The organism is Streptomyces sp. NPDC057137 (assembly GCF_042670825.1).
Classification (GTDB): domain Bacteria; phylum Actinomycetota; class Actinomycetes; order Streptomycetales; family Streptomycetaceae; genus Streptomyces.
On record NZ_JBHUUW010000007.1, the window covers coordinates 56,669 to 112,930 of the forward strand.

Here is a 56,262-nt window from a genome sequence, read left to right on the forward strand (position 1 = left end):
CAGCGCGTGAGCACCAGATAGATCGCCATCAGGTGGATGACGTTGTCGCCGCCGTCGCCCATGAAGATGCTGCGGTTCTGGAGGGACAGCACGCCCACCATGAAGAGCACGGACATGGTGCGGGTGCGCCAGCCGATCATCAGCAGGGCGCTGGACAGTACGGCGACGGCGTACACGATCTCGAACCAGACGCCGCTGTCGGACCACATGAGCGTGGTGAACGCGCCGTTGCCCGCGATCAGCTGCTGGGCCATGTCCCAGCTCCACGGGCTGCCGGGCCCGTACAGCTCACGGCGGTTGGGCAGTTCACGCAGCAGGAACAGGAGCCAGGCGGCGGCGAAGCCGATGCGGACGACGGCGCTCTGGTACGGGCCGAGGGCCCGGGACGTGACGCGCCGGAGGGCGAGCGCGGCCTTGCGGTTGACGGACACCGCGGACATCGCAGGCGCCTCGGACGGGACGGGCGCCTCGTGCGCGGGGCGGCCGGGGCGGGCGGGGCGGCTCATCCGCGGGCCTCCGTACGGCCGTCGGCGGTCACGTCGCCGGTGCCCGCGCCTTCGTTCCGTACGCCTTCGGACAGGTCCTCGGGGGTCACGGTCCACCACGGGAAGACGCGGTAGCCGGGCTTCGTGTTGATCTTCTCGTCACTCCACGGGGGCGCCGCGACGGACCGGGTGGCGGACCTGAGCTGGAAACGCTCGACGGGCCCGCCGAAATCGTGCGACTCCAGGCGCAGCATCACTATCCGGCGTATGTAGCTCTCGGAGAGCTGTCCGCGCAGACCGTCGGGGCGGGCCTTGTCGTCGTGGGAGTTGACGAAGAAGTCCCAGCCCCGGCGCAGCTCGTTCTGGTCGACATGGCTGGGGAGGGGGTTGCCGCGGATCGCCGCGCCGTCCTCGGCGGACAGGTTGATCCAGCCGGTCGTGCCGCGCGAGCCGTCCGCCTTGTCCACCTCGGCGCGCACCTCGACGGCGATGTTCTGCTGGAGGGGGTTGGGCGCGAAGAGTTTCCAGTTCTGCTCGAACTCCGGAAAGACCCAGTCGCCGACCTGCTCGCCGTACTTCTTGGAGACCGTGTTGTCGGGCGCGACATGCAGGAACACCATGGCCACATGGCCCACGGCGACCAGTCCGACGACCGCGAGAGCGAGCGCGGCGACCACTTGGTACCGGAAGGAGAGCCCCGCTATCCCCTGCGACGGTCCCGGCGCCGGACCCGGTGGTGGCTCCGGTGGTGGCGCCGGATTCTCACCCTTGTCGTCGTACGAATCCATCCCGCCCCGATCCCCGTCTTTCCACAGTCGGTTATCCACAGGGTTGACACCCTACGGGCCGCCGACCGACCATTGAAGTCCATGAACCGAACGATCGGTCGGTAGGGGGCCCGGATGACGGCAGTGACCGAGGGGACGGCTGTGGAGGCGACGATGGAGATGACGGCAGAGGCACACGAGGCGGCGTTCGACACCGCCGTGGCCGCCGACGAGCGCATCGAGCCCCGCGACTGGATGCCGGAGGCCTACCGCGCATCGCTCGTCCGCCAGATGGCCCAGCACGCGCACTCGGAAATCATCGGCATGCAGCCGGAGGCCAACTGGATCACCCGCGCGCCCTCGCTGCGCCGCAAGGCGATCCTGATGGCCAAGGTGCAGGACGAGGCGGGGCACGGGCTGTATCTCTACAGCGCGGCGGAGACGCTGGGCACAAGCCGGGACGAGCTGCTCGACAAGCTCCACGCCGGCCGCCAGAGGTATTCGTCGATCTTCAACTATCCGACGCTGACCTGGGCGGACGTCGGCGCCGTCGGCTGGCTGGTGGACGGCGCCGCGATCACGAATCAGGTCCCGCTCTGCCGCTGCTCGTACGGCCCGTACGCCCGCGCGATGGTCCGTATCTGCAAGGAGGAGTCCTTCCACCAGCGCCAGGGGTACGAGTCGCTGCTCGCCCTCAGCCGTGGCACCCCCGCGCAGCACGAGATGGCGCAGGACGCGGTGAACCGCTGGTGGTGGCCCTCGCTGATGATGTTCGGCCCGCCGGACGACGAGTCGGCGCACTCCGAGCAGTCGATGATCTGGAAGATCAAGCGGCACTCGAACGACGAATTGCGGCAGCGCTTCGTGGACATCTGTGTCCCCCAGGCCGAGGCGCTCGGTCTCACGCTCCCGGACCCGGACCTGAAGTGGAACGAGGAGCGGGGACAGCACGACTTCGGGGCGATCGACTGGGACGAGTTCCGCGAGGTCCTGAAGGGCAACGGGCCCTGCAACGAGGAGCGGATCAGCCGGCGGCGCCGCGCGCACGAGGAAGGCGCCTGGGTACGCGAGGCGGCGACGGCGTACGCGGCGAAGCACAGCGGCAGAGCCAACGGCACCAACGCGGAGAATGAGGCGACGGCATGAGCGGTTCGACCCAGTGGCCTCTGTGGGAGGTGTTCGTGCGGTCCCGCCGTGGGCTCTCGCACACGCACGCGGGAAGCCTGCACGCCCCGGACGCGGAGATGGCCCTGCGCAACGCGCGCGATCTCTACACCCGGCGCAGCGAGGGCGTGTCGATCTGGGTGGTTCCCTCCGCCTCGATCACGGCGTCCTCGCCGGACGAGAAGGACTCGTTCTTCGAGCCGGCCGGCGACAAGCCGTACCGGCACCCGACGTTCTACGAGATCCCGGAGGGGGTGCGTCACCTGTGAGCGCCCCGACGGACACGGCCACCGGGGCAGCGGCCCTCGCCCTCGCCGACGACGCGCTGATCCTGTCGCACCGGCTGGGGGAGTGGGCGGGACACGCACCCGAGCTGGAAGAGGACGTGGCCCTCGCCAACATCGCGCTGGACCTGCTGGGCCAGGCCCGGATCCTGTACTCCCTGGTGGGGGACGAGGACGAGCTGGCCTATCTGCGCGAGGAGCGCGCCTTCCGCAATGTCCAGCTGGTCGAGCAGCCGAACGGCGACTTCGCGCACTCGATCGCCCGCCAGCTCTACTTCTCCACCTACCAGCGGCTGCTCTACGGCCAGTTGGCGACCGGGGACGGCCCCTTCGCCGGACTCGCCGCCAAGGCCGTGAAGGAAGTCGACTACCACCAGGACCACGCCGAGCAGTGGACCCTGCGGCTCGGTGACGGCACCGCCGAGAGCCATGAGCGGATGCAGCGGGCCTGTACGGCGCTGTGGCGGTTCACCGGCGAGATGTTCCAGCCCATCGGCGGCGGCGCCGGGCTGGACGGTGTCAACGGGCAGGAGCTGGAGGAGCGTTGGCTCTCCTCCGTCACCGGTGTGCTGGAGCGCGCGACACTGACGCTGCCCGACGGACCACGTGCCGGGGCATGGACGGCGGGCGCGGGCAGGCAGGGCCTGCACACCGAGTCGTTCGGCCGCATGCTCGCCGAGATGCAGCACCTGCACCGCAGCCACCCGGGGGCGTCATGGTGACCGGGACGAGCGAACCGACCGCGTTGGAGAGCGAACTGCGCGCGCTCGCCGGCTCCGTGCCCGACCCCGAGCTGCCGGTGGTGACGCTGGAGGAGCTGGGCGTGCTGCGCGCCGTCCATGTCTCGGGCCCCGGCCGGGTCGAGGTCGAACTGACCCCGACCTACACCGGCTGCCCGGCGATCGAGACGATGTCCTCGGACATCGAGCGCGTGCTGCACGAGAACGGGATGGTGGACGTCACCGTCGTCACGGTGCTCTCCCCCGCCTGGTCGACGGACGACATCAGCGCCGAAGGCCGCCGCAAACTCGCGGAGTTCGGCATCGCACCGCCGCGCCCGCACAGCACGGACGGACCGGTGCCGCTCACCCTCGCCATCCGCTGCCCGCACTGCGGCTCGACGGACACCGAGCTGCTGAGCCGGTTCTCCTCCACCGCGTGCAAGGCGCTGCGCCGCTGCTCGGCCTGTCGTGAACCGTTCGACCACTTCAAGGAGTTGTAGATGTTCCATCCGCTCCGCGTCAGCGAGGTCGAGCAGCTCACGGACGACTCGGTGACCGTCACCTTCGCCGTGCCGCCCGAGCTGGACGAGACGTTCCGGCACACACCGGGTCAGCACATCGCGCTGCGCCGCGTCGTGGACGGCGAGGAGATCCGTCGTACGTACTCGATCTGCGCGCCCGCCGGCGAGCGCCCCGTGCTGCGGGTCGGCATCCGGCTGGTCGAGGGCGGCGAGTTCTCGACGTACGCCCTGAAGGAACTCGCCGTGGGCGACACGGTCGAGGTCATGGAGCCGACCGGCCGCTTCGTGCTCGCGCCGCGCGCCGGGCACTTCGCCGCGATCGTCGGCGGCAGCGGCATCACCCCGGTGCTGTCGATCGCCTCGACGGTCCTGGCCCGGGAGCCGGACGCCCGGTTCTGTCTGATCCGCAGCGACCGCACGGTGGCTTCGACGATGTTCCTGGAGGAGGTCGCCGACCTCAAGGACCGCTATCCGGACCGCTTCCAGCTGGTCACGGTCGTGTCCAGGGAGGAGCAGCAGGCCGGGCTCCCCTCGGGCCGGCTGGACGAGGAGCGTCTGGCGGAGCTGCTGCCCGCGCTGCTCCCGGTGGCCAGTGTCGACGGCTGGTTCCTGTGCGGCCCGCTCGGTCTGGTCAAGGGGGCGGAGCGGGCGCTGCGCGACCTCGGCGTCCGGCGGACCGTGATCCACCAGGAGATCTTCCACGTGGACGACGGCGCGCTGGGCGCGGCCACGCCCGCCGCGTCGGTCACCCCCGCCGGGAGCACGCTCACGGCGACGCTCGACGGCCGTTCCGGCAGCTGGCCCGTCCACGACGGGGACTCCCTGCTGGAGACCGTGCTGCGCAGCCGGGCGGACGCTCCGTACGCGTGCAAGGGCGGCGTCTGCGGGACCTGCCGGGCCTTCCTCGTCTCGGGCGAGGTACGGATGGACCGTAACTTCGCCCTGGAGCCCGAGGAGACGGAAGCGGGTTACGTGTTGGCCTGCCAGTCCCATCCGGCGACCGCCGAGGTCGAGCTGGACTTCGACCGCTGACAACCGCTGACAGCCACTGACACCGGCCCACCGCGCCACCACGCCCGCTTCCCGCTTCCCGCCCTCCGTCAGCGGGCGGGGCCGTCGGCCGGTGGGCCGAGCACGGCCAGGTCGAGGCCGCGCAGGCGCTCGGGGTCGGCGAACACCTCGAACGCGGTGATCCTGTCGCCCTCGACCGTGCATGTGAGGGCGTAGAGGAGCCGGCCGTACGGCGCCACGACCACGCCGACCGCCCCGTTCACGAGCGCCGTCTCCGCGAACCGCGACCTGCGCCCGAAGTGCACCGTCTCCCGGGCCACCGCCCGTGCGCCGCGGACCTCGGTGGCCGCTCCCCCGGGCAGTGCCTGAGGGTCCGCCCGGCGTACGACATCGGGGGCCAGCACCGCGAGCAGCGCGTCGAGGTCGCCCCCGCGCGAGGCCGCGAGGAACGCGTCGACCACCACCCGGTGCCGGTCCAGCTCGGCGCCGGGGATCTCGGTGGTCCCCCGCACCCGCTGCCGGGCCCGGCTGGCGAGCTTCTTCGTGGTGACGGGTGACCGCCCCACCAGCGGCGCGATCCGGTCGAACGGCACCGCGAACATGTCGTGCAGGACGAAGGCGACGCGCTCGGCGGGGGCGAGGGTGTCCAGCACCACGAGCATCGCCCGGCCGACCGAGTCGACCAGCACCGCCTCGCCCTCGGGATCGCTCCCCGCCCGCTCGGCACCGGCGCCCCACGGCCGGTCCGGGACCCGCTGCCCCACCGGATCCTCCCGCCGCGACGTACGGGAACGCAGCATGTCGAGACAGACGCGGGAGACGACCGTCCGCAGCCAGGCGGCCAGATTCTCCACCTCCGCGCCGTCGGCCCGGCTGAGCCGCAACCAGGCCTCCTGTACGGCGTCGTCCGCCTCGGCGAGCGAGCCGAGCATCCGGTAGGCGACCGCCCGCAGCTGGGCGCGGTGCGCCTCGAACCGCTCCGCCAGCTCGTCCTGCCCCTGCCGCCGCTCTCGCTCTTCCATCGGTCAGGTCACCTTTCCTCGCCGCGGCCCGTCCATTGAATGACGTAACCGAACGAGCAGAAGTGACGGAGCCATCCCTATGACCACCGACACACCCCACGCGCCCGAGGGAATTCAGGCGATCCAGGCCGCCCGGTCCGGGACGCCCTGCCTGCTGCAGCTGGATTCCAGCGCCGACAACGCCGGGGAATCCGTCAGCAGGCAGCTGACCGCCCTGTTCGCGGACACCTGGCGCGCCCTGCACGGCCCGGCCGGCCACCGGTACCGCGACCTGGCCGCCGATCCCGTACCGCTGGTGTCGTCCGCCTACGCCTCCCTCGGCCGACGGGTGGAGCGACACGGCACCGTCCCGCCCTCCGCGGTGGCGGCGCTGGCCGACGGCGCGGCCGAGCGGCGGGAGTGGGCGCTGACCCTGCCGCTGATCACGGAACTGCTGGCCGCGGACACCGTGCTGATCGGCGTCCCGATGTACAACTTCTCGATACCGGCCTCGCTGAAGGCCTGGATCGACCGGCTGACCTTCCCCGGCGCGTACGTGGACCCGGACACCGGAAGGAGCCTGCTGCGCGATACGCGGGTGGTCGTCGTCACCGCGCGCGGCGGCGGATACGGCCCCGGCACCCCACGGGAGGCGTACGACTTCCAGACGCCCTATCTGCGTACGTATTTCGGCGCACTCGGAGTGGCCGACGAGAACCTGATTTTCACGCACGCCGAGATGACCCGCTCGGGCGACGTCCCGGAACTGGCCCGGTTCCAGGAGATGGCGGCGCACTCCCTCGCGGCGGCCCGGACCGCCATGACCACCGAGGCGGGCCGGGTCGACGGGAAGGCGGGGAACCGCCGGTGACGACTCGTCAGAGAACGAACGCCGGGCTGCCGTTGTCGGTGACCATCGGGCGGCCGGCACCGTCCCAGGCCTGCATCCCGCCCTCGATGTTCGCCGCGTCGATGCCCTGCTGCACCAGATACTGGGTGACCTGCGCGGACCGGCCACCGACCCGGCACATGACGAAGGCCTTGCGCCCGTCGGCCACCGCCTCGGTCACCTCGCCGAAGCGCGCCACGAAATCGCTCATCGGGATGTGCAGCGCGCCCTCGACGTGGCCCGCCGCCCATTCGTCGTCCTCACGGACGTCGAGCACCAGACCGTCGGACGGTACCGCCGCGACATCCACCGCGGGCAGCTGGGCGAAACTCATGTGATGTGCCTTCTCTCGTACGTGTGTGTCTGCCGGTGCGGCAGATACAGCGGGTGCGACAGGTACAGCCTCCCGTACGGGACGCGCTACTGCTGCACCAACCTGGCCAGTTCGGACTCGCGTCCCGAAACCTCGGCGAGCAGCTGCTCGGCGATCTCCTCCAGCAGCCGGTCGGGATCGTCGGGCGCCATCTGAAGCATCGCGCCGATCGCGCTCTGCTCCAGATCCTTCGCCACGAGCGTCAGCAGCTCCTTGCGCTGGGCCAGCCACTCCAGCCGGGCGTAGAGCTCCTCGCTCTCGCTCAGGCGCGGCTCCTTCGGCGCGGGCCCCGCCGCCCACTCCTCGGCGAGCTGCCTGAGCAGCGCCTCGTCCCCACGCCCGTAGGCCGCGTTCACACGAGCGATGAACTCGTCGCGCCTGGCCCGCTCGGTGTCGTCCTGCGCGAGATCCGGATGCGCCTTGCGGGCCAGGTCGCGGTAGAGCTTGCGCACCTCGTCGGTCGGCCGCACCCGCTTCGGCGGCTGCACGGGCTGGTCGGTCAGCATCGCCGCGGCCTCCGGCGACAGCCCGTCGGAGTCGAGCCAGTCGTGGAACAGCTCCTCGATCCCCGGCATCGGCTGCACCATCGCCCGTGCCTCACGCGCCTTGCGCAGATCCTCGGGGTCACCCGACCGGGACGCGCGGGCCTCGGCGATCATCGCGTCCAGCTCGTCCAGCCGCGCGTACATGGGGCCGAGCCGCTGGTGATGCAGCCGGGAGAAGTTCTCCACCTCGACCCGGAACGTCTCCAGCGCGATCTCGAACTCGATCAACGCCTGCTCGGCGGCCCGCACGGCCCGCTCCAGCCGCGCCTCCGGCCGCTCGGGCCCCGACGCCTCCCCGGCGCCCTCCGTGGCGTCCGCGTCCCCGGCAGCACCCGTCGTCGTATCCGTCGTCGCATCGGGCACGTCTGGCACGTCCTGCTCGTCGTCGTTACGGATCGTCGGCTCCCCGAAGGCGTCCTGCGTCACCCGTCCAGCCTACGGGCGAACGCACCCCACTCCTTCACATCCCGGGCCCCACGCCCCGCCACGCCGCACGGATCCCGGGCCCCGCCCCGGATCCCGCCGCCCTCAGACGCCCAGCTCGGCGGCTATCCGTCCGCTCCTGACGGCCGTCACCAGCTCCGCGTGATCCGCCTCGGTCCGGTCCGCGTACGCGACGGCGAAAGCCGCGACCGCCTCGTCCAGCTCCTCGTTCTTGCCGCAGTAGGCCGCGACGAGCCGCGGGTCCACGCTGTGCGCGTGCGCCCTGGCCAGCAGCGCGCCGGTCATCCGCGCGTAGTCGTCGACCTGGTCGGCCGGCAGCGCCGCCGGGTCCACACTGCCCTTGCGGTTCCTGAACTGCCGTACCTGATAAGGCCGGCCGGCCACCGTCGTCCAGCCCAGCAGGTTGTCGCTGACGACCTGCATCCGCTTCTGCCCGAGCACCACCCGGCGCCCCTCGTGCTCCACACCCGGCGTCTCGAACCCCGCCGCCTCCACGAACGGCAGCAGCGCCGACGCCCGCGCCTCCTTCACCTGAAGCACCAGCGGCTCGCCCCGGTGGTCCAGCAGCAGCACCACGTACGACCGCGTCCCGACACTGCCGGTGCCGACCACGCGGAACGCCACATCATGGATCGCGTACCGCGCGAGCAGCGGCAGCCGGTCCTCCGAGAGCGTTTCCACGTACTCGCCCAGCGCGGCCGCGACCGCCGCGGCCTCCTCGTCCGGCACCCGCCGCAGCACCGGCGGCGCGTCGACGAAGCGCCGCTGCGCCACCGCGTCCACGCCCCCGGCGCCGTTCACGACCTCGGTCGACTTGGCGGCGAACCGCGCGCTCGTGTTCTTGCGCGCCTTCTCCGACACCCGCTCCAGCGTCCCCACCAGGTCGCGCGCGTCCGTGTGGGAGACAAGCTCCTCGTCGGCGATCGCGTTCCACGCGTCCAGGGCCGACAGCTTCGACAGCAGCCGCATCGTGCGCCGATACGCGCCCACCGCGTCCTGAGCGCCGCGCCGGCACGTCTCCTCGTCGGCGCCGGCCTCCCGCCCGGCGAGCACCAGTGAGGTCGCGAGCCGTTTGACGTCCCACTCCCAGGGGCCGACCACCGTCTCGTCGAAGTCGTTCAGATCGATGACCAGGCGGCCTCGCGCGTCCCCGTACAACCCGAAGTTCGCCGCGTGCGCGTCACCGCAGATCTGCGCGCCCGCGCCCGTCACCGGCGTCCCCACCAGGTCGTACGCCATCAGTCCTGCCGCGCCCCGCAGAAACGCGAAGGGTGTCGCGGCCATCCGGCCCACCCGCAGCGGCGCCAGCTCGGGCACCCGGTCGCGGCTCGACTCCTCGACGGCCCGCACCGCGTCCGGCCGCGCGGCGGTGAGCACCAGCGAATCGTGCGAAGACCTCGGCACCCGCTCCCGCAGCGCCTTACCCGCGTCCTTCGGCGTGCTCCCCGCGCCGCCCGCCGTCACGCGCCGCGCGAAGCCCGGCACCACCGGAATGCGCTCGTCCGTCACCACCGAACCGACCTCGCTCATGGCGCGCCGCCTCCCCCGTACTCGACCAACATCAACTGCCCACGACGGTACAGCCGCCCCCCGACGACCGTCTCCCCCTGTGGATAACCCCTGATCCCGCTCCGGGCAACCGCTAGGTCCTGTCCGGCAGATCTTCGGGGGCCCGGGGCGCCTGGCACGGCACCTCGCCGCGTTGTCGGAGTCGTCCAAGTACGTCCAGTACGAGAACGATCCTCCGCCTTGCGATGCACCGCACCAGACGCCCCGGGCTGATCCCCGAAGATCCGCCGGACAGGACCTAGTCCCGCTTCGGGCAGCCGCTCTCGCCGGCCAGATGCTTCTCGGCCCACCGCCCCAGTTCCTGCAGTGCGGGCTTCATCGCCGCCCCCGCCTCCGTGAGCCGGTACGCGACCCGCAGCGGCGGCCCTTCCTCGACCTCGCGCACGAGCAGCCCGGCCGCCGCCAGCTCCGTCAGCCGGTCGGAGAGCATGCGTTCGCTGATGCCGGGGATCGCCCGCCGCAACTCCGCGAAATACACGGCGCGTTGCAGGAGAACAGACACGATCAGCCCGGTCCACCGCTTGCCGAACAGCTCGAAGACGCGGGTCATCCCCACGTCGGCCGGCTTGCACGGGTCCCCGCAGCTTCCCTCCATGCACCCAGCGTACTGCGAACCCATGAGGACCTAATAAAAAGTAAGCTACTGTGTTATTCATAGGTACGAACGAATCCGCTCACCCCACCCCTGGAGACCCTCATGGCCACACTGCTGCACCTCGACTCCGCCGTTTCCCCCCAGGGATCCGCGTCGCGTGACGTCACCGCCGCCTTCGTACAGGGCTGGAGCGAACAGCACCCGGAAGGCGAGGTCGTCTACCGCGATCTCGCCGCCGCCCCGCTGCCGCACCTGAACATCTCCGCGGTCGCCGCAGGCGCGGAGAACGCGCTGCGCGCGGAACTCGCCGCCGAACTGGCGGCCGCGGACGCGGTCCTCATCGGCGCCCCGATGTACAACTTCACGATCCCGTCCACCCTGAAGGCGTGGCTGGACCACGTGATCATCGTCGGCCACAACGCCGGCGAGGACAGCCCGATCAAGGGCAAGCCGTTCACGGTCGTCGCCAGCCGGGGCGGCTCGTACGCGTCGGGCACCCCGCGCGAGGACTTCGAGTTCGTCCAGAACTATCTGGAGAAGGTGCTGAGCGGCATGTTCGGCGTCGAGGTCGACTTCATCGTCCCCGAACTGACCCTGGCCCGCACGGTGCCCGCGATGGCCGAGCTCATCCCGCTCGCCGACGCCTCCCGCGCGAAGGCACAGGAAGAGGCCGCGCAGAAGGCCAAGGCCCTCGCCGCCCGCCTCGTCGCCTGACGCGAGCGCGCCGAACGACCGCGAACGCACAGACCGAACGCACAGACCGAACGCACACCGACCCGCACCCAGGCCTTACCGGGTGCGGGTCAGTTCGTCGCCACCCCCACCCGGTGACATGCGTCACCGCACGGTCCACGTCGCACAGTAGGATCCGGACATACGAGAAACGGGCCCCGCCAGGACTTTCGTCTCTGGCGAGAACCCGTCACATCGGTTTCTCTGGTGCGCGAGGGGGGAGTTGAACCCCCACGCCCTTTCGGGCACTGGAACCTGAATCCAGCGCGTCTGCCTATTCCGCCACCCGCGCATTGGGTGTGCCGTCCGGTCTCTCACCTGCTGGTGTGATCGCCTGGCGACATCGAAAAGATTAGCACGCTGCACAGGGTGGAATCACATCCGTTTGTCTCGGCAACCCTGCCGGGGAACAAGCAACCTGGAGCGGCCTCCCCCACTCCTCCGGAGTGCACCCCGCATGCGGGACACTGTCCTGGGGCCGCCTCTACGATCCGTGTGAGAGGTGACACTCATCGACGGGGCAGACAAGGGGAACCACTCGATTTCCCCACGCGTGGATACGATCAGTAAGCAGTACCAGGACGGCAACGACGAAGGAGGTGCCCCATGGGAGTCCTGAAGCGCTTCGAGCAGCGACTCGAAGGTCTGGTCAACGGCACCTTCGCGAAGGTGTTCAAGTCCGAGGTCCAGCCCGTGGAGATCGCCGGCGCCCTTCAGCGTGAGTGCGACAACAACGCCACGATCTGGAACCGCGAGCGGACCGTCGTCCCCAACGACTTCATCGTCGAGCTGAGCGCGCCCGACTTCGAGCGCCTCAGCCCGTACTCGGGACAGCTCGGCGACGAACTCTCCGGGCTCGTACGCGATTACGCGAAGCAGCAGCGCTACACGTTCATGGGCCCCATCAAGGTCCATCTGGAGAAGGCCGACGATCTCGACACCGGTCTGTACCGGGTACGCAGCCGCACCCTCGCGTCGAGTACGTCACAGGGCCCCGAGCAAGGCCCGGGACCCGCACCCGCCCGCGGGGCGGCCCCCGGCCGGGCCCCCGCGCCCCCGCCGGCCGCACCGCCCGGTGGCTACGGCTACCCGCCCTCGTCCCCGCCCCCCATGCCTCCGACGCCCCCACCGGGCGCCGGGCGCCCGGGACCGGCCGCGCAGGCCCCCTCGACACCGCCCCCCGGGGCGATGCCGGGCGCCCAGGTCCGCCGCTGGATCGAGATCAACGGCAATCGCCACCAGATCTCGCGACCCACGCTGGTGCTGGGCCGCAGCACCGACGCCGACGTGCGGATCGACGATCCCGGCGTCTCCCGCCGGCACTGCGAGATTCGGACCGGAACGCCCTCGACGATCCAGGATCTCGGGTCCACCAACGGCATCGTGGTAGACGGGCAGCACACCACCCGCGCTACGCTCCGCGACGGCTCGCGGATCGTCGTGGGCCAAACCACCATCGTTTACCGGCAAGCCGAAGGGTGAAGCGGGGGCAATGTCAGAGCTGACCCTGACGGTCATGCGGCTAGGTTTCCTAGCTGTTCTGTGGCTGTTCGTGATTGTGGCCGTCCAGGTCATTCGGAGCGATCTGTTCGGCACACGTGTCACGCAGCGCGGCTCACGCCGCAACGCCGACGCGCGTCCGCCGCAGGGCGCCGCCCGCCAGACCGCCGCGCCTCCCGCGCAGCGGTCGCAGGGCGGGCGCCAGCGCCGGGGGGCGCCCACGAAGCTGGTCGTCTCGGAAGGGATCCTCACCGGCACCACGGTGGCCCTCCAGGGACAGACCATCACCCTGGGCCGGGCGCACGACTCAACGATCGTGCTGGACGACGACTACGCGTCCAGCAGGCATGCCAGGATCTACCCGGACCGGGACGGCCAGTGGATCGTCGAGGATCTCGGGTCCACCAACGGCACGTATCTCGACCGGACCCGGCTCACCACGCCGACACCGATTCCGCCGGGGGCGCCGATCCGCATCGGCAAGACCGTCATCGAGCTGCGGAAGTAGTACGACAATGAGCGAGCGGAGCGAGCGAGCCGCGGCGGTCCCGACGTGGGACCGCGGCATGCTCCCGACCGGAGGGTGGGCAGTGTGGCTCGAGACCGGCTGGCGCCACATTCGGCTGGCGAACCGACAGGAGAGGCGCGCATGAGTCTTTCTCTGCGCTTCGCCGCCGGGTCGCACAAAGGCATGATCCGGGAGGGGAACGAGGACTCCGGCTACGCCGGTCCCCGCCTCCTGGCCATCGCCGACGGCATGGGCGGCCAGGCCGCCGGTGAGGTCGCCTCGTCCGAGGTGATCTCCACGCTCGTGCAGCTCGACGACGACGTGCCGGGATCGGACATCCTCACCTCGCTCGGTACGGCGGTCCAGCGCGCCAACGACCAGCTGCGCGTGATGGTCGAGGAGGACCCCCAGCTGGAGGGCATGGGCACCACGCTCACCGCCCTCCTGTGGACGGGCCAGCGCCTCGGCCTCGTACACGTCGGCGACTCCCGCGCCTACCTCCTGCGCGACGGTGTGCTCACGCAGATCACCCAGGACCACACCTGGGTGCAGCGCCTCGTCGACGAGGGGCGCATCACCGAGGAAGAGGCCACCACCCACCCCCAGCGCTCCCTGCTGATGCGCGCGCTGGGCAGCGGCGACCATGTCGAGCCCGATCTCTCGATCCGCGAAGTCCGCGCGGGTGACCGGTACTTGATCTGTTCCGACGGCCTCTCCGGCGTCGTCTCGCACCAGACCATGGAAGAGACCCTGGCGAGCTACCAGGGCCCGCAGGAGACCATCCAGGACCTCATCCAGCTCGCTCTGCGCGGCGGCGGTCCCGACAACATCACCTGCATCGTCGCCGACGTCCTGGATGTCGAGTCCAACGACACCCTCGCCGGGCAGCTCAACGACACCCCGGTCGTCGTCGGCGCCGTCGCCGAGAACCAGCAGCTGCACGCCGCCGAGAGCGACCCGTCGATGCAGACGCCCGCCGGCCGCGCCGCGGGCCTGGGCCGTCCCGTACCGCAGCAGCACCAGCCCCCTCCGGGGGGCTTCGGCCCGCCGGGCAGCGGAGACGGAGCCGGTTACGGCGGCATGCCGCCGGACGCCGGCTTCGGCGCGTACAACGACGACGACTTCGTGAAGCCGCGCACCGGCCGCAAGTGGCTCAAGCGGTCGTTCTACATCGTGCTCGCGCTGGCGGTCGTCGGCGGCGGTCTGTACGGCGGCTACCGCTGGACCCAGACCCAGTACTACGTCGGGACCAACGACGAGCACGTCGCGCTCTACCGGGGCATCAGCCAGGATCTGGCCTGGGTCTCGCTGTCGAAGGTCGAACAGGACTTCACCAAGATCGAACTCAAGTACCTACCGCCGTACCAGCGCAAGCAGGTCGAGGACACCATCGCCGAGGGCAGCAAGTCCTCCGCGCGCACCAAGATCGACGACCTCTCCAAGCAGGCCGCGGCGTGCAAGAAGGACGAACAGCGCCGCGAGTCCGAGCGCGCGGCGAACGCGATCACCGGCGAGGGCGAGGCCGGCGGTACGACCGGGACGAAGCCGCAGACCGGCACCACCACCAACTCCAAGCCAGAAACGCCGAAAACGGCGACTCCCACTCCGGGCCCCAGCCTCTCGGAGGAGGAGCAGAAGCTGGCCTCGAACTGCGGTAAGCAGTAGCCGGCCGTAGGGGGCCTTCACCACCATGAGCGTTGTCACCAACACGACCACCATCGGCGCGATCGAAGCGCCGAGCCGCCGCAACACCGAGCTCGCGATGCTCGCCTTCGCCGTCGCCATCCCGATCCTCGCCTACCTGAACGTCGGCCTGGCGGTCAACGACGAGGTACCCAGCGGCATGATCGGGTACGGCCTGGGCATCGGGCTGCTGGCCGGTATCGGCCATCTTGTGGTGCGTAAGTTCGCCCCGTACGCCGACCCGCTGCTGCTGCCGCTGGCCACCCTGCTCAACGGCCTGGGACTCGTCCTCATCTGGAGGCTGGACCAGTCGCCCCGGCTGATCGCCCGCGCGGAGCGGCAGTTCGGCGGCTTCACCCCCGACGCCCCCAAGCAACTGCTGTACTCCGCGATCGGCATCGCGCTCTTCGTCGCCGTCCTGCTGCTGCTCAAGGACCACCGCATCCTCCAGCGCTACACCTACATCTCCATGGCCGTGGCGCTGGTCCTGCTGATCCTCCCGGTCTTCTTCCCGGCGGTGAACGGCGCGAAGATCTGGGTCAGCATCGGCCCCTTCAACGTCCAACCGGGCGAGTTCGCGAAAATCATCATCGCGATCTTCTTCTCGGGCTATCTGATGGTGAAACGCGACGCCCTGGCACTGGCCAGCCGCCGGGTGATGGGCCTCTACCTGCCGCGCGGCCGCGACCTCGGCCCGATCCTCATGGTCTGGGCCATGTCGATCCTGATCCTGGTCTTCGAGACCGACCTCGGCACCTCGCTGCTCTTCTTCGGCCTCTTCGTGGTGATGCTGTACGTCGCCACGGAACGCACCAGCTGGATCGTCTTCGGCCTGGTGATGTCCGCCGCGGGCGCGGTCGGTGTCGCGACGTTCGAGCCGCACGTCCAGCAGCGTGTCGAGTTCTGGCTGAACCCCTTCGCGGACTCCACGTGGGAGCAGAGCGAGCAGGTCGGCCAGGCCCTCATGTCGTTCGGCGCCGGCGGCACGCTCGGCACCGGGCTCGGGCAGGGCAACTCCGACCTGATCGGCTTCGCGGCCAACTCCGACTTCATCCTCTCCACCGTCGGCGAGGAGTTCGGGCTCGCCGGCACGATGGCGTTCCTGCTGATCTACGGCCTGATCGTGGAGCGCGGCGTGCGGACCGCGCTCGCCGCCCGCGACCCGTTCGGCAAGCTCCTGGCGATCGGCCTCTCCGGCGCCTTCGCCATCCAGGTCTTCGTGGTCGCCGGCGGTGTCATGGGCCTCATCCCGCTGACCGGTATGACGATGCCGTTCGTCGCGGCCGGTGGTTCCTCGGTGATCGCCAACTGGGCGCTGATCGGCATCCTCATCAGAATCAGCGACACCGCGCGCCGCCCCGCACCGGCGCCCGCCCCGTCACCCGACGCCGAGATGACCCAGGTGGTCCGACCGTGAACAAGCCCCTGCGACGTATCGCGATCTTCTGCGGGCTCCTCGTCCTGGCGCTGCTGGTGCGCACCAACTGGCTCCAGTACGTGGAGGCCGACGAGCTGAACAGCCACGACCGCAACCGCCGCGTCCTGATCGAGCGGTACGCGAGCGAGCGCGGCAACATAGTGGTCGACGGCAAGCCCATCACCGGATCGAAGAAGACGGACGACACCGACTTCAAGTTCAAGCGGACCTACCTCGACGGCCCGATGTGGGCGCCGGTCACCGGATACGCCTCGCAGGCGTACGACGCCACACAGATCGAGAAGATCGAGGATGGCATCCTCACCGGCAACGACGACCAGCTCTTCTTCGACCGCACCATGGCGATGTTCACCGGTGACGAGGCGAAGGGCGGCAATGTCGTCACGACCCTCAACGGCGCCGCGCAGAAGGCGGCATTCGAGGGACTGGGCAGCAAGAAGGGCGCCGTCGTCGCCCTGGAGCCGAGGACCGGCAAGATCCTCGCGCTGGCCTCCACCCCCTCGTACGACCCCTCGTCCTTCGCCGGTTACGGCGCCACGGACGAGAAGGCCTGGAACAAGCTCGGCAAGGACACCGACAAGCCGATGCTCAACCGCGCGCTGCGCGAGACGTATCCGCCCGGCTCCACCTTCAAGGTCGTGACGGCCGCGGCGGGGCTGGAGCACGGTGTCGTGGACGACATCGACGCGAAGACCGAGTCCCCGCTCCCGTGGATCATGCCGGGCACGACGACGCCGCTGGTGAACGAGGGCAACATCCCTTGTAAGGACGCGACGCTCAGGGACGCGCTGCGGGTGTCCTGCAACAGCGTCTTCGGCAAGCTCGGCTATGACGTCGGCGCGGACAAGATGCTGGAGACCGCGAAGAAATTCGGTTTCAACGAGGAGCAGTTCGTCCCGGTCCGCGCCAACGCCTCTATCTTCCCGGAGGAATTGAACGATTCGCAGACGGCGCTCTCCTCCATCGGGCAGTTCGACACCCGTACCACCCCGCTCCAGATGGCCATGGTCGTCTCCGCCATCGCCAACGACGGCAAGCTCATGAAGCCGTACATGATCGACCAGCTCGAAGCCCCGAATCTTGACGTGATCAAGAAGACCGAGCCCGAGGAGATGGGCCAGCCCGTCAGCCAGGAGCACGCGCAGATGCTCCAGGAGATGATGGAGACGGTCGTCGACGAGGGCACCGGCAAGAACGCGCAGCTCCCGAACGTGAAGGTCGGCGGCAAGACCGGCACCGCGCAGCACGGCGAGAACAACAGCAAGAACCCGTACGCCTGGTTCATCTCCTACGCCAAGGACGACAACGGGTCGCCGGTCGCGGTGGCGGTCGTGGTCGAGGACAGCGACGCCACCCGTGACGACATCTCCGGCGGCGGTCTCGCCGCCCCGATCGCCAAGGACGTCATGAAGGCCGTGATCGACAGCAAGAAGTAATCGGGATATCCCGCAATGGCCCGGACAGCTGCCGACGCTGTCCGGGCCATTGTCGGAGCGGACAGCAAACCGGACGACGGAACCGAACGGCAAACCGCACGACGGGCGGCCGATAAGAGCGGGATAAGTTTCCCTCTACACCGAACCCGGCGGACATAGCGACGGAATTTCCGAAGAATCGAAATTCAGCCGCCAATGTCCAGCTGGTGATCTGCCTCACTATCAGGGCCGCAAGCATTAACGACCGATATGTGGCCATTCAAGTACCAGTCCTGTATCAGCTACCAGGGACGGTCGGACCGGATGCGGCGTGCCCGGTAGCGTATGCGCGAACAGCACACCGCCGGACCGCACACCGGTGCGGTCGGGACAGACGGAGAGGGCTGGAACAGTATGGAAGAGCCGCGTCGCCTCGGCGGCCGGTACGAGCTGGGCTCGGTGCTCGGCCGTGGTGGCATGGCCGAGGTGTACCTCGCGCACGACACCCGGCTCGGCCGCACCGTCGCTGTGAAGACGCTGCGGGCCGATCTCGCCCGCGACCCGTCCTTCCAAGCCCGGTTCCGCCGAGAGGCCCAGTCGGCCGCCTCGCTCAACCACCCCGCGATCGTCGCTGTCTACGACACGGGTGAGGACTACGTCGACGGGGTGTCCATCCCGTACATCGTGATGGAGTACGTCGACGGGTCCACCCTGCGAGAGCTGCTGCACTCCGGGCGCAGACTGCTGCCCGAGCGCACGCTGGAGATGACCGTAGGCATCCTCCAGGCGCTGGAGTACTCGCACCGCGCCCAGATCGTCCACCGCGACATCAAGCCGGCCAACGTCATGCTGACGCGCACCGGCCAGGTCAAGGTCATGGACTTCGGCATCGCCCGCGCCATGGGCGACTCCGGCATGACGATGACCCAGACCTCCGCGGTCATCGGCACCGCGCAGTACCTCTCGCCCGAGCAGGCCAAGGGCGAGCAGGTCGACGCGCGCTCCGACCTGTATTCGACCGGCTGTCTGCTCTACGAGCTGCTGACCGTGCGACCGCCCTTCATCGGGGACTCACCGGTCGCCGTCGCGTACCAGCACGTACGGGAGGAGCCGCAGGCGCCGAGCAACTTCGACCCCGAGATCACGCCCGAGATGGACGCGATCGTGCTGAAGGCGCTCGTCAAGGACCCGGACTACCGCTACCAGTCGGCCGACGAGATGCGCGCCGACATCGAGGCCTGCCTCGACGGCCAGCCCGTCGCGGCCACGGCGGCGATGGGCGCGGTCGGTTACGCGGGCGGCTACGGCGGCTCCGACGACCAACCCACCACGGCCCTGCGCGCCGCCCCGCCCGGCGGCGGCCAGACGTCGATGATGCCGCCGGTCAACCCCGACGACGGCGGCGGCTACGGCAACTACGACGACCGTCCGGACCGGCGCCGGCAGAAGAAGTCCAACACCTCGACGATCCTGCTGATCCTCGCCGGCGTCCTGGTGCTCGCGGGCGCCATCCTGATCGGCAAGGCGGTCTTCGGGGGCGACGGCGGCAGCTCGGGCAAGATCGACGTGCCGCAGCTCGTGGGGGAGACCTTCGCGGAGGCGAAGGGGCTGGCGAGCAACGCGTCGGTCGAGCTCGCCCAGTCCGGGACGGAGCGCTGCGACCAGCCCAAGGGCGCCATCTGCTCCCAGAACCCCGCGTTCGGCGGGAAGATGACCCAGGGCGACACCATCCAGGTCGTCGTCTCCGAGGGTGCGCCGAAGGTCCAGGTGCCCGACGTCGCCGACGAGGCCGTCGAGGACGCCACGAAGACCCTTGAGGACGCGGACTTCGACGTCGAGACCAAGCAGGTCGAGAGCGACCAGGACCCGGGCACGGTCGTCAGTCAGAAACCGAACGGCGGCTCGGAGGCGGAGAAGGGCTCGACGGTCACGCTCTCCGTCGCCAAGCAGGCGCAGGTCCCGGTGCCGCCCGTGACGGACAAGCCGTTCGAGGAGGCGAAGAGCCAGCTCGAAACGCTCGGCTTCACGGTCGCGCGTACCGACGTGGACTCCGAGAAGCCGGCGAACACCGTCGTCGACCAGAACCCGGCGGGCAACTCCAAGGCGCCCAAGAACAGTCAGATCACGCTCCAGGTGTCGAAGGGTCCGCAGCAGCCGGAGAAGGTGCAGATCCCTGGTGACGTCGGGGGCAAGACCTTCGCCGAGGCGAAGGCTCAGCTGGAAGGCCTGGGTCTGGTGGTCGCACTGGCACCGAACTCGCCGAACGACCCCAACGCGCGAGTGATCACGAGCAACCCGCAGCCCGGCCAGCCGGTCGACAAGGGCAGCACCGTGACGCTGTTCGTCACTCCCGTGGGCAACGGGAACGACGGGGGCGGGGACAACGGAGGCTTCATCGGCGGCGGGCGGGGCGACGAAGACTGAGGCCGCCGCCTCCTGAAGAGGTGAAGAAGCCCCGGCATCCTCAAGAGGATGCCGGGGCTTCTTCGTGTCCCGTCCCGCGTCGTACGAGACGGCTCAGCGCAGCTCTTCCGGCTTCGTGCGGTTCTCGTCGACCTTCTCCGTGCGCTCCAGCTCGGCCCACACGATGTAGCGGTAGTCGGACGTGTAGACGGGCGTGCACGTCGTGAGCGTCAGATAGCGGCCGGGCTTCTTCTTCCCCGACTCCTTGGGGACCGGCTGGAGGACGTCCACGTTGTACTTCGAGGTCTTCGGGAGATCCTTGAAGACCTTGTACACGTACCAGGTGTCCTTCGTCTCGAAGACGATCGCGTCACCGGTCTTGAGCTTGTGGATGTTGTGGAACTTCGCGCCGTGCCCGTCGCGGTGCGCGGCCAGCGAGAAGTTCCCCTTCTTGTCCTTGGGCAGCGCGGACTTGACCGGGTCGGTGTAGTAGCCGGCGACGCCGTTGTTGAGGGACTTGAGGTCCGTGCCCTTCTTTACGAGGACCTCGCCGTTCTTCATCGCGGGCACGTGCAGGAAGCCGATGCCGTTCTTGATGTCGAGGGCGCCGGGCCCGCCGCGGCCGTCGGCCCAGCCGTCGCGTACCTCGTTGCCCTGCTTCGTGGCCTCACGGTCGGCCAGCACATTCGTCCACCACAGCGAGTAGACGACGAAGAGACCGAGCACCAGGCCCGCGGTGATGAGCAGTTCACCGAAGACGCTGACGGCGGCGGCGCCACGACCGCGCCGCGGGCGGACCGGCGCCGGCGTCGGGGCCGTGGCCGGAGCGGGCTCGGGGTCCAAGGACTCAGGGTCGGAAGGGCCGGGTTCCGAGGATTCAGGCTGCGAGGACTCGGGCTCCAGGGATTCGGGCTCCGAAGACCCAGCAGCGGGCTCGACCACCCCAGTTGTCGCGGATGTATCGTTTTTTCCGGCTTCTTCGGGTGTGCTCGCATGCCCGTCGTCGCGCCCTGTTCCCGCTGCCACAGCACCCGTCCCCTGGTCCCTGGTCTCCGTCGTGATTCGTTCAGCCGACGAGAGCGTCGGGCTTTCCCTTGTCGCGTGGCCGTTCCTCAACCATCTTGCCCCACACGATCATTCGATACGTACTGGTGAATTCCGGCGTACACGTCGTCAACGTGATGTATCGCCCCGGCTCCGAGAAACCGGAGCCGGGCGGCACGGGACCGATCACGCCCGTGTTCGACGGCGCGGTCTGCGGGAGGATGCTCGCCATGTCGTAGGTGAAGTACGCGTCCTGCGTCTCCACGATGATCTTGTCGCCGGGCTTCAGGCGGTTGATGTACCGGAACGGTTCACCGTGGGTGTTGCGGTGTCCCGCGACCGCGAAGTTGCCCTGCTTGTCGGACGGCATAGCCGTCTTGAGCCTGCCCTGCGAGTAGTGGCCGACCATGCCGCGGTCCAGGACCTTCGCCTTGTCGATGCCCTCGGCGATCGGAACGACCACGTCGAGCTTGGGGATGTGCATGATCGCGAAGCCCTGGCCGGGTGCGAAGACACCGGGCTGACGCCCCTTCGCCCAGCCCTCCTGGATCTTGTCCGTCTCCTTGCCGGCGTACAGATCGGCCTGGATGTTGGTCCACCACAGCTGGTACGTGACGAACAGCAGCATCAGCACACCGAGGCTGATGAAGATCTCGCCGACCGCGCGGCTGAGGATCACTCCCGGACTGTCCTTGAGAGCACGGGCGGCCCGCCGCGCCTCGACCCGGGAAAGCGGCCTGGCGGGCGCTGAGGCTCCCGGGGCACCCTCGGGGCCCCCGGCGCCCGGCGGGCGCGTACGACCGCGCCCACGGCCGCCCTTGGCCGCTTTACGCCGCTCGGCACGGCCTCCGGTGGGCGGTTCGGGCCGCACAGGTCGGTCCGGGCCGGCTTCGGAGTCGGAGATGGAGTCGGAGATGGTGGGCAGGAGGGCCGTGGCCTCCTCGACGCCCCCTGCGTTCATGCCGTCCCGGACGGGGACGTACGGCGGGCCGGGATCCGGCTGAGGCGGCGCGGGCACAGGCACAGCTACCGGCACAGCTACCGGCGGAGGCGTCGGGACCGGCACCGGCTCCGGGGCGACCTGCGACGCCCAGTCCTGCCCGTACTCGGCGGGCGCCTCCGTCGTGTACGGGTACGGCCCGTACCCCGACCACTCCCGCTCCGCGTGCGGCGGCCCCGATATCCCGTCATCCGCCGCCCAGGGTCCGGGCGACGAAGGCCGCGAAGGAGCCACAGGAGCCGTAGGGGCGGGAGGAGTCTCGGGGTTCACGGGTGGCGGGACAGGAGGCGGCGCGGCGCTCTGCCCGGGAAGGGGGTCGTTCAACGGATCCGCGAGTCCGTCCACCGCCGCCTCGAACGCGCCTGGTTCCTCGTACGGTTCCCGCTGCTCGTACGAGGCGCCGTATCCCGCGTCGTGCTCGGGGCGGAGTGCGGTCACGCGACCGCCTTGCCCACCACCGGCGCCAGGCCCGCCGACCGGCCTACGGCGCCCGGATCACCGCACTGCGCCAGCCAGTTGGCCAGCATCAGATGACCGTGTTCGGTCAGCACGGACTCGGGGTGGAACTGCACGCCCTCGACGGGCAGTTCACGGTGGCGCAGACCCATGATGATGCCGTCGGCCGTGCGCGCGGTGACCTCCAACTCGTCCGGCAGTTCGGCGGGCTCCGCGGCCAGCGAGTGGTAGCGGGTCGCCGTGAAGGGCGAGGGCAGCCCGGCGAACACGCCCTTGCTCTCGTGGGTGACCAGCGAGGTCTTGCCGTGCAGCAGCTCGGGGGCCCGGCCGACCACGCCGCCGTACGCCACCGCCATCGACTGCATGCCGAGGCACACCCCGAAGACGGGGACGCCGGTGGCGGCGCAGTGGCGCACCATGTCGACGCAGACACCGGCCTGTTCGGGCGTGCCGGGACCGGGGGAGAGCATCACCCCGTCGAAGCCGTCCTGCGCGTGCGCCGTCGACACCTCGTCGTTGCGCAGCACTTCGCACTCCGCGCCGAGCTGGTACAGGTACTGGACGATGTTGAACACGAAGCTGTCGTAGTTGTCCACGACGAGAACGCGGGCCCGGCTCACGGGGTGCCTCCCGCGCCGGTCACGGTCGCGTCCCCGAACGGGAGGATCGGCTCCGCCCACGGGAAGACGTACTGGAACAGCACGAAGACGACCGCCAGCGACAGCACGAGCGCGATGACCGCCCGCACCCACACGTTGCCCGGCAGATGCCGCCAGATCCAGCCGTACATGCTGTCCCTTCCGTTCCGTACCCGTTCCCCGCCCGCGCCGTCGTCCCGGCGCGCGCGATACCGAACCAGACTAAGGGGCCGGGGGGTCACGTGGGCGGCGCATGGGTCAGGTGTGCCGTTGGCCAGGTGTGCCGTTGCCCTCTTCTTCTCGACGAGTCTTCTCGACGAGGGCCACCTCTTAAGGAGGGCGGCGGGGCCGAACCGCTCGGCCCGGCTACTTCACCGGCTTCGCGTAGTGGAGATCCACGGTGCCCGTGTAGCCGGGGAGCGTGGTCTCGGCGTGCTCGTCGACCTTCCAGCCGAGGCCGTACGCCTGGACGTACAGCTGGTAGTTCTGGATCGCCGGCGAATCGTCCAGCGCCTTGCGGAGCTTGCCCTGGTCCCCCACGGCCGTGATCTTGTACGGCGGTGAGTAGACCCGGCCCTGGAGGATCAGGGTGTTGCCGACGCAGCGCACCGCGCTGGTGGAGATCAGCCGCTGGTCCATGACGCGGATGCCGCTCGCGCCGCCCTGCCAGAGGGCGTTGACGACGGCCTGCAGATCCTGCTGGTGGATGACCAGGTCGTTGGGCTGCGGCTCGGGGTAGCCCGGATTGGCCGTGGCGTCCGGCGGGGCGTCGTCCAGCGTGACGGTGAGGGCCTGGCCCGAGACCTTCTTGGTACCCGCCGCGTTCTCCAGACCACGGAGTCGGGCGTCCTCCGCCTTCGTGGAACCGTCGTCCCGGTTGGCGAGGCCGTCGACGTTCTCGCGTACCGCGCCGGTGGACTCCTCCAGCTCGGCGTTCTTGTCGCTGCGCTCCTGGATCAGGTCCGAGAGCTTGAGCAGGGAGTCGTCCGTACGGAGGTTGGTGCCCTTCGCCGTGTTGAAGCTGGTGACGAAGATGAGGCCGGCGAGGGCGAAGACCCCGGCCGTGAGCAGCCGGACCGGCCGCCAGATCGGTCGGCGGACCGGCCCTTCGGGGGAGTCGGCAGAATTGCTCAACGTACCCTTATCTCCTTAGGCGCCGCGGAAGCACTACGCTAACGGACGCCCGGGGGAGGCAGTGTTCCCCCTGCTCCTCACCCCCGGCACACCGTTTCAGTTACCTGCGCGGTCACGCAGCGCATCGACAGGAGAGTCCCTCGTGCCGAAGTCACGTATCCGCAAGAAGGCCGATTTCACGCCGCCCCCCGCGGCGAAGCAGTCGACCACGATAAGGCTGTCCAACCGGAGCTGGGTCGCGCCGGTCATGCTCGCCCTGTTCCTCGTCGGGCTGGCCTGGATCGTCGTCTTCTATGTGACCGAGGGCTCGCTGCCGATCGACGCCTTCGGAAACTGGAACATCGTGGTCGGCTTCGGGTTCATCGCCGCCGGCTTCGGTGTCTCCACCCAGTGGAAGTAGCGGCCTGGCGGTAGCGGCGGCGGCCGGCGTCAAGCTCTGCCCAGAGACTTATCCACAGTGCTGTCCACAGCCGGGGGAAAAGGTCTGACGATCTGTGGATAACTCCACGGTAGGTTGACGCCGGTGTGACTGGAACACCCGCTTCGGCCGTTGTGATGAAGCGTCTCGCCCCTTGTCTCTGCTGGGAAAACCCTGATCAGCGACAAGGGGCACTGATGTTCCCCCACAGATTGCACAAGATCCGGCACACGCTGTGGACAACTGTGTGCTTCAAGGGTCTCCGAGGGCCCTCAGGACCTCGGAAACCCGGGGCCCGGGAACGTCAGGTGAGCTGACTGGTTCTGATGACGACGGTCGCGACGGTCGCCAGCAGCACCACCGCGCAGGTCCCCCACTGCACCAGCGCCCGGCGCTCACGCGGCGCGTGCACGAGGCCCACCGCGATCAACGTGCCCGCGACCAGACCGCCGACATGCGCCTCCCAGGCGATCCCGGACCAGGTGAACGTGAAGAGCAGGTTCAGCGCCAGCAGCGCGAAGACCGGCCTCATGTCGTAGTTCATCCGGCGCATCAGTACGGCCGTGGCGCCCAGAAGACCGAAGATGGCCCCCGAGGCACCGAGCGACGGCTGGTTCGGCGCGGCGATCAGATAGGTCAGCGCGCTGCCCGCCAGACCGGAGATCAGATACAGCGCGAGGAAGCGCACCCGTCCGAGCGCCGCTTCCAGCGGACCGCCGAGCCACCACAGCCCCAGCATGTTGAACGCGATGTGCCACACGGCCTGGTGCAGGAACATCGCCGTGAACAGGCGGTACCACTCCCCGTCGGCGACGCCCACGACCTCGCCGATCTCCGGGTTGAAGGCGTGCCCGATGAGATCCAGCTCGCCGACGACGCGCTGTTCGCTGACGAGGACACCGACGAAGACCGCGAGATTCAGCCCCAGCAGGATCTTCGTGATCAGCCGGGGGTCGGCGGCGACGGTGCCACCGGCGATCGTGCGCGGGCGGGCGGCGGTCGGGGACATGCCCGTGCCGGACCCCTCGCGTACGCAGTTCGGGCACTGGAATCCGACGGACGCGCTGATCATGCAGTCCGTGCAGATGGGGCGCTCGCAGCGGGTGCAGCGGATGCCCGTCTCACGGTCCGGGTGCCGGTAACAGTGGGGTGTGGTGTCGGCGGCGGGCCGGTCCGGGCCCCCGGGCTGCTGGTCCATCGGTCCCCTCGGTACTCGTTGCGGCGGGAGGGCGCACAACGCACCGCCCTCCCCGTCCGGTATGTAACCACTACGGACGGGCAGGGCGGGATGGTTCCCCGAAGGGGAATCCGAGACGTCGTGACGCGTCTCCAGGGGCGGTGTGCCCGACGGACGGCGCGGTGCCGACAGCGCTGGGCACGGCCCTAGCGCGACTCGACGACGACCGACTCGATCTTGACTTCCTCCACCGGGCGGTCGGTGCGCGGGTTGGTCTGGGTGACTCCGATGGAGTCCACGACCTTCTTGCTCGCCTCGTCGGTGACCTCGCCGAAGATGGTGTGCTTGCGGGTCAGCCACGCGGTGGGCGCCAGGGTGACGAAGAACTGCGAGCCGTTGGTGCCCGGTCCCGCGTTCGCCATGGCCAGGAGGTAGGGCCTGTCGAAAGAGAGGTCCGGGTGGAACTCGTCCCCGAACTCGTAGCCCGGACCGCCGGTGCCGTTGCCCAGCGGGTCCCCGCCCTGGATCATGAAACCGCTGATGACCCGGTGGAAGACGGTGCCGTCGTACAGCCGGTCGCTGGACTTCTTGCCGGTCGCCGGGTTGGTCCATTCACGCTCGCCCTTGGCGAGCTCCACAAAGTTCTTGACCGTCTTCGGCGCGTGGTTCGGCAGGAGCCGGATCTCGATATCGCCTTGGTTGGTCTTCAGGGTGGCGTAAAGCTGCTCGGCCACGATCTGCCTTCCGTGAGTCTGCTCTGACTCTGTCGATCCTCGCACGGACGGCGGGCGCGCCGCCCGCCCCGTACCCCTCGAGCGCTCGCGGCGTCCCGTGACGGGGAATCAGCGGCCGCCGGCGGGGCATACGCGAGGGCGGGCGACGGTCGCGGCAACGGCCGGGCGACCACGGGGCGACGACGGGAGAAAGGCGAGGCAGTCATGGCCTTAACGGGGCACGGCACGGCGAAGCGTGGCATTGTCGTCGACAAGCTCCCCTTGCACCGCAATGCCCAGGCATCGCCCCAAGTCGTCTTCCATGACCCGGATGCCCGCACCGCATGCCGGTACGGCGGGCGGCAGGCATGATTTCGATCTGGGTGGACAGGCGGATCTTTGTCCAATAACGGGGGAAACCCCCAAGCCCCTGACCGCCACCGAGGAGGAGGATCCTGTGACCCGCATGGACAGCGTGCGCGCCGCTACCGATTCGGCGAAGGAGAGCGTGCTGCACGCCGCGGAAGCGGTGGCACCCTACGCCGATACGGCCAAGGAACAGGCCGCGTTGTACGCCGAAGAGGCCCGCGTCCGGCTCGCACCGAAGGTGCAGAAAGCCGCGAAGCAGGCTCGTGTTCAGTACGGCGCCCACGTGGCGCCGCATGTGCCCCCAAAGGTCGACGTGGCCGCACAGCGCGCGGCGGCTCGGACGCGTAAGGCAGCGCGTCAGGCAGCCGACTACACGGTGCCGCGCGTCGAGCACGCGGTCTCCGTCGCACAGCCGGTCGCCGGGGAGGCAGCGGCTCGTTCCGCTGCCGCTCTCGCCGCACTGCGCGGTCAGATCACGGTGAAGGAGGTCCAGAAGCTTGTGCGGAAGCATGAGCGACGGGCCAGGGCCGGACGGCTCGCCAAGGGCCTGGTGGTCCTCGGTGTACTGACCGGTGGCGCTTTCGCCGCGTGGAAGTGGTGGGACAAGCAGGCCAATCCCGACTGGCTGGTGGAACCGCCCGCTCCTACAGAGGTCTCCGAGCACAACGCGTCGCTGTCGTCCGTCGACGGCAGCCCGGGTGCGCTCGATCCGGAGGTACAGGCCAAGCAGGCTGAGGAAGAAGAGGCGAAGGACCGCGACGACCGCCCGTGACGGGTGACCGGTGATCCGTGGGACCGGTGGTGCTGTCGCCGTACGACGACTGCCGTGGCCGGCGCAGAGGATGCGACGGACCGGCTGGTTCGGTACGGCGGGCACTGCGGGTGATCCGGATGCCGCCGGTGACGCGCGTGGTGCGGATGTCACCGGTGACGCGGGTAATGCGGGTGACGCCGGTGATGCGGGTGACGCGCGTGGTGCGGGCGCCGGGAGTCCTCAGGGAATCCCGGTTCCTCACGCCGCGGCCGCGAGCGCCGCGTCGGCGGCCGCCTCGTTGTCACGCGCCACGTCGGCGTCCGTACGGGTGTCGACGGGCAGGCGTCGGACCGAAGGTGACGAGCCGTGCGCTTCGGCGCGGATACGCTGCTCGATGGTCGGCGGCCGGGACGTGTCCGACGGCCGCGCGTTCTCCGGCAGTGCCCGTCGCACCGCGGGTGCCGCCTCACCTCCGCCCCGCTCCTCGGCGGCGGGGGCGACCGGCGACTGACCCTTCGCCGGCTGCTCGGCGGGCTGCTGTACGGCGGCCTCCGCCGACGCCGCGGGGGCGGTCAGCCCCAGGGTGGTGAGCACCGCGAAGAACGCGGTCAGGAAGACGGTCCACAGATTCTTGACCTTGAAGGCGGCCATGGCCCCTCGCTTTCAGGTTGCGCTCGGGTTGAGCGATCTACATACCTTCCTCATGATGTGTACGCATCTTGGGAATCGAGGGACCAACGCCGCCACTGCGCAGTTCTTCTGATGAACACCACCCGTACGGTGCAACGGGCGCCGTTAATCGTTTGTGAGACCGCGTCGGGCGGGCCTCCGGCTCCCTCTGGAGCGAGCGTTCTATCCAGTAGAATTCCCCTGTGAAGACAGCGGAGCAGGACCCCACCACGGGTGCGGAGCGCCCGGTCGGCACACGCGAGAGAATCGTCCGGGCCGCCTCGCTGCTCATGCAGCGCCAGGGCTACGACGGCACGGGAATCAAACAGATCTCCACCGAGGCCGGAGCCACACTCGGGTCGGTCTATCACTTCTTCCCCGGCGGCAAGCAGCAGTTGGCCGTCGCCGCGATCGGGCACGGGGAGCGCGAGTTCGCCGACGAACTGCGCCTCACCCTCGACGGAGCCACCGACCCGGCCCAGGCGGTGATCGACTGCGCGCACCGCCTCGCGGAGGGTCTGCGCGAGTCCGACTGGGTCGAGGGGTGCCCGGTCACCGCCACGGCCCTCGGTACGGCGGGCCGCGCGCCCGACATCCAGGAGGCCGCGGCTGCCGCGTTCGCGAACTGGCGCGACCTGGTGTACGCCCGACTTCGCCGCGCCGGCATCGCCGAGGACGACGCCCACGACCTGGCCCACACGGTGATCAGCACCCTGGAAGGCGCCGAACTGGCGGCCCAGGTCTCCCGCAGCGAGCGCCCACTGCTCACGGCGGGCCGCCACCTCGCGCAGCTCATCGACCTCTACGCCCCGACGGGGACCGATTCCTGAGCCCAGGTCAGGCCATTGGTGCGACACCCTGGCCAGGACAGGGGAACGATCCGATCCTTGTCGGTATGAACGACGGCGTGGTGTGGCTCGTACTGAGCACGAGTGGGCTCCTGGTGCTGCTGAACGCCGGGATCGGCGTCCTGGCCCTGTGGAGTCACCGGTCCGATCTGCGCGTGACGGAACGTCTGATCGCTTCGGGAGAGCTGGACGTGTACCACGCGACCTGGCTGACCGGGTGCGGATACAGCCGGACGTGGACGTCCACCTGGCACCGGGAACGTGTCGCGGCGGAACTCGCCCTCCGGGCGCTGAACGCGGCGGGGCTGGTGCACACCGGCGGGCAAGCAGGGCTCGTACCGCCGCCCGGCGGGCAAGCAGGGCTCGTACCGCCGCCCGGCGCGCCGCATCCGGCGGACGCGGCGCCTCCGGACCATCCGCTGACTCTCGCCGCGTGGCGGTTCGTCCGCGACTCCTGGTCCGCCGGACGCCCGGTGACGGTGAGGGCGCTCGCCGATCACCCCGCTTTCAAGACGGCCTGCACAGCGCACCGGGAGCGGTTGTCCGGCCGTCTGCCCCCGCGTCGCACACGGCGGGACAACCACGCCGAGCGTGCGCCGTGGACCGTGGCGCTGATCGGCGCGGGATGGATCTCGCTCAACACCACGGTCCTGATGGCGACGGACTCCTTCGGCGACACCAGCGCCGGGCCGGAGGGATTCGAGAGGGCCGTCGCACTGCTCGCACTGGCGGTCGGCGCCGCCGCCCTCCCCGCCCTCGTCCTGGTCGTCCTGCACGTCTTCCTCTGGCGGGCCTGGCAGGACCGCTGGCCCCGCCGGCTGCGCACGCACTGCGAGGAGCTGATCCGGCGGGAGTCCCGGGACTGGGTGCCGCTGTCACGTATCCCCGTGGGGTGAGAGCCCACTATGTGACGGGAAAATCGAAATAGGTGTCCGGATAGGGCTCATCTTTCAGCGTGTAATGCCACCACTCGCACTCGTACGAGCTGAATCCGCAGGCATCCATGACGGAGCGCAGCTGTTGACGGTTCGCCGCTTCGACGTGCGTGATCCCCTTTGCTCCATGATGCGATATCGAATCCATCAGGTCATGGCCCCCGCCCATGGGAGAGAGTTCACCGGTGGCCAAGTGATACAGCGTCAAGTCGACGGTGCTGCCCCGGCTGTGGCCCGACTTGGCGGCCACGTATCCCCTCTCGAACATCTCGGCCCTGTCGATGTTCGGATAGTGCCGCGACTTGGTCCGACCGTCCTCCGGATGCTCCGACCATCGCACAAAGCAGTCCACGGCGTGTTGCGGGCGGTACCCGTCCCAGAGAAGCAGGCCGAAGCCGAGGGATTCGGCCTTCCCTTGCGCCTTTTCCAGAGCAGCGCACAGAGCCCTTGTGCCGACGATTCGATTCGCCAGGTATCCGTCCACCGGTTTGCCGGTGAAGTTGTCCCAGGTGGCGTACTTGGCATCCCAGCGCAGTCCGGGTACAAGCTCGTCCACGAAGACGAAATCGTCTTTCATCAGCTTTTGCCCGTCAATGCCAACGCGACCATCCGGTCGATCACTTCGGCGAGCGGCAGGCCGGCGGCTGCCATCATCCTCGGATAACGGCTGTACGAGGTCATACCAGGAAGGGTGTTGACCTCGTTGAGGACCACTTCCCCGTCCTCCCTGAGGAACAGGTCCACCCGCGCAAGTCCCCTGCATCCCAAGGCGCGGTACACGGCCTTCGCCGTCTCCTGGACGAGCGATCGCGTCTCCGCCGGAATGTCGGCGGGAACGATTGGTGTCGAGTTCTCGGAACCGATTTCGGGTTCGTCCTCCTGATGGATCCTGAAGAAGCCGTGCGAGAGGGCGATTCGGTCCACCTCGCCCGCGACCAGATCCAGGTCGTTCCCCAGGATGGCGCAGCCGATCTCGCTGCCGACGACAGGCGCCTCGATCAGCACCTTCGAGTCGTACTGCCTCGCGGTCTCCACCGCACCCAGCAGGTCTTCTTTTCGGGAGACCTTGCTGACGCCGAACGACGACCCCGAACGGGCCGGCTTCACGAAGACGGGGTAGGTGAGGCGGTCGGGATCGATGTTCTCGTCGGCCGTGACCGTCCAATAGGTCGGCGTCGCGATTCCCGCGCTTCTGGCGACGATGTAGGCAAGTGATTTGTCCATGCAGACAGCGGAGCTCTGGACATCGCAGCCCACGTAGGGGATGCCGGAGAGCTCCAGCAGACCCTGTATCGCGCCGTCCTCGCCGAGTGTGCCGTGCAGAACGGGGAACACGACGTCCAGACGGATCGTTCCGTATCGTCCCTGCTCCAGAACGAGCAATCCGTGTACGCCCCTGTCCGGCGACAGCACGACCGTACGGCAGCTGCCGTTCTCCCAGTTCGGGTCGGGGCCGTCGCAGAGCAGCCAGGAACCGCTCTTCGTGATCCCGATGTAGAACGGTTCGTACTTCTCGCTGTCGAGGTTCCGTGCGACCTCTTGCGCGGACTTGACGGAGACGGGGTGTTCTTCCGAACAGCCACCGAATATGATTCCGACCTTCAACCTAGCCATGCTGATTCCTGCTTTCGAATTTCAGGCAGTTGGTGATGGAGTTTTCGACCGTGTCACTCAGGGCATGGTCCGTGTAATAAGCGGTGTGCGGACTGATGAGTACATTCGGCAGCTTCTGCAGCCGCAGCAAATGTTTGCTTTCGATGGGCTTGTCTCTGCGGTCGGCGTAGAATATTCCTTCCTCTCCCTCGAGGACGTCCAGCGCCGCACCACCCAATCTGCCGCTTTCCAATGCCGGCACAAGGGCCTCGGTGTCGAGCAGTGGACCGCGTCCGGTATTGATGACGAACGCGCCGTGCTTCATCCGCTCGATACGCCGACGATTGAGGAGATGATGCGTGTCCGCGCTGAGCGGTGCGTGGAGCGTTACGATGTCGCTCAACCGCAGCAGCTCATCGAGCGGAACGTAATCGGCAGCGATCTTGGGGCGATTGTCATGGGCCAGTACTCGACAGCCGAAACCCCGCAGTCTGTCCACAACTGCTGATCCGATGCGCCCTGTTCCGACCACCCCGACGGTCAGGTCGCGCAGTTCCTTCCCGCGCACATCGTTCAACCGGTAGTCGTGCGTGTCCGCGCGGCGGACGGTGGATTTCGCGTGCCGTATCGCCATGAGCATCAGCATCAGCGTGTAGTCGGCGACACTGTCGGGCGAGTAGGCGACGTTCTCGACGGAGATGCCGACACGTACCGCGTATTCCACATCGATGTGGTTGTAGCCGATGCTCCTTGTGGAGATGTACCTGACGCCGGCCTGACTGAGCGCAAGAAGGGTGGAATTCGCGATCGGGGTTTTATGACCTACGCTGATGCACCGGTTTCCGAAGGCCAGGTGAATGTTGGCTTCCGATACCGCAGCCTCCGTGGCGGTCGGCATAACGCCGAAGCGGGGCGCCAGCTCCCGGAACAGAACGGCCTCGTCCTGCCCGCATCCATAAATCGTGATTCTCATTGCCGGGGAGGCCGTGGAAAACGGGGAGGAAGGGGAGGACGGGGTCGCCGGTTCGCTGTAGGACATGCCCACAGTCAAGGCAACGCCGTGTTGTCGGCACGTATGCGGTTTTCGATATGCCGACGATACATTACCGGCCAGTAGCATATCGTCGGTATATGGAAAAGCGCATACAGGTCGGCAACACCACGCCACCTTGACTGGCGCCATGACCTATCACGAACCGGCCTCCGTCGATCCCTGCCTTGTCAGCGCGCTCCCGCCCGTCGGCGCCCGCGCCGCCCGGTCATGATCCCGCTCAGCCTCGGCGAGATCGCCGCGGTCGTCGGCGGGAAGGTCGAGGGCGACAGCGCCGTGACGGTGACCGCGCCGGCCGTGCTCGACGGCCGGCGGGCCGAGCCGGGCGGCCTCTTCGTCGCCTTCGCCGGCGCGCACGTCGACGGCCACGACTACGCCGGCCAGGCCGGCCGGACCGGCGCGGTGGCCGTACTCGGCTCCCGGCCCACGCCGCTGCCCACCGTCGTCGTCGAGGACGCCCAGGCCGCGCTCCAGGCGCTCGCCACCCATGTCGTGGCCCGGCTGCGCGACGGACTGACCGTCGTCGGGCTGACCGGTTCCCAGGGCAAGACCAGCACCAAGGACCTGCTGGCGGCCGTGCTTTCGGGCGCCGGGCCGACGATCGCCACGATCGGCTCGCTCAACAACGAGTTGGGCGTGCCGCTCACCATGCTGCGCGCCGACGCGGCCACCCGGTTCCTGGTCCTTGAGATGGGAGCCCGCCACGTCGGCGACATCGCCCGGCTCACCGGCCTGGTCGCGCCCGACATCGCCGTCGTGCTCAACATCGGCCAGGCCCACCTCGGCGAGTTCGGGTCGCGCGCGGCCATCGCCGAGGCCAAGGGCGAACTGGTACGGGGGCTGGCGCCCGGCGGCACCGCCGTCCTCAACGCCGACGATCCCCGGGTGGCCGCGATGCGCTCGCTCACCGACGGTCCGGTGCTGACCTTCGGCCGGGCGGAGCACGCCGACGTGCGGACGCTCGGCCTGGCACTGGACCGGCGCGGCCGGCCGTCCTTCACGCTGCGAACCGCCGACGCCTCGGTTCCCGTGGCGCTGCCGCACGTGGGCGCCCACCAGGCCCTCAACGCGTCGGCCGCCGCGGCAGCGGGGCTGCTGGCCGGCGTACCCCTCGACATGGTCCCGCCCGCGCTGGCCACGGCCGCGCTGTCGAGGTGGCGTATGGAGCCGCGCGACCTCGCCGGCGGCGCCACGCTGCTCAACGACTCCTACAACGCCAACCCCGACTCGACCCGCGCCGCCCTGGACGCCCTGGCGGCGATCGAGGGCGTGCGCCGCATCGCCGTCCTCGGCGAGATGCTGGAACTCGGCGACGACAGTGCGGCCGAGCACCGCGCGGTCGGGGAGTACGCCGCCTCCCGGGCCGACGTGGTGGCCGCGGTCGGCGAGGCCGCCCGGCCGATCGCCGACGGCGCGGGAGAGCGGGCGCTGCTCCTGGCCGACCACGACGCGGCCCTCGACTGGCTGCGCGGCCACATCACCCCCGGCGATGTGGTGCTCGTCAAAGCCTCCCGCGGGGCGCGCCTCGATGAGGTCGCCACCGGACTTCTCGCACCATGAGATCCGGGCTCAGCGCCCGCGCCGCTTCATATAGAGGTCGAAGGCCCGGTAGACCATCGGCCGCAGTGGCAGGTCCCACTCGCCGACGTACCTCACCGCCTGACCGCCGGTGCCGACCTTGAACTGGATCAGCCCGACGTGCGGGTCGTCGGCGGCCAGGGTGGGGGTGATGCCGCGCAGGTCGTAGACGTCGCAGCCGGCCGCCAGCGAGTCGCGGATCATCGCCCACTGGCAGGCGTTGGAGCCGCGCACCTCGCGCTTCTCGGTGGAGGAGGCGCCGTACGCGTACCACGCGTGGGCACCGACGCGGACCAGGATGGTCGCGGCGACCAGGTCGCCCTGGTGGCGGGCCAGATAGAGCCTGATCCGCTCGGGGTCCTCGGCGCTCAGCGCCGCGAACATGGTCTCGAAGTAGCGCAGCGGCCGGGGCGTGAAGCGGTCGCGCTCGGCGGTGTGGACGTAGAGGTCGTGGAACGCCTTCAGGTCCGTGCCGACCGTGACCTCGACGCCCTCCTTGGCCGCCTTCTTGATGTTGCGGCGCCAGAGCTGGTTCATGTCCCTGAGCAGGTCGTCCTCGGTTCTGCCGGCCAGCGCGATCTCGTACTTGAACTGGGGATGCCCGACCCCGAAGCCGTCCTCCGGGCTCTGCGGCAGCCAGCCGGTGTCGCCGAGCCGACTGGTCACCCGGGCGCCGATCGGGTCGGTATGCCTGCTGGGCATCTCGGTGAGCCGCTTGACGCTCAGGTCGGCGATGCCCTCCTTGACCTGGTCGGCGCTCCAGACGTTCGTGCGCACCGGCGGGCCCAGCCGGATCGCGAACGCGCCCTGTGCCTTGAGACAGGCCGCCAGCGGATCGAGCCACGCGTCGATCTCGCCGGTCCAGTCGATGGCCGGGCCTTCGGGGAGGTAGGCGAGGGTGAAGCGCTCGAACCGCGGCACCGGCCGGTGCAGGACGAGCGCCGTACCGACCAGCTGTCGGCCGTCGTACCAGCCGAGGGACTCGCTGCGCCACTCGGTCTTGACGCGGCCCCATGCCGGGGTCTGCAGGAAGCTGACCGACCGCCGCGTCCGTACGAAAGCCAAGTGCTCGGCGGCGCTGATCGGCCGGACGGTCACGCTCGGGGCCGCTGTTCGGGCTGGTTCGCTGTAGGGCATGCCTTCAGTCAAGGCAGGGCGGTGTTGTCAGCGCGTATGCGGTTTTCGATATGCCGACGATATGCGTGGCGCGGTGTTCACCAGCTGATTTCCGCCGCCACCGGCAGGTGGTCGCTGCCTGTGGCCGGCAGCAGCCACGTGCTCTCCGGCTCCACGCCCCGGACCAGGATCTGGTCGATCCGCGCCACCGGGAATTTCGCCGGCCAGCTGAAGCCGAAGCCGTCCCCGGCCACCTCCTGGGCGGAGCGCAGCCGCGAGGTGATGCCGGTGAACGCGCGGTCGTCCGTGGTGCCGTTCATGTCCCCGAGCAGTACCACCCGTTCATTCCGCTCGGCGGCGACGGCGTCGTCGAGCGCCTGGGCGTTCCTGTCCCGCGAGTCCGTCCAGAAGCCGTTCCTGGGCAGGACCCGTACGGAACCCAGGTGGGCCACATACACCGCCAGCGGCCCGTGGTCCGTGGCCACCGTGGTGCGCAGCGCCCGGCTGTCGGCCAACTTGACCTCGGCCGGCTTCGCGTCCCCCAGCGGCCCGACATCCTGCTTGATGTCGACCGGCCGCGTGTCCGACAGCGGCAGCCTGCTCCACAGCCCTACCGTGCCCAGAACCGCGTGGTACGGGTACGCCTGCTCCAACTCCTTCTCGTACAGCGGCTTCGCCTGCGCGGTGATCTCCTCCAGGGCCAGCACGTCCGCCTCGGAGGCGACCAGATCGCGGGCGGTACCGGCCGGATCGGGGTTGTCGGCGCCGACGTTGTGGCTGACCACGGTGAGGTCGCCGCCCGGGTGGGACTTGTCGCCGAGCAGCCCGCCGAAGAGGCTCAGCCACACCGTGACCGGCAACACCAGCGCGGCCACCGCGGCGGCGGAGCGGCGCCACAGCGCCCCGGCCAGCAGCGGCGGGATGAACAGGCCGAACCACGGCAGCAGGGTCTCCACCAGGCTGCCGAGGCCCCCGCGGTCCGTGATCAGCGCGTGCAGCAGCATGAGCAGGCCCAGCAGCAGTGCCAGCACCGCGACAACCGGGCCGCGCTTCCAGGGCCCCGGCCGGGCGGCGAGGCGCAGTGCCCGGCGGATCCGCGCGCGCCAGGTGGCGGAGCCGGTGGCGCGGCCGAGGCGGACAAGGGATTGGCGACTGTCGGGCCGACCACCACCAGCCACCGAGTCCGGCGCTTCCGCGTGCGTGCTGACGGTGGGGGTTCGAGTCATGCCGCCAGTCAAGGCAACGCTGTGTTGCCACCACGTATGGGGATTTCGATACGCCGACGATATGCGCGGGCTCGTAGCCTCGGAGTATGCGCGTACTGATCGTCGAGGACGAGCCTTATATGGCAGAGGCCATCCGCGATGGTCTACGCCTGGAAGCGATCGCGGCCGACATCGCGGGTGACGGCGACACCGCTCTGACACTGGTGAGCGTCAACACCTACGACATCGCCGTCCTCGACCGCGACATTCCCGGACCGTCCGGCGACGAGATCGCCAAACGCATCATCGCCTCCGGCAGCGGCATCCCGATCCTCATGCTCACCGCTGCCGACCGGATCGACGACAAGGCCTCCGGGTTCGAGCTCGGCGCCGACGACTACCTCACCAAACCGTTCGAGCTTCGGGAGCTCGTCATGCGGCTGAGGGCGCTCGACCGCAGACGCGCGCACGCCCGCCCTCCGGTCAGGGAGATCGCGGGCCTGCGACTCGACCCCTTCCGCCGGGAGGTCTACCGCGACGGACGGTACGTCGCGCTCACCCGGAAACAGTTCGCCGTGCTCGACGTCCTAGTCGCCGCCGAAGGCGGTGTCGTCAGCGCCGAGGAACTGCTGGAGCGCGCGTGGGACGAGAACGCCGACCCGTTCACCAACGCCGTACGCATCACCGTCTCGGCACTGCGCAAGCGCCTCGGCGAACCCTGGATCATCGCCACCGTGCCCGGCGTCGGCTACCGCATCGACCCGTGGCTAGAGGCCGGACACGAGGGAGACGAACGTGGATAGGGCGCCTGGGCTGAGCGTTCGCCTTAAACTCACCCTCAGTTACGCCGGGTTCATCATGCTGGCCGGCGCCCTGACGCTCATCGCCGGGTGGTTGTTCCTGACTCGTGTGAGTCACGTCGGGCTTGTCTTCCATCCCGACTACCAGCTCTCCGTCGCACGCGACTTCGCTCCGATGGCGGCCGTCACGCTGTCGTTCCTGCTGGTGTTCGGCCTCGGCGGAGGGTGGATCCTCGCCGGCCGCATGCTCGCCCCGCTGAACCGCATCACGCACGCCACCCGCACGGCCGCGACCGGATCACTCTCCCACCGCATCCAACTGCCGGGCCGCGAGGACGAGTTCCGCGAACTCGCCGACGCCTTCGACACGATGCTCGCACGGCTCGAAGCGCACGTCGCCGAACAACAGAGATTCGCGGCCAACGCCTCCCACGAACTGCGCACCCCACTGGCGATCTCGAAGTCACTTCTCGACGTGGCCCGCACCGACCCGAACCACGACACCGGCGAACTCGTCGACCGCCTCCACTTCGTCAACACCCGCGCGATCGACCTCACCGAGGCACTGCTCCTGCTCAGCCGCGCCGAGCAGCGATCGTTCACCCGCGAACACGTCGACATGTCCCTCATGGCGGAAGAAGCCACCGAGACACTCCTCCCCCTCGCGGAGAAGAACGGCGTCACCCTCGAAACCGCCGGCGACATCGCCCCCACGCTCGGATCACCGGCGCTCCTGCTCCAGCTGATCACGAACCTCGTGCACAACGCGATCGTCCACAACCTGCCCGAGCGGGGCACCGTGTGGGTCACGACCAGCCTCCGCCCCGGAAGAGTGGTGCTCACTGTCGAGAACACCGGCGAGAAGCTCACCCCGCAGTTGGTCTCGACACTGATCGAGCCGTTTCAGCGCGGCACCGAGCGCGTGCGCGGCGACCACGCGGGGGTCGGCCTCGGTCTGGCGATCGTCAAGAGCATCACCGACGCCCACAACGGAACGCTCACCCTCACCCCGCGCTCCGACGGCGGGATCCGCATCACCGTCGAACTACCGGTGGAACGACCGGCGACACCCCCGCGCTTCGGCAGGTAACGGATCAGGCCGGCGCGCAAAAAGCCCTTCCGAACCGCGTTTCCGCAGGTCAGAGGGGCTATGTGAGTGGAGCCTAGGGGAGTCGAACCCCTGACATCTGCCATGCAAAGACAGCGCTCTACCAACTGAGCTAAGGCCCCGAAAGGGGTGTACGACGGCGCCGCGGAACGTCTCGGTGACCGCCGGGGACCAGAGTACCGGGTGTCCCCCGTGATCCCGCAAAAGGATTGGGACTCCCGGTGCGCGACCCCGCTCCGTAGGATGCCCCAGAGGTTCGCAGCAGCGAAGCTGCCGCCTGGGGAAGCGATGGGGAGACGCGAATGGACGCCGCACAGCAGGAATCGACAGCAAGAGCCAGAGAACTCCAGCGCAGCTGGTACGGAGAGCCACTGGGAGCACTCTTCCGGCGGCTCATCGACGACCTGGGGCTGAATCAGGCCAGGCTCGCCGCGGTGCTCGGTCTGTCGGCCCCGATGCTCTCCCAGCTGATGAGCGGCCAACGCGCCAAGATCGGCAATCCCGCCGTGGTCCAGCGCGTTCAGGCGCTCCAGGATCTGGCCGGTCAGGTCGCCGACGGCAGCGTCAGCGCGGCCGAGGCCACCGCCCGGATGGAAGAGGTCAAGAAGTCGCAGGGCGGCTCCGTCCTCACCGGCACCAGCCAGACGACGAACAGCACGGGCGCACCGACCGTGCGGCGCGTCGTCCGCGAGATCCAGTCACTGTTGCGGTCGGTCGCCGCCGCCGGTGACATCATCGACGCTGCCGACTCCCTCGCACCGAGCCACCCCGAACTGGCAGAGTTCCTCCGGGTGTACGGCGCCGGGCGCACCGCCGAGGCCGTGGCGCACTACGAGGCGCACCAGAACTAGGCCGAAGCTGGGCACGGCAGGCACGGCAGGCACGGGAGAGACCGCGGCCGAGGGTGACGGTCCGCCGGACAGGACGACTGGGAGCGAGCGCGGCGCAATGGGTGAGGTCTTCGCTGGTCGGTACGAGTTGGTCGACCCGATCGGACGTGGCGGTGTGGGCGCCGTCTGGCGTGCCTGGGACCACCGGCGCCGCCGGTATGTGGCGGCCAAGGTGCTGCAGCAGAGCGACGCGCACACCCTGCTGCGCTTCGTACGCGAGCAGGCCCTGCGGATCGATCACCCGCACGTGCTCGCACCGGCCAGCTGGGCCGCCGACGACGACAAGGTCCTGTTCACCATGGACCTGGTGAGCGGCGGATCGCTCGCGCATGTGATCGGCGACTACGGGCCGCTGCCGCCGCGTTTCGTCTGCCTCCTGCTCGACCAGTTGCTCTCCGGTCTCGCGGCGGTGCACGCGGAGGGAGTCATACACCGCGACATCAAGCCCGCCAACATCCTGCTGGACGCCACCGGGACCGGCCGGCCGCATCTGAAGCTGTCCGACTTCGGGATCTCCATGCGCAAGGGCGAGCCGCGCCTGACGGAGACCAACTACGTGGTGGGCACGCCCGGTTACTTCGCGCCGGAGCAGATACAGGGCGCGGAGCCGGACTTCCCCGCCGACCTCTTCGCCGTCGGCCTGGTCGCGCTCTATCTGCTGGAGGGGCAGAAGCCCGACGCCCAGGCCCTGGTGGACTACTTCACCGCGCACGGCACCCCGGGAGCACCGCAGGGGATTCCCGAGCCGCTGTGGCAGGTCCTCGCCGGGCTGCTCCAGCCGGACCCGGACGCCCGATTCCGTACGGCGACGGGCGCGCGCAAGGCACTCACGTCGGCCGTCGAGCTGCTGCCCGAGCAGACGGAGGACGACGAGCCCGTCGAGATCTTCGACCAACTCGGTCCGCTGCCACCCTCGTTCGGCCCGGTCGGGCCCATCCCGCAGTCGGACCCGGGCCCGCACGCCCCAGCTCCTCGGGCGGGAAACCAGTACGCGGGTGGAGTCACCGGGGCAGCGACCGGCGGGGTCACGGGCGGAGTCACCGGCGGGCAGCCGCCCCAGAGCGCGCAGAACACCCCCTGGACGGCCGGCACGCCCTCCGTACAGCAGCAGCCCGCCCCAGGGACCTCCATGTCGGAGACCGGCAGCTTCCATCTTCCCCCGCCGCCCTACACGGACCAGCAGCAGGCACCGCAGCACCACCCCCAGCAACCACAACCCCACCAACCCCCCTCCGGGCCACACCCGTTGCAGCCGACGCCGCCGGCCACTTCCTACTCCGCGCCCACACATCCGCTCGCGTCCCCTTCCCCCGCCACGCCCGATCCGTCGCAGGCGCCCACCACCGGGGTGCCGTACGACGTCCAGGACACTCGTAGATACACCGCTCATCGCCCCGGGGTTCCCATCCAGTACCCACCGGCCCCGCACACCCCGGCCCCCGTGCCCGTCCCACACAGACGACCGGGACCGCCACCCAAGGTGACGATCCCGGTTCTGCTGCTCGCACTGGTCTGTTTCGCCGTGGGGTTCTGGGCCCTCTCTCAGACCTGACGCCCCTGCCGCCGCGCGAGCAGCATCCACCCGCCGAGCCCCAGCAAGAGCACCGTCCCCGTCCCGATCCCGCCGGCGGCGACCAGTTCCATGGTGCCGCTGTCCTCGGCGGGGGCCGGGGGGCTCGCCTGCTCCAAGCTGTCGTCCGACACATCGAACTCGCCGGCCGAACCGTCGTACCCCGGCCCGTCCTTCGCCTTGCCGTCGACCGTCACGCGCAACGTCAGGTCGTACGGCTTCTGCCCGAACTTCTCGCCCACCTCGGGGTTGAGGCTCACCCGCACGTAGTACCAGCCCGCGAAGCGCATCGCCTTCTCGCCCCTGGAGGAACCGAAGCGGTTCGCGTAGTCCACCGGCGGCGCCGGAGCCGGCGACAACGACTTCTGCTCGCCGTTGTACGACATCGTTTCGGTGACGCCGACGAGCCCTCTCGCCGGGTTGTACACGTCGACGGACAACGCTCCGCTGACGACGCCTTTCCCCTCCGAACTGCCCAGCTCCGCGCTGGTGAACAGTTGCTGCCCCCAACTGACGGGCACACGGTAGAAGAGCGACTCACCGGGATCGATCCTCGCCGTCCACTCACCCTCGCCCAGATCAGCGGCGGCGGTGAATCCGGCGCCGCCCGCCAGCGCCTTCGAAGCGCCCGACGGCGGCTCGGGGGACGCGCTCGGCCAGTCCCCGGGCGCATCGGTGGACCCGGCGGCCTTCAACTTCGGCTCGGAGAGATAGCGCAGTTCCAGGTCCCATGCGTCCTGCGTGGACGTGGCTTTCGACTCCCGCTCCACGATCACGTAATACGGACCGGCATTCCGGCAGGCCCCGTACTCCTTTCCCTCCAGAGTCCGGGACGCGTACGCGGTCAACGGCTGCGGATATTCACCTGACAACGGGACCCGGACCTGGTCGGAGTCGCAGTCCCCGCCGTCGCTGTCCTGCACCGTGATCGTGAGCTTGTCGCCGTAGCCCACCCGTGACCCCAACTCGGGCACGGCGGTGGCCGACACGTACGCGTTCTTCGCGTCGTCCAGGTCCAGCCGGTAGAAAAGCTTCTCGCCCGGCGAGATCGAATCACGGTAGGTGAAGCCCGCTTCGAGCTGCTGCGCGGCACTGATCCTCGCCGCGCCCTCGATGCGCCCGGCCCTCGGATCGAAGGCGTACGGACTCGGCTCATCGGCTGCTCGAGCCGTACCGGCCAGCCCAGGCAGACCACCCGGGCCTCCCACCAGCCCCGGCTGCGCCGCCACCGCGCACATCGCCGCCGCGACCAGCGCGACCCGGCCCATGCTGCGCAGCCTCTTCACGAGCTTCCCCTTGTCGTCCCGGCGACCCAGCCGCCCACCGCCAACAGCTCGCACCCTCCGCACGGCGGTCAGGGTGCCGGTCCATCCTGCCCCGCCGGTCCCGCCCCTGTCTGCGCGGGCAGCCGATCCGTACGCGCCCATCAGACCCGGAACTTCACAAAAGCAACTAAATCATTCGCCAAGGCGAACTCGACAGGCCCCCACGACAGCACGAAGCCCCGGCCGCCTCAGCGACCGGGGCTCGCGAACCGACTACTCGGTCTCACACACCCGAACCTGCGGGCACGGAGTCGGTCGCCTCCGTCCACAGATCCTGCTCGGCGCGATCCGCCTGGATCTGGCGGTACACGAGGAGCCCGCCGATGGCGGCCAGTGCGACCAGGAGAAGCTTCTTCACCGCGCGACCTCGTCTTTCCTTGTCCTAGGGGCTTCTGGCGCCCGACTATACACACCGACCGATACCGATCGGTGACCTACATGCGCCCCCAACTCAAGGGCCGCGACGACCAGTCAACACCCGCACAACAGAAAGCGATCCGCCCGGACAGGAGTCTCACTGTCCGGGCGGATCGGCCCTGGTGGGGGTAGCGGGATTCGAGCCTGTGGCGTCATCCTCGTCAGGACTCGCCGCGCGGTTCGATTGATCCCCAGGTCGGCATCGTACGACTCTGACCTGCATCTTCATCTGTCGGTACGGGCGGGCAAGGCCTCCGACTGCCGCCGCGTCGGCCGCCGTTACCGCGATGCCGCTACAGACGCGGCCTGCCCTATCTCGCGAGGGTTGTTACTCGCCGCCGCCGAGGATCTCGTCGACCGTGTTGGTGAGACCGTCGGCGATGGCGGTGTCGACCTCGGAGCCGACGATCGCGGCGATGATCAGGGCCACCAGGACGATCACACCGACGTACTCGACGGCGCCCTGACCCTTGTCGCTGCGACGCTTCATGGCGGTGACGGCGGTGTTCGCCCAGGTGCCGACGTAGAGCTTGGCGTTGGTGGCGGCCTTCAGCGTGACGTTCGACATGGTGTTCCCCTTTGTGTCGGCCGGCCGTCTACCGGCCGACTCGTACGAGTCTTTGGTGCCACCCGCGTCTCCGGCTTCCTCCTGGCCGGTCCCGCTGGCGACATGAGAAACATACGACTGACGGGCACCCCCAAGCATGGGCCCCAAGGCCCAACCCCGGACCCAACCCACACCTTGGGCCCGCCCGCCGCGCCGCCCTGTGGGCACCGGCAAGTTACGGGCCAGTAACGGGCACCGAAGATCAGCTCATGACAGAAGCCCGGCGGATCCTGAGATCCGCCGGGCTTCTGACCAGCACGTTCAACTCTGGTGGGGCTAACAGGATTTGAACCTGTGGCCTCATCCTTATCAGGGATGCGCTCTAACCAACTGAGCTATAGCCCCGCGCTGCCCCTGAAGATTAGCGCACTCCAGGGCCAGTCCCAAAATCGATAAGGGGGCCGCACCCACCCTCTCGCCCGGCGTCTTACTCGTCCTCGGCGAGCGTCAGCTCGACGCCGCCCACGAAGCCGGCCGACAGGTTGTAGATGAAGGATCCGAGCGTGGCCAGAGCGGTCGCCAGCACCACGTCGATCACGGCGATCACCGACGTGAAGATGAGCACCCGCGGCAGCGAGAGGAACGACTGCAGGTCGAAGCCGTTGCTCTCGTTCGAGCCCGTCGCCTCGCTGATCGTCCCGCCCACCGTCGAGAAGACGCCCATCGCGTCCATGACCATCCACAGCACCGCCGCGGCGATGACCGTGCACACGCCCAGCGCGATGGAGAGCAGGAAGCTGACCTTCATCACCGACCACGGATCGGCCTTCGCCACCCGCAGCCGCGCCTTGCGCGTACGCGGAGTCGTACGCGCTCCCGTACGCGGCAGGCGTACGCCCGCCGTCGTCGTGGACGGCCGGCCGCCGGCCGTCTGTGTCTGTCCCGGCTGCCCCGGCCCCACGCCCTGCCCCTGTCCCTGACCTTGACCAAGCTGGACGTGCGGCTGGGCCTGCGACGGCTGTGCGGCCGATCGCTGTTGTCCGCCCTGTGTCCCCCCGCCCGACGGCGTCGGATACGCCTGCGGCGGGTGGTACGGCTGCGCCGCCTGCTGCTGCGGCTGCTCGGATCCGTACGTTTCGTAGGGGGGCTGCTGCCCCCGGGTGTCGGTCACCGTAACCCCCTGGGAGTCCGTGGCAGGGCCACGGGCACCGTTCGCTCCGGAAGCGGCCGATCCGGCGCCCGTGGCTCCACTCACGCTGTCTACTCCTCGTGCTCCGCGACCGAGGGCTGGGTGCCCTCAGCGTCCTCGGCAGGCGCGACTCCGTCGGTCACCGGAGCCTCGTCGGCATCCTCGCCGACAACTCCTTCGACCTCTTCAGCCTCACGACCGGCCTCGGCATTACGAGCGATGCCGACGACGGCATCGCGCTTGCCCAGGTTGATCAGTTGGACACCCATCGTGTCACGGCCCGTCTCCCTGACTTCGTTGACTCGCGTGCGAATGACACCGCCGCCCAGGGTGATGGCGAGGATCTCGTCCGTCTCCTCCACCACCAGCGCACCGACCAGCGACCCGCGGTCCTCCACGATCTTCGCGGCCTTGATACCGAGGCCGCCACGTCCTTGGACGCGGTACTCGTCGACGTTGGTTCGCTTCGCGTAGCCGCCGTCAGTAGCAGTGAACACGAACGTACCGGGCCGCACCACATTCATCGACAGCAGTTCGTCCCCTTCGCGGAAGCTCATCCCCTTCACACCCGATGTCGCCCGCCCCATCGGACGCAGCGAGTCGTCCGTCGCGGTGAACCGGATGGACTGCGCCTTCCGGCTGATGAGCAGCAGATCGTCGTCCGCCGACACCAGCTCGGCACCGATCAGCTCGTCGTCCGCGCCCGAGTCCGTCTCCCGGAGGTTGATCGCGATCACACCACCGGAACGGGGCGAATCGTAATCCTTCAGCGACGTCTTCTTCACCAGACCGGCCTTGGTGGCCAGAACCAGATACGGCGCCGCCTCGTAGTCCCGTACGGCGAGGATCTGCGCGATCTTCTCGTCCGGCTGGAACGCCAGCAGGTTGGCCACGTGCTGGCCGCGCGCGTCCCGGCCGGCGTCGGGCAGCTCGTACGCCTTCGCCCGGTACACCCGGCCCTTGTTCGTGAAGAACAGCAGCCAGTGGTGCGTCGTCGACACGAAGAAGTGGTCGACGATGTCGTCCGACTTGAGCTTCGTGCCGCGCACGCCCTTGCCGCCGCGCTTCTGCGAGCGGTAGTCGTCGGTCTTCGTACGCTTCACATAGCCGCCACGCGAGATGGTGACGACGATGTCCTCCTCGGCGATCAGGTCCTCGATGGACATGTCACCGTCGAACGGCACCAGCTTGGAACGCCGGTCGTCACCGAACTTGTCGACGATCACCGCCAGTTCCTCGCTGACGATCTGCCGCTGCCGCTCGGGCGAGGCGAGGATCGCGTTGTACTCGTTGATCTTCGCCTGGAGCTCGTCGTGCTCGGCGACGATCTTCTGCCGCTCCAGCGCCGCCAGCCGGCGCAGCTGCATCTCCAGGATCGCGTTCGCCTGGATCTCGTCGATCGACAGCAGCGTCATCAGGCCGCCGCGCGCGATCTCGACGGTGTCGCTGCGCCGGATCAGCGCGATGACCTCGTCGATCGCGTCCAGCGCCTTGAGCAGACCACGCAGGATGTGCGCGCGCTCCTCGGCCTTGCGCAGCCGGAACTTCGTGCGCCGGACGATGACCTCGATCTGGTGCGTCACCCAGTGCCGGATGAACGCGTCGATCGACAGCGTGCGCGGCACCCCGTCCACCAGCGCCAGCATGTTCGCGCCGAAGTTCGTCTGCAGGTCGGTGTGCTTGTACAGGTTGTTCAGCACGACCTTGGCGACCGCGTCGCGCTTGAGCACGACCACCAGCCGCTGCCCCGTACGCGAGGACGTCTCGTCACGCACGTCGGCGATGCCGCCGACCTTGCCGTCCTTCACCAGGTCGGCGATCTTCTGCGCGAGGTTGTCGGGGTTGGTCTGGTACGGCAGCTCCGTGACGACCAGGCACTGCCGGTTCTGGATCTCCTCGACCGCGACGACCGCGCGCATCGTGATCGAGCCACGGCCCGTGCGGTACGCCTCCTCGATGCCCCGGCGGCCCACGACCAGCGCGCCGGACGGGAAGTCCGGGCCCTTGATCCGCTCGATCAGCGCGTCCAGCAGCTCCTCGTGCGAGGCTTCCGGGTGCTCCAGCGCCCACTGCGCGCCCGCGGCGACTTCCCGCAGGTTGTGCGGCGGGATGTTGGTGGCCATACCGACGGCGATGCCGGCCGAGCCGTTGATCAGTAGGTTCGGGAAGCGCGCCGGCAGGACCGTCGGCTCCTGGTTGCGGCCGTCGTAGTTGTCCGTGAAGTCGACGGTCTCCTCGTCGATGTCCCGGAGCATCTCCATCGACAGCGGCATCAGCTTGCACTCGGTGTACCGCATGGCGGCGGCCGGGTCGTTGCCGGGAGAGCCGAAGTTGCCGTTGGAGTCCACCAGCGGCATCCGCATCGACCACGGCTGCGCGAGACGGACCAGCGCGTCGTAGATCGAGGAGTCGCCGTGCGGGTGGTAGGTGCCCATGACGTCACCGACGACGCGGGCGCACTTGTAGAAGCCCTTCTCGGGCCGGTAGCCGCCGTCGTACATCGCGTACAGCACCCGGCGGTGGACGGGCTTCAGACCGTCCCGTACGTCGGGCAACGCGCGCGACACGATGACGGACATCGCGTAGTCGAGGTACGAGCGCTGCATCTCCGTCTCGAGCCCCACGGGCTCGACACGCATGCCCACGCCTTCGACGGCGGGCACCTCTTCGGGCATCACAGGAGTGTTCTCGTCGGCCATTGCTGGTCAAAGTTCCTTTCGGCCTTTTCGATGGCGGTCAGCGGGAGACCGACTCAGATGTCGAGGAAGCGGACGTCCTTGGCATTGCGCTGGATGAACGAGCGCCGGGCCTCGACGTCCTCACCCATCAGCACCGAGAACAGGTCGTCGGCCTGCGCCGCGTCGTCGAGCGTGACCTGGCCGAGCACGCGGTGGTCGACGTCCATCGTCGTGATGCGCAGCTCCTCGGCGTTCATCTCGCCGAGGCCCTTGAAGCGCTGGATCGAGTCTTCCCTGATCCGCTTGCCGTTCTGCTTGCCCAGCTCCACCAGGGCGTCGCGCTCCCGGTCCGAGTAGGCGTACTCGAAGTCGTCCCGGCCCCACTTGATCTTGTACAGCGGCGGACGCGACAGATACACGTGGCCCGCCTCGACCAGCGGGCGCATGAAGCGGAAGAGGAACGTCAGTAGGAGGGTGTTGATGTGCTGGCCGTCGACGTCGGCGTCCGCCATCAGAATGATCTTGTGATAGCGGAGCTTCTCGATGTCGAAGTCCTCGTGCACACCGGTGCCGAACGCCGAGATCAGCGCCTGCACCTCGGTGTTCTGGAGGATCTTGTCGAGCCGCGCCTTCTCGACGTTCAGGATCTTTCCGCGGATCGGCAGAATGGCCTGATACTGCGGGTTGCGGCCGGACTTCGCGCTGCCGCCGGCCGAGTCGCCCTCGACGATGAAGATCTCGCACTTGGCCGGGTCGTTCGACTGGCAGTCGCTCAGCTTGCCCGGCAGCGACGCCGACTCCAGCAGACCCTTGCGACGGGTCAGATCCCGCGCCTTACGGGCCGCGACCCGGGCCGTGGCGGCCTGGATCGACTTACGGATGATGTCGGCCGCCTCATTGGGATGCCGGTCGAACCAGTCCGTCAGGTGCTCGTGCACGATCTTCTGTACGAAGGTCTTCGCCTCCGTGTTGCCGAGCTTGGTCTTCGTCTGGCCCTCGAACTGCGGCTCGCCCAGCTTCACCGAGATGATGGCCGTCAGACCCTCGCGGATGTCCTCGCCCGCCAGGTTGTCGTCCTTCTCGCGGAGGAACTTCTTCTCGCGCGCGTAGCGGTTGACCAGGCCGGTCATCGCCGCGCGGAAGCCCTCCTCGTGCGTACCGCCCTCATGCGTGTGGATCGTGTTCGCGAAGGAGTACACCCCCTCGCTGTACTGCGAGTTCCACTGCATCGCGATCTCCACCGAGAGCATGCGCTCCTTGTCCTCGGCGTCGATGTCGATGACCGTGGGGTGGATCAGCTCGCCCTTGCGGGAGTTCAGGTACTTCACGAAGTCGACGATGCCGCCTTCGTAGTAGTACGTGACGGTGCGCACGGGCTCCTCGCCGGCCTTCTCGGCCGCGTCGCCGGCGACGTCGGCGCCCACGACGGCCTTCGCCGACTCGCGCTCGTCGGTCAGCTTCAGGGTCAGGCCCTTGTTGAGGAAGGCCATCTCCTGGAAGCGCCGCGACAGCGTCTCGAAGGAGTACTCCGTCGTCTCGAAGACGTCGGGGTCGGCCCAGAAGGTGACCGTCGTGCCGGTCTCGTCCGTGGCCTCGTTCTGCGCCAGCGGCGCCGTCGGCACCCCGAGCTTGTAGTCCTGCGTCCAGCGGTGACCGTCGGTCTTGACCTCGACGGCGACCTTCGTCGACAGCGCGTTCACGACGGAGACACCCACGCCGTGCAGACCGCCGGAGACGGAGTAACCGCCGCCGCCGAACTTTCCGCCCGCGTGCAGCACCGTCAGCACGACCTCGACGGCCGGCTTGCCCTCGGACGGGACGATGCCCACGGGGATGCCACGGCCGTTGTCGATCACGCGTACGCCGCCGTCGGCGAGGATCGTGACGTCGATGGTGTCCGCGTGCCCGGCCAGAGCCTCGTCGACGGAGTTGTCGACGACCTCGGTCACCAGGTGATGAAGCCCACGTTCACCGGTCGAGCCGATGTACATACCGGGACGCTTACGGACCGCGTCCAGGCCCTCCAGCACCGTGATGGCACTGGCGTTGTACGAGGCCGTTACCTCGCCGTTCTCACCAGTGGCTACGGACGGAGTCTTCTCGTTGGGGTTGCCGGAATCGGCCACGAAGCGCCCTTTCTGGCACAGCACAGGCCGTTCTCCGGACAGGCGGGAGCGGCTGCGTCGTTCGGCTTGCGACAGTGTTTGACAGTCTTGGAAAGCGAGTCCCGCCGACGAGGCGGGATTCTCCATCAGTCTACCGGTAGCGGCGACCCGAATGGGGGTTTGCCGGTACCTGAGTCCGCATGTGCCGCCCTGAACCAGCGGCTGCCGACTCCCCATATTCGGGAAGGGGCTCCAAGAGGCTCACACGGGCTTTGAGCGCTTCGGGCTGTCAACCTCCGGCTACCGTGAGGGACACCTCACACTCCGCAGCCGTACGACGAGGTCACAGGGGTCCCCGGAAGGGCCCGGAGCGGTGCCGGGGAACGGGTGTGAAGTGGGGCTGGCGGAGGGCCTGTTGGGACCTGTCCGACGCCCCGGCGGGCGGGTCGAAGCGGCTCCGCGCGGCGCGGAGGTCAACGGTGGGGCGACCCGGTCAGCCGTACGGGGAGGCCGGCGGATACGTACGGAACGGGTCGGGCGGTACGAGTGGCGGTACGGCGGGCGGGCTCGCGTCCCGGCGTACGCCTCCGCCGGCCGTACGCGACCGGCGTCGGACACCCGCCCGGGGCCGTACGGTCGCGCTCAGCCGTACGTGTCCCCCGGGCCCTTGCTGCCCGGCGCCCGCAGCGCGCCGAAGCGCCTCGGCGGGCCGGCCGGGCCGCGCACCTTGATCACCTTCACCGTGCCGTGCCCCAGGTCCTCGTTCAGCCGGGCCACCAGCCGCGGGGCCAGCAGCCGCAGCTGCGTCGCCCAGGCCGTCGAGTCGCAGATCACCGTGAGGATCCGCTCGTCCTCCTCGTACCGCTCGGGCACACAGTGCCTGGCCAGGTCGTCACCCACGATCTGGGGCCAGCGGCCCATCACACCGCCCACCGCCGCGGGCGTCTCCCAGCCGCGCTCGGTGATCAGACGGTTGATCGCGGCGCCCAGCGACAGCGGATCGCGGCCGTCGGCCCCCGAGCCCGACCGCAGGCCACCACCCCGTCTGACGTGCTTCTTCTGCTGCGCCGCCGCGCCACGGGCCCGCGCCTGCTCCTTCGCCGCCCGCAGCGCGACCCGCGCCAGGTCGACGCCCGAGGACTCGACGGGCGCGGGCGCCTCCGGCGCGGCCGCGAGGTCGGGCAGCGCGCCGCTCGCCTTGTCCTGCCTGTCCTTGTTCTGCCTGTCCGGCCGCTCCGCGCCGCTCATGCCCGCTCCACCGTGCCGTCGGCCACCGTGAAGCGCACCCCGGCCAGAATGTCCGGCACGTCGTCGTCCACCGCCGCCGTGACCAGCACCTGCTCGCCCGGCGCCACCAGCTCCGCCAGCCGCTCCCGGCGCCGCGCGTCCAGTTCGGCGAAGACGTCGTCAAGGACCAGCACCGGCTCGTTGCCCTCGGCGCGCAGCAGGTCGTACGAGGCCAGCCGCAGCGCCAGCGCGTACGACCAGGACTCGCCGTGGCTCGCGTATCCCTTGGCCGGCAACTGGCCCAGCTTCAGCAGCAGTTCGTCCCGGTGCGGACCCACCAGCGTGACTCCCCGCTCGATCTCCTGCTTACGTGTCCCGGCCAGGGCGGCCATCAACTGGGCGTACAGCTCCTCGCGCGTATGCGGCACCTCAGCGCCCGGCCCCTCCGGGTCGGCGGCGGAGGAACGGTACTCCAGGGCCACCGGCCCGCCACCGGGCGCCAGTTGCTCGTACGCCTTGTCCGTCAGCGGCTGCAGCGTCTCGATCAGATCCAGGCGCTGCGCCAGCAACTCCGCGCCCACCTGGGCCAGATGCTGGTCCCACACGTCGAGCGTGGAGAGATCCATCCCGCGCCCGCCGTGCCGCCGCGCCATCGCCGCCGACTTCAGCAGGGTGTTGCGCTGCTTGAGCACCCGGTCGTAGTCCGAGCGCACGCCCGCCATGCGCGGGGAGCGCGCCGTGATCAGCTCGTCGAGGAAGCGGCGACGCTCACCGGGATCGCCCTTCACCAGCGCCAGATCCTCCGGCGCGAACAGCACCGTCCGTACTATCCCCAGCACATCACGCGGTCTGACCTGCGAAGACCTGTTGATCCTGGCTCTGTTCGCGCGGCCCGGATTGAGTTCCAGCTCGATGAGCTGCGAGCGCTCGCCCTGGGTGACGGCGGCCCGGATCACCGCACGCTCGGCGCCCATCCGCACCAGCGGGGTGTCCGAGGAGACCCGGTGGCTGCCGAGCGAGGCCAGATAGCCGACCGCCTCGACCAGATTGGTCTTCCCCTGCCCGTTGGCCCCCACGAACGCGGTGACGCCCGGATCGAGCGGCACCTCGATCCGGGCGTACGAACGGAAGTCGGCCAGCGAGAGATGCGTGACATGCATGGACGTGACCCGACCTCCCCTGTACCTGCGCCCCTCCGCGAGTGCGAAGGGCTACTTCTTGTTCTTGGGACCGGCCGGCTTGGTGGGCTTACCGGGCTTGCCCGGCGTGCTCTCGTCCGCCTGCTCGACCGCGTGGCCACCGAACTGGTTGCGCAGCGCGGCGACCATCTTCATCTGCGGTGAGTCGTCCTGCCGGGACGCGAACCGGGCGAACAGCGACGCGGTGATCGCGGGCAGCGGCACCGCGTGGTCGATGGCCGCCTCGACGGTCCACCGGCCCTCGCCGGAGTCGTCGGCGTAACCCCGCAGGGCGGCCAGGTGCTCGTCGCCGTCCAGCGCGTTGACCGCCAGGTCCAGCAGCCAGGAACGGATGACCGTGCCGTCCTGCCAGGAGCGGAACACCTCGCGGACGTCGGTGACCGAGTCGACCTTCTCCAGCAGTTCCCAGCCCTCGGCGTAGGCCTGCATCATGGCGTACTCGATGCCGTTGTGGACCATCTTCGCGAAGTGGCCGGCGCCGACCTTGCCCGCGTGGACCGAGCCCTTGTCGCCCTCCGGCTTGAGCGCGTCGAAGATCGGCTTGACCTTCGCGACGTTGTCCGCGTCGCCGCCGTACATCAGCGCGTAGCCGTTCTGGAGGCCCCAGACGCCGCCGGAGACACCGCAGTCGACGAAGCCGACGCCCTTGATGCCGAGCTGCACCGCGTGCTTCTCGTCCTCCGTCCAGCGGGAGTTGCCGCCGTCCACGACCACGTCGCCGGGGGACAGCAGTCCCGCCAGCTCGTCGATCGTCGACTGCGTCGCCGCACCCGAGGGGACCATCACCCAGACGACCCGGGGGCCCTTGAGCTTGCTCACCAGCTCTTCGAGGCTGTGGACGTCCGCGACGTCCGCGTTCCGGTCGTATCCGATGACGGTGTGGCCTGCGCGGCGGATGCGCTCGCGCATGTTGCCGCCCATCTTGCCGAGGCCGACGAGACCGAGCTCCATCAGTGGTTCCTTAAGCGTTGAGCCGACAATCGTTCAGGCACGGGGCGGACGGCGACAGTGCCGCGCGGCCCCGGCCCGAGCCTACGCCGGGCCTGGTGGGACGGTCCGAAGGCCCGGCGGGGGACGCGATCAGCCCGACAGCCGCACCGGCATGATCAGGTACTTGTACGCGTCGTCGGCCTCGGCATCCAGCGCCGGCTTCCCACTGAGGAGCGCGGGCTTGGTGGAGGTGGTGAACGAGAGCTGCGCGACGGGCGAGTCGATGGCGCTGAGGCCGTCGAGCAGGAACGTCGGGTTGAAGGCGATCGAGATGTCGTCGCCGTCGAGCTTCGCGTCGACCCGCTCCACAGCCTGTGCGTCGTCGCTGGAACCGGCTTCGAGGATGAGCACACCCTGCTCGAAGCTGAGCCGCACCGGGGTGTTGCGCTCGGCGACCAGGGCCACGCGCTTGACGGCCTCGACGAACGGCGCGGTCTCGATCACCGCGACCGAGTTGAACTCCGTCGGGAACAGCGTCCGGTACTTCGGGAGGTCGCCCTCCAGGAGCCGCGTGGTCGTCCGGCGTCCGGCGCCCTCGAAACCGATCAGCCCTTCGCCCGCACCGGAGCCCGAGAGCGCCAGGGTGACCGTGTCGCCGCTCGTGAGGGCCTTGGCGGTGTCCAGCAGCGTCTTGGCGGGCACCAGGGCGACCGCGGAGATGTCGGAGACCTCCGGCTTCCACAGGAAGTCGCGGACGGCGAAGCGGTAGCGGTCGGTCGAGGCGAGAGTGACCGTGTCGCCCTCGATCTCGATCCGTACGCCGGTGAGCACCGGGAGAGTGTCGTCACGGCCCGCCGCGATGGCCACCTGGGCGGCGGCGGAGGCGAAGACCTCACCGGGCACGGTGCCGGTGGCGGTCGGCATCTGCGGCAGTGCCGGGTACTCGTCCACAGGCAGTGTGTGCAGCGTGAACCGCGAGGAGCCGCAGACCACCGTCGCCCGTACACCGTCTGTGGAAATCTCCACCGGCCGGTTGGGGAGGGCGCGGCAGATGTCGGCGAGAAGCCGGCCGGAGACCAGGACGGTGCCGTCCTCCTCGACCTCGGCGTCCACCGAGACCCGGGCCGAGACCTCGTAGTCGAAGCTGGAGAAGCTGAGCGCGCCTTCCTCGGCCTTCAGGAGAAGGCCCGCAAGAACGGGCGCCGGCGGACGGGCCGGGAGGCTACGGGCCACCCAGGCCACCGCCTCCGCCAGTACATCGCGCTCCACCCGGATCTTCACCGGAACCGCCTCCTGCTGTTGCTGACTCGTCCTGCCGGCCTTCTTCGTCGTCGGCATGAGCTCACTCCGCCATGGGCAGGGTGAGGTTGCCGGGGACCAGTCTGACGTACGGCACCGACACTCGGTGCTGCTCGGGGTCAAGTCGCGACAACCGGGCGGGAGCGCTCCGGCACCGAGTTGTGCACAGCACCCACTTCGAAGCAGATTCCCAGGTAACTCCAGGTGTTAGTAGTAGTAGGGCCTGTGGATTCCGTGGATAACGTCGTTTTCGCAGGTCAAGCCCACTTTTTTGTCCACCGGCCCTGTGGGCGCCGACGGTGGACAACCCCGTCGCTCTGTGGACGGCCGAAAGTTCTGCACATGCGGTGCACAGGACACCCCGACTTCTCCCCAGGGTCGTCCCCAGCTTTTCCGACGTTCCCCACAGGGTCCGAGGCAACCTCGGTGTGACGCCTTTCACTCGACACGGTGAACAGTCGTGTTCTGTTGCCGAACAGTGGACAGCGATGTGGAGAAGCGGCTCGAAGCTGTGGGCAACAGGCCGGTGCCTGTGGGCCGCCGGTGGACAACCGGAGCTCGTGCCTGTGGGCGAAAAAACTGTCCACAGGCTGTGGAGGAAAGTTGGCCACAAATCCCCAGGGGTCTGACCTGGCATGATCCACTTCCGGTCGGCCGGCCTGTGGACGCAGTCTGGACAACTTATCCATCCCCAGGGTGTGGACGGGAGATCGGGCCGCTTTCTGTGGAGAAGCCGGCCTCGACGCCCCTTATTCGAACAGGGGTTGAGGGCGCGTCACTCGCCGAAGGCCGCCGGACACGACGCAGGACACGACGCAAGACACGACACCGGGCATGACGAAGGCGCCCCGGGACGGTGTCCCGGAGCGCCTTGAGGCGTCCTGAAGGCGGTCGCGGACGCGTCCGCCGCGACCCGGTCCGCCGCTGTCAGCCGTTCTTGATGCGGTTGGTCAGCTCGGTGACCTGGTTGTAGATGGAGCGCCGCTCGGCCATCAACGCGCGGATCTTCCGGTCCGCGTGCATCACCGTCGTGTGGTCGCGGTTGCCGAACTGCGCGCCGATCTTGGGCAGCGACAGATCGGTCAGCTCACGGCAGAGGTACATCGCGATCTGGCGCGCCGTCACCAGCACCCGGCTGCGCGAGGATCCGCAGAGGTCCTCCACGGTCAGCCCGAAGTAGTCGGCCGTCGCCGCCATGATGGCGCCCGCGGTGATCTCGGGTGCCGAGTCCTCGCCCCCCGGGATGAGGTCCTTGAGCACGATCTCGGTCAGCCCGAGGTCCACCGGCTGCCGGTTGAGCGAGGCGAACGCCGTCACCCGGATCAGCGCGCCCTCCAGCTCGCGGATGTTGCGGGAGATCCGCGAGGCGATGAACTCCAGCACCTCGGGCGGGGCGTTCAACTGCTCCTGCACGGCCTTCTTACGGAGGATCGCGATACGCGTCTCCAGCTCCGGCGGCTGCACGTCGGTGGTGAGGCCCCACTCGAAGCGGTTGCGCAGCCGGTCCTCCAGGGTGATCAGCTGCTTGGGCGGCCGGTCCGAGGACAGCACGATCTGCTTGTTCGCGTTGTGGAGCGTGTTGAAGGTGTGGAAGAACTCCTCCTGCGTCGACTCCTTGCTCGCCAGGAACTGGATGTCGTCGACGAGCAGGATGTCGACGTCCCGGTAGCGCTTGCGGAAGGTGTCGCCCTTGCCGTCGCGGATGGAGTTGATGAACTCGTTGGTGAACTCCTCCGAACTCACGTACCGCACCCGCGTGCCGGGGTAGAGGCTGCGCGCGTAGTGGCCGATGGCGTGCAGCAGGTGCGTCTTGCCGAGTCCGGACTCGCCGTAGATGAAGAGCGGGTTGTACGCCTTGGCCGGGGCCTCCGCGACGGCGACGGCCGCCGCGTGCGCGAACCGGTTGGACGCCCCGATGACGAAGGTGTCGAAGAGGTACTTGGGGTTGAGGCGCGCGTGGTGCTCACCGGGCCCCGGCGGCGGCGAGGCCTGGGCGCCTAGCGGCCCCGTCGCCCCGCCCCGGCCGCCGTGCCGCGACTGCTGCGGGTCGAGGTCGTGCCGCTCGGGGCGCTGCTGCCGCTGCTGTTCGTAGGGGTGGCTGTCCTGCGACTGCGGCGGCCGATAGTCGTGCTGGGGCTGCTGCGGGCGCGCGGTCGCGTACGGGTCACGGTCCTGGAAGCCGCCGAGCCGCTGCTGCTGCCAGGACAGGTCCTCCTGCGTCCGGGGCCAGG

Annotated in this window: 53 protein-coding genes and 3 tRNA genes (2 of these 56 only partly in view); 22 read left to right on the plus strand and 34 right to left on the minus strand. The window is 69.1% G+C overall.

Going from position 1 to position 56,262, the window contains the following annotated elements; translation table 11 throughout:
• On the minus strand, positions 1–506 hold the 5' end (the start) of the coding sequence (locus ACFT9I_RS08475; protein ID WP_382562056.1) for an HTTM domain-containing protein. It extends 859 nt beyond the left edge of the window; only the first 506 of its 1,365 coding nucleotides appear in the window; its start codon is at positions 504–506; the stop codon falls past the left edge of the window.
• Positions 503–1,273, minus strand: coding sequence for a DUF5819 family protein (locus ACFT9I_RS08480; RefSeq protein ID WP_382562058.1), 771 nt, complete (start codon positions 1,271–1,273; stop codon positions 503–505). Before ACFT9I_RS08480 ends, ACFT9I_RS08475 begins: the two co-directional genes overlap by 4 nt.
• A gap of 114 nt (positions 1,274–1,387) precedes the next feature.
• Here ACFT9I_RS08480 and paaA point away from each other — a divergent pair, with 114 nt between their 5' ends.
• Genes paaA through ACFT9I_RS08505 form a run of 5 tightly spaced genes read left to right on the plus strand, consistent with a single transcriptional unit; the run spans position 1,388 to position 4,975 of the window.
• Positions 1,388–2,398 carry a 1,2-phenylacetyl-CoA epoxidase subunit PaaA gene (gene paaA, locus ACFT9I_RS08485; protein ID WP_382562059.1) on the plus strand — a complete coding sequence of 337 codons (1,011 nt, stop codon included), beginning with the start codon at positions 1,388–1,390 and terminating at the stop codon, positions 2,396–2,398.
• Complete coding sequence (paaB, locus tag ACFT9I_RS08490) at positions 2,395–2,685, plus strand: 1,2-phenylacetyl-CoA epoxidase subunit PaaB (protein WP_189106154.1); 291 nt, start codon at positions 2,395–2,397, stop codon at positions 2,683–2,685. The genes paaA and paaB overlap by 4 nt, the downstream gene beginning before the upstream one ends.
• Positions 2,682–3,422 carry a 1,2-phenylacetyl-CoA epoxidase subunit PaaC gene (paaC, locus tag ACFT9I_RS08495; RefSeq protein ID WP_382562060.1) on the plus strand — a complete coding sequence of 247 codons (741 nt, stop codon included), beginning with the start codon at positions 2,682–2,684 and terminating at the stop codon, positions 3,420–3,422. The genes paaB and paaC overlap by 4 nt, the downstream gene beginning before the upstream one ends.
• On the plus strand, positions 3,416–3,922 hold the full coding sequence (paaD, locus tag ACFT9I_RS08500) for a 1,2-phenylacetyl-CoA epoxidase subunit PaaD (RefSeq protein WP_382562062.1): 507 nt from the start codon (positions 3,416–3,418) through the stop codon (positions 3,920–3,922). Before paaC ends, paaD begins: the two co-directional genes overlap by 7 nt.
• Entirely contained in the window at positions 3,923–4,975 is a 1,053-nt protein-coding gene (locus tag ACFT9I_RS08505; protein WP_382562064.1) for a 2Fe-2S iron-sulfur cluster-binding protein, read from the plus strand.
• A 68-nt stretch (positions 4,976–5,043) separates the two neighbouring features.
• On the opposite strand, the gene ACFT9I_RS08510 is transcribed toward ACFT9I_RS08505, so the two are convergent.
• Complete coding sequence (locus ACFT9I_RS08510; protein ID WP_382562065.1) at positions 5,044–5,976, minus strand: sigma-70 family RNA polymerase sigma factor; 933 nt, start codon at positions 5,974–5,976, stop codon at positions 5,044–5,046.
• A 79-nt stretch (positions 5,977–6,055) separates the two neighbouring features.
• Between ACFT9I_RS08510 and ACFT9I_RS08515 the strand changes: the two genes are divergently transcribed.
• On the plus strand, positions 6,056–6,826 hold the full coding sequence (locus ACFT9I_RS08515; RefSeq protein WP_382562067.1) for an FMN-dependent NADH-azoreductase: 771 nt from the start codon (positions 6,056–6,058) through the stop codon (positions 6,824–6,826).
• 7 nt (positions 6,827–6,833) lie between these two features.
• Here the strand turns inward: ACFT9I_RS08515 and ACFT9I_RS08520 are convergent, their stop codons facing one another.
• The 4 genes from ACFT9I_RS08520 to ACFT9I_RS08535 form a co-directional block, all read right to left on the minus strand.
• Entirely contained in the window at positions 6,834–7,178 is a 345-nt protein-coding gene (locus ACFT9I_RS08520) for a rhodanese-like domain-containing protein (protein ID WP_382562069.1), read from the minus strand.
• A gap of 86 nt (positions 7,179–7,264) precedes the next feature.
• Positions 7,265–8,188 carry a J domain-containing protein gene (locus ACFT9I_RS08525; protein ID WP_382562071.1) on the minus strand — a complete coding sequence of 308 codons (924 nt, stop codon included), beginning with the start codon at positions 8,186–8,188 and terminating at the stop codon, positions 7,265–7,267.
• Between the two features lie 102 nt (positions 8,189–8,290).
• On the minus strand, positions 8,291–9,736 hold the full coding sequence (locus ACFT9I_RS08530) for a DUF2252 domain-containing protein (protein WP_382562073.1): 1,446 nt from the start codon (positions 9,734–9,736) through the stop codon (positions 8,291–8,293).
• 277 nt (positions 9,737–10,013) lie between these two features.
• Positions 10,014–10,370, minus strand: a complete 357-nt coding sequence (locus ACFT9I_RS08535) for a winged helix-turn-helix transcriptional regulator (RefSeq protein WP_382562075.1) — start codon at positions 10,368–10,370, stop codon at positions 10,014–10,016.
• Positions 10,371–10,472: 102 nt separating this feature from the next.
• Between ACFT9I_RS08535 and ACFT9I_RS08540 the strand changes: the two genes are divergently transcribed.
• Positions 10,473–11,084: an FMN-dependent NADH-azoreductase gene (locus ACFT9I_RS08540; protein WP_382562077.1), complete on the plus strand. Its 612-nt coding sequence runs from the start codon at positions 10,473–10,475 to the stop codon at positions 11,082–11,084.
• 223 nt (positions 11,085–11,307) lie between these two features.
• On the opposite strand, the gene ACFT9I_RS08545 is transcribed toward ACFT9I_RS08540, so the two are convergent.
• Positions 11,308–11,394: transfer RNA gene (locus ACFT9I_RS08545), tRNA-Leu, on the minus strand.
• A gap of 314 nt (positions 11,395–11,708) precedes the next feature.
• Here ACFT9I_RS08545 and ACFT9I_RS08550 point away from each other — a divergent pair.
• From ACFT9I_RS08550 to pknB, 6 genes are all read left to right on the plus strand, one after another.
• On the plus strand, positions 11,709–12,584 hold the full coding sequence (locus ACFT9I_RS08550) for an FhaA domain-containing protein (protein ID WP_382562079.1): 876 nt from the start codon (positions 11,709–11,711) through the stop codon (positions 12,582–12,584).
• Positions 12,585–12,594: 10 nt separating this feature from the next.
• Positions 12,595–13,110 carry an FHA domain-containing protein gene (locus ACFT9I_RS08555; protein ID WP_023540225.1) on the plus strand — a complete coding sequence of 172 codons (516 nt, stop codon included), beginning with the start codon at positions 12,595–12,597 and terminating at the stop codon, positions 13,108–13,110.
• Positions 13,111–13,251: 141 nt separating this feature from the next.
• Positions 13,252–14,775, plus strand: a complete 1,524-nt coding sequence (locus tag ACFT9I_RS08560; RefSeq protein ID WP_382562081.1) for a Stp1/IreP family PP2C-type Ser/Thr phosphatase — start codon at positions 13,252–13,254, stop codon at positions 14,773–14,775.
• Positions 14,776–14,800: 25 nt separating this feature from the next.
• On the plus strand, positions 14,801–16,210 hold the full coding sequence (locus tag ACFT9I_RS08565; protein WP_382562083.1) for an FtsW/RodA/SpoVE family cell cycle protein: 1,410 nt from the start codon (positions 14,801–14,803) through the stop codon (positions 16,208–16,210).
• A complete protein-coding gene (locus ACFT9I_RS08570) occupies positions 16,207–17,667 on the plus strand; it encodes a peptidoglycan D,D-transpeptidase FtsI family protein (RefSeq protein ID WP_382562085.1) in 1,461 nt (486 codons plus the stop codon). The genes ACFT9I_RS08565 and ACFT9I_RS08570 overlap by 4 nt, the downstream gene beginning before the upstream one ends.
• A gap of 393 nt (positions 17,668–18,060) precedes the next feature.
• Positions 18,061–20,070: a Stk1 family PASTA domain-containing Ser/Thr kinase gene (pknB, locus tag ACFT9I_RS08575; RefSeq protein ID WP_382562087.1), complete on the plus strand. Its 2,010-nt coding sequence runs from the start codon at positions 18,061–18,063 to the stop codon at positions 20,068–20,070.
• Positions 20,071–20,163: 93 nt separating this feature from the next.
• On the opposite strand, the gene ACFT9I_RS08580 is transcribed toward pknB, so the two are convergent.
• The 5 genes from ACFT9I_RS08580 to ACFT9I_RS08600 all read right to left on the minus strand — a co-directional run bounded on the left by ACFT9I_RS08580 (position 20,164) and on the right by ACFT9I_RS08600 (position 24,321).
• The gene (locus tag ACFT9I_RS08580; protein WP_382562089.1) at positions 20,164–20,892 is read right to left on the minus strand and encodes a class E sortase; all 729 of its coding nucleotides are present in this window, start codon (positions 20,890–20,892) and stop codon (positions 20,164–20,166) included.
• Positions 20,893–21,115: 223 nt separating this feature from the next.
• Positions 21,116–22,531 (minus strand): class E sortase, encoded by a 1,416-nt coding sequence (locus ACFT9I_RS08585; protein ID WP_382562091.1) that lies wholly within the window; start codon positions 22,529–22,531, stop codon positions 21,116–21,118.
• Entirely contained in the window at positions 22,528–23,169 is a 642-nt protein-coding gene (locus ACFT9I_RS08590; protein ID WP_382562093.1) for an aminodeoxychorismate/anthranilate synthase component II, read from the minus strand. Before ACFT9I_RS08590 ends, ACFT9I_RS08585 begins: the two co-directional genes overlap by 4 nt.
• Entirely contained in the window at positions 23,166–23,339 is a 174-nt protein-coding gene (locus ACFT9I_RS08595; protein WP_354606614.1) for a hypothetical protein, read from the minus strand. The genes ACFT9I_RS08590 and ACFT9I_RS08595 overlap by 4 nt, the downstream gene beginning before the upstream one ends.
• A gap of 214 nt (positions 23,340–23,553) precedes the next feature.
• Positions 23,554–24,321 (minus strand): DUF881 domain-containing protein, encoded by a 768-nt coding sequence (locus tag ACFT9I_RS08600; protein WP_382562095.1) that lies wholly within the window; start codon positions 24,319–24,321, stop codon positions 23,554–23,556.
• Positions 24,322–24,463: 142 nt separating this feature from the next.
• Here ACFT9I_RS08600 and crgA point away from each other — a divergent pair, with 142 nt between their 5' ends.
• Positions 24,464–24,721, plus strand: a complete 258-nt coding sequence (gene crgA, locus ACFT9I_RS08605) for a cell division protein CrgA (RefSeq protein ID WP_023540235.1) — start codon at positions 24,464–24,466, stop codon at positions 24,719–24,721.
• A gap of 322 nt (positions 24,722–25,043) precedes the next feature.
• Here crgA and ACFT9I_RS08610 read toward each other — a convergent pair whose 3' ends face one another.
• Positions 25,044–25,937 carry a rhomboid family intramembrane serine protease gene (locus ACFT9I_RS08610; RefSeq protein ID WP_382562097.1) on the minus strand — a complete coding sequence of 298 codons (894 nt, stop codon included), beginning with the start codon at positions 25,935–25,937 and terminating at the stop codon, positions 25,044–25,046.
• A 185-nt stretch (positions 25,938–26,122) separates the two neighbouring features.
• Positions 26,123–26,650 (minus strand): peptidylprolyl isomerase, encoded by a 528-nt coding sequence (locus ACFT9I_RS08615; protein WP_382562098.1) that lies wholly within the window; start codon positions 26,648–26,650, stop codon positions 26,123–26,125.
• A 436-nt stretch (positions 26,651–27,086) separates the two neighbouring features.
• On the opposite strand from ACFT9I_RS08615, the gene ACFT9I_RS08620 reads away from it, so the two are divergent.
• The gene (locus tag ACFT9I_RS08620; RefSeq protein WP_382562287.1) at positions 27,087–27,770 is read left to right on the plus strand and encodes a DUF5324 family protein; all 684 of its coding nucleotides are present in this window, start codon (positions 27,087–27,089) and stop codon (positions 27,768–27,770) included.
• Between the two features lie 240 nt (positions 27,771–28,010).
• On the opposite strand, the gene ACFT9I_RS08625 is transcribed toward ACFT9I_RS08620, so the two are convergent.
• Entirely contained in the window at positions 28,011–28,403 is a 393-nt protein-coding gene (locus ACFT9I_RS08625) for a DUF6344 domain-containing protein (protein ID WP_382562100.1), read from the minus strand.
• Between the two features lie 221 nt (positions 28,404–28,624).
• On the opposite strand from ACFT9I_RS08625, the gene ACFT9I_RS08630 reads away from it, so the two are divergent.
• Positions 28,625–29,251 (plus strand): TetR/AcrR family transcriptional regulator, encoded by a 627-nt coding sequence (locus ACFT9I_RS08630; RefSeq protein ID WP_382562102.1) that lies wholly within the window; start codon positions 28,625–28,627, stop codon positions 29,249–29,251.
• A 65-nt stretch (positions 29,252–29,316) separates the two neighbouring features.
• Complete coding sequence (locus ACFT9I_RS08635; RefSeq protein ID WP_382562104.1) at positions 29,317–30,165, plus strand: hypothetical protein; 849 nt, start codon at positions 29,317–29,319, stop codon at positions 30,163–30,165.
• Between the two features lie 7 nt (positions 30,166–30,172).
• Here ACFT9I_RS08635 and vanX read toward each other — a convergent pair whose 3' ends face one another.
• From vanX to vanH, 3 genes are read right to left on the minus strand one after another with little or no spacing between them, the layout of a single operon-like run.
• Positions 30,173–30,781: a D-Ala-D-Ala dipeptidase VanX gene (vanX, locus tag ACFT9I_RS08640; protein ID WP_382562106.1), complete on the minus strand. Its 609-nt coding sequence runs from the start codon at positions 30,779–30,781 to the stop codon at positions 30,173–30,175.
• Entirely contained in the window at positions 30,781–31,818 is a 1,038-nt protein-coding gene (vanA-Sc, locus tag ACFT9I_RS08645) for a D-alanine--(R)-lactate ligase VanA-Sc (RefSeq protein WP_382562108.1), read from the minus strand. Before vanA-Sc ends, vanX begins: the two co-directional genes overlap by 1 nt.
• Positions 31,811–32,770 (minus strand): D-lactate dehydrogenase VanH, encoded by a 960-nt coding sequence (gene vanH / locus ACFT9I_RS08650; RefSeq protein ID WP_382562289.1) that lies wholly within the window; start codon positions 32,768–32,770, stop codon positions 31,811–31,813. Before vanH ends, vanA-Sc begins: the two co-directional genes overlap by 8 nt.
• A 288-nt stretch (positions 32,771–33,058) precedes the next feature.
• Between vanH and murF the strand changes: the two genes are divergently transcribed.
• On the plus strand, positions 33,059–34,408 hold the full coding sequence (gene murF, locus ACFT9I_RS08655; protein ID WP_382562110.1) for a UDP-N-acetylmuramoyl-tripeptide--D-alanyl-D-alanine ligase: 1,350 nt from the start codon (positions 33,059–33,061) through the stop codon (positions 34,406–34,408).
• 9 nt (positions 34,409–34,417) lie between these two features.
• Here murF and ACFT9I_RS08660 read toward each other — a convergent pair whose 3' ends face one another.
• Both ACFT9I_RS08660 and ACFT9I_RS08665 read right to left on the minus strand, forming a co-directional pair.
• Entirely contained in the window at positions 34,418–35,563 is a 1,146-nt protein-coding gene (locus ACFT9I_RS08660) for a lipid II:glycine glycyltransferase FemX (RefSeq protein WP_382562111.1), read from the minus strand.
• Between the two features lie 77 nt (positions 35,564–35,640).
• Positions 35,641–36,768 carry an endonuclease/exonuclease/phosphatase family protein gene (locus ACFT9I_RS08665; protein ID WP_382562113.1) on the minus strand — a complete coding sequence of 376 codons (1,128 nt, stop codon included), beginning with the start codon at positions 36,766–36,768 and terminating at the stop codon, positions 35,641–35,643.
• Positions 36,769–36,854: 86 nt separating this feature from the next.
• Here ACFT9I_RS08665 and ACFT9I_RS08670 point away from each other — a divergent pair, with 86 nt between their 5' ends.
• Complete coding sequence (locus ACFT9I_RS08670; RefSeq protein WP_382562115.1) at positions 36,855–37,550, plus strand: response regulator transcription factor; 696 nt, start codon at positions 36,855–36,857, stop codon at positions 37,548–37,550.
• On the plus strand, positions 37,543–38,637 hold the full coding sequence (locus ACFT9I_RS08675; RefSeq protein WP_382562117.1) for a sensor histidine kinase: 1,095 nt from the start codon (positions 37,543–37,545) through the stop codon (positions 38,635–38,637). Before ACFT9I_RS08670 ends, ACFT9I_RS08675 begins: the two co-directional genes overlap by 8 nt.
• Before the next feature lie 67 nt (positions 38,638–38,704).
• Here ACFT9I_RS08675 and ACFT9I_RS08680 read toward each other — a convergent pair.
• Positions 38,705–38,777, minus strand: a tRNA-Ala gene (locus tag ACFT9I_RS08680).
• 180 nt (positions 38,778–38,957) lie between these two features.
• Between ACFT9I_RS08680 and ACFT9I_RS08685 the strand changes: the two genes are divergently transcribed.
• Together ACFT9I_RS08685 and ACFT9I_RS08690 are read left to right on the plus strand one after the other, a co-directional pair.
• On the plus strand, positions 38,958–39,506 hold the full coding sequence (locus ACFT9I_RS08685; RefSeq protein ID WP_382562119.1) for a helix-turn-helix domain-containing protein: 549 nt from the start codon (positions 38,958–38,960) through the stop codon (positions 39,504–39,506).
• A 97-nt stretch (positions 39,507–39,603) separates the two neighbouring features.
• On the plus strand, positions 39,604–41,097 hold the full coding sequence (locus tag ACFT9I_RS08690) for a protein kinase (protein ID WP_382562121.1): 1,494 nt from the start codon (positions 39,604–39,606) through the stop codon (positions 41,095–41,097).
• Here ACFT9I_RS08690 and ACFT9I_RS08695 read toward each other — a convergent pair.
• The 12 genes from ACFT9I_RS08695 to dnaA all read right to left on the minus strand — a co-directional run.
• Positions 41,088–42,401, minus strand: coding sequence for a hypothetical protein (locus ACFT9I_RS08695; protein WP_382562123.1), 1,314 nt, complete (start codon positions 42,399–42,401; stop codon positions 41,088–41,090). The genes ACFT9I_RS08690 and ACFT9I_RS08695 overlap by 10 nt on opposite strands.
• A gap of 262 nt (positions 42,402–42,663) precedes the next feature.
• On the minus strand, positions 42,664–42,798 hold the full coding sequence (locus tag ACFT9I_RS08700; RefSeq protein WP_003958712.1) for a DLW-39 family protein: 135 nt from the start codon (positions 42,796–42,798) through the stop codon (positions 42,664–42,666).
• A 387-nt stretch (positions 42,799–43,185) separates the two neighbouring features.
• Positions 43,186–43,425: a hypothetical protein gene (locus tag ACFT9I_RS08705; protein ID WP_329033995.1), complete on the minus strand. Its 240-nt coding sequence runs from the start codon at positions 43,423–43,425 to the stop codon at positions 43,186–43,188.
• A gap of 307 nt (positions 43,426–43,732) precedes the next feature.
• Positions 43,733–43,809: transfer RNA gene (locus tag ACFT9I_RS08710), tRNA-Ile, on the minus strand.
• An 82-nt stretch (positions 43,810–43,891) separates the two neighbouring features.
• Positions 43,892–44,575 (minus strand): DUF3566 domain-containing protein, encoded by a 684-nt coding sequence (locus tag ACFT9I_RS08715; RefSeq protein WP_382562126.1) that lies wholly within the window; start codon positions 44,573–44,575, stop codon positions 43,892–43,894.
• A gap of 89 nt (positions 44,576–44,664) precedes the next feature.
• Entirely contained in the window at positions 44,665–47,292 is a 2,628-nt protein-coding gene (gene gyrA, locus ACFT9I_RS08720; protein ID WP_382562127.1) for a DNA gyrase subunit A, read from the minus strand.
• A 53-nt stretch (positions 47,293–47,345) separates the two neighbouring features.
• Positions 47,346–49,421, minus strand: coding sequence for a DNA topoisomerase (ATP-hydrolyzing) subunit B (gyrB, locus tag ACFT9I_RS08725; protein ID WP_382562129.1), 2,076 nt, complete (start codon positions 49,419–49,421; stop codon positions 47,346–47,348).
• 597 nt (positions 49,422–50,018) lie between these two features.
• A complete protein-coding gene (locus tag ACFT9I_RS08730; RefSeq protein WP_382562131.1) occupies positions 50,019–50,624 on the minus strand; it encodes a DUF721 domain-containing protein in 606 nt (201 codons plus the stop codon).
• Positions 50,621–51,763, minus strand: a complete 1,143-nt coding sequence (gene recF, locus ACFT9I_RS08735; protein WP_382562133.1) for a DNA replication/repair protein RecF — start codon at positions 51,761–51,763, stop codon at positions 50,621–50,623. Before recF ends, ACFT9I_RS08730 begins: the two co-directional genes overlap by 4 nt.
• Positions 51,764–51,814: 51 nt before the next feature.
• Positions 51,815–52,753 (minus strand): phosphogluconate dehydrogenase (NAD(+)-dependent, decarboxylating), encoded by a 939-nt coding sequence (gnd, locus tag ACFT9I_RS08740; protein WP_382562134.1) that lies wholly within the window; start codon positions 52,751–52,753, stop codon positions 51,815–51,817.
• 129 nt (positions 52,754–52,882) lie between these two features.
• A complete protein-coding gene (gene dnaN, locus ACFT9I_RS08745) occupies positions 52,883–54,013 on the minus strand; it encodes a DNA polymerase III subunit beta (protein ID WP_078079617.1) in 1,131 nt (376 codons plus the stop codon).
• A 945-nt stretch (positions 54,014–54,958) separates the two neighbouring features.
• Positions 54,959–56,262 carry the 3' portion of a chromosomal replication initiator protein DnaA gene (gene dnaA / locus ACFT9I_RS08750; RefSeq protein WP_382562135.1) on the minus strand. The gene runs 529 nt beyond the window's last position, so only the last 1,304 of its 1,833 coding nucleotides appear in the window; its start codon lies off the right edge, out of view; it ends in the stop codon at positions 54,959–54,961.

Coding starts and splice junctions, on each gene's coding strand:
- ACFT9I_RS08635 (WP_382562104.1), top strand. CDS start 29,317: ATGAACGACGGCGTGGTGTGGCTCGTACTGAGCACGAGTGGGCTCCTG.
- ACFT9I_RS08665 (WP_382562113.1), bottom strand. CDS start 36,768: ATGACTCGAACCCCCACCGTCAGCACGCACGCGGAAGCGCCGGACTCG.
- ACFT9I_RS08670 (WP_382562115.1), top strand. CDS start 36,855: ATGCGCGTACTGATCGTCGAGGACGAGCCTTATATGGCAGAGGCCATC.
- ACFT9I_RS08595 (WP_354606614.1), bottom strand. CDS start 23,339: ATGTACGGCTGGATCTGGCGGCATCTGCCGGGCAACGTGTGGGTGCGG.
- pknB (WP_382562087.1), top strand. CDS start 18,061: ATGGAAGAGCCGCGTCGCCTCGGCGGCCGGTACGAGCTGGGCTCGGTG.
- ACFT9I_RS08610 (WP_382562097.1), bottom strand. CDS start 25,937: ATGGACCAGCAGCCCGGGGGCCCGGACCGGCCCGCCGCCGACACCACA.
- ACFT9I_RS08550 (WP_382562079.1), top strand. CDS start 11,709: ATGGGAGTCCTGAAGCGCTTCGAGCAGCGACTCGAAGGTCTGGTCAAC.
- paaA (WP_382562059.1), top strand. CDS start 1,388: ATGACGGCAGTGACCGAGGGGACGGCTGTGGAGGCGACGATGGAGATG.
- ACFT9I_RS08515 (WP_382562067.1), top strand. CDS start 6,056: ATGACCACCGACACACCCCACGCGCCCGAGGGAATTCAGGCGATCCAG.
- gyrA (WP_382562127.1), bottom strand. CDS start 47,292: ATGGCCGACGAGAACACTCCTGTGATGCCCGAAGAGGTGCCCGCCGTC.
- ACFT9I_RS08555 (WP_023540225.1), top strand. CDS start 12,595: ATGTCAGAGCTGACCCTGACGGTCATGCGGCTAGGTTTCCTAGCTGTT.
- paaD (WP_382562062.1), top strand. CDS start 3,416: ATGGTGACCGGGACGAGCGAACCGACCGCGTTGGAGAGCGAACTGCGC.
- vanA-Sc (WP_382562108.1), bottom strand. CDS start 31,818: ATGGCTAGGTTGAAGGTCGGAATCATATTCGGTGGCTGTTCGGAAGAA.
- vanH (WP_382562289.1), bottom strand. CDS start 32,770: ATGAGAATCACGATTTATGGATGCGGGCAGGACGAGGCCGTTCTGTTC.
- ACFT9I_RS08540 (WP_382562077.1), top strand. CDS start 10,473: ATGGCCACACTGCTGCACCTCGACTCCGCCGTTTCCCCCCAGGGATCC.
- ACFT9I_RS08505 (WP_382562064.1), top strand. CDS start 3,923: ATGTTCCATCCGCTCCGCGTCAGCGAGGTCGAGCAGCTCACGGACGAC.
- ACFT9I_RS08480 (WP_382562058.1), bottom strand. CDS start 1,273: ATGGATTCGTACGACGACAAGGGTGAGAATCCGGCGCCACCACCGGAG.
- murF (WP_382562110.1), top strand. CDS start 33,059: ATGATCCCGCTCAGCCTCGGCGAGATCGCCGCGGTCGTCGGCGGGAAG.
- recF (WP_382562133.1), bottom strand. CDS start 51,763: ATGCATGTCACGCATCTCTCGCTGGCCGACTTCCGTTCGTACGCCCGG.
- ACFT9I_RS08705 (WP_329033995.1), bottom strand. CDS start 43,425: ATGTCGAACGTCACGCTGAAGGCCGCCACCAACGCCAAGCTCTACGTC.
- ACFT9I_RS08565 (WP_382562083.1), top strand. CDS start 14,801: ATGAGCGTTGTCACCAACACGACCACCATCGGCGCGATCGAAGCGCCG.
- ACFT9I_RS08535 (WP_382562075.1), bottom strand. CDS start 10,370: ATGGAGGGAAGCTGCGGGGACCCGTGCAAGCCGGCCGACGTGGGGATG.
- ACFT9I_RS08660 (WP_382562111.1), bottom strand. CDS start 35,563: ATGCCCTACAGCGAACCAGCCCGAACAGCGGCCCCGAGCGTGACCGTC.
- gnd (WP_382562134.1), bottom strand. CDS start 52,753: ATGGAGCTCGGTCTCGTCGGCCTCGGCAAGATGGGCGGCAACATGCGC.
- ACFT9I_RS08690 (WP_382562121.1), top strand. CDS start 39,604: ATGGGTGAGGTCTTCGCTGGTCGGTACGAGTTGGTCGACCCGATCGGA.
- vanX (WP_382562106.1), bottom strand. CDS start 30,781: ATGAAAGACGATTTCGTCTTCGTGGACGAGCTTGTACCCGGACTGCGC.
- ACFT9I_RS08560 (WP_382562081.1), top strand. CDS start 13,252: ATGAGTCTTTCTCTGCGCTTCGCCGCCGGGTCGCACAAAGGCATGATC.
- paaB (WP_189106154.1), top strand. CDS start 2,395: ATGAGCGGTTCGACCCAGTGGCCTCTGTGGGAGGTGTTCGTGCGGTCC.
- ACFT9I_RS08625 (WP_382562100.1), bottom strand. CDS start 28,403: ATGGCCGCCTTCAAGGTCAAGAATCTGTGGACCGTCTTCCTGACCGCG.
- ACFT9I_RS08520 (WP_382562069.1), bottom strand. CDS start 7,178: ATGAGTTTCGCCCAGCTGCCCGCGGTGGATGTCGCGGCGGTACCGTCC.
- ACFT9I_RS08530 (WP_382562073.1), bottom strand. CDS start 9,736: ATGAGCGAGGTCGGTTCGGTGGTGACGGACGAGCGCATTCCGGTGGTG.
- ACFT9I_RS08685 (WP_382562119.1), top strand. CDS start 38,958: ATGGACGCCGCACAGCAGGAATCGACAGCAAGAGCCAGAGAACTCCAG.
- ACFT9I_RS08730 (WP_382562131.1), bottom strand. CDS start 50,624: ATGAGCGGCGCGGAGCGGCCGGACAGGCAGAACAAGGACAGGCAGGAC.
- ACFT9I_RS08510 (WP_382562065.1), bottom strand. CDS start 5,976: ATGGAAGAGCGAGAGCGGCGGCAGGGGCAGGACGAGCTGGCGGAGCGG.